The organism is Alcanivorax hongdengensis A-11-3 (genome assembly GCF_000300995.1).
Classification (GTDB): domain Bacteria; phylum Pseudomonadota; class Gammaproteobacteria; order Pseudomonadales; family Alcanivoracaceae; genus Alcanivorax; species Alcanivorax hongdengensis.
In genome coordinates, this window is sequence record NZ_AMRJ01000012.1 from 1 (window position 1) to 54501 (window position 54501).

Annotated in this window: 58 protein-coding genes (1 of these 58 only partly in view); 34 read left to right on the forward strand and 24 right to left on the reverse strand. The window is 62.8% G+C overall.

Going from position 1 to position 54501, the window contains the following annotated elements; genetic code table 11:
* Window positions 1–14: 14 nt before the first annotated feature.
* The gene (locus A11A3_RS08845; protein WP_008928946.1) at window positions 15–320 is read right to left on the reverse strand and encodes a hypothetical protein; all 306 of its coding nucleotides are present in this window, start codon (window positions 318–320) and stop codon (window positions 15–17) included.
* A 318-nt stretch (window positions 321–638) separates the two neighbouring features.
* Entirely contained in the window at window positions 639–1709 is a 1071-nt protein-coding gene (locus A11A3_RS08850) for a fatty acid desaturase (protein ID WP_008928947.1), read from the reverse strand.
* Window positions 1710–1802: 93 nt separating this feature from the next.
* On the opposite strand from A11A3_RS08850, the gene A11A3_RS08855 reads away from it, so the two are divergent.
* Window positions 1803–2792 (forward strand): AraC family transcriptional regulator, encoded by a 990-nt coding sequence (locus tag A11A3_RS08855; protein ID WP_008928948.1) that lies wholly within the window; start codon window positions 1803–1805, stop codon window positions 2790–2792.
* Between the two features lie 260 nt (window positions 2793–3052).
* Here A11A3_RS08855 and A11A3_RS08860 read toward each other — a convergent pair whose 3' ends face one another.
* The 6 genes from A11A3_RS08860 to def form a co-directional block, all read right to left on the reverse strand.
* Window positions 3053–4468 (reverse strand): amidase, encoded by a 1416-nt coding sequence (locus tag A11A3_RS08860; protein WP_008928949.1) that lies wholly within the window; start codon window positions 4466–4468, stop codon window positions 3053–3055.
* 81 nt (window positions 4469–4549) lie between these two features.
* The gene (locus tag A11A3_RS08865; RefSeq protein WP_008928950.1) at window positions 4550–6001 is read right to left on the reverse strand and encodes a TrkH family potassium uptake protein; all 1452 of its coding nucleotides are present in this window, start codon (window positions 5999–6001) and stop codon (window positions 4550–4552) included.
* 157 nt (window positions 6002–6158) lie between these two features.
* Complete coding sequence (gene trkA / locus A11A3_RS08870; RefSeq protein WP_008928951.1) at window positions 6159–7535, reverse strand: Trk system potassium transporter TrkA; 1377 nt, start codon at window positions 7533–7535, stop codon at window positions 6159–6161.
* A gap of 6 nt (window positions 7536–7541) precedes the next feature.
* The gene (rsmB, locus tag A11A3_RS08875; RefSeq protein WP_008928952.1) at window positions 7542–8840 is read right to left on the reverse strand and encodes a 16S rRNA (cytosine(967)-C(5))-methyltransferase RsmB; all 1299 of its coding nucleotides are present in this window, start codon (window positions 8838–8840) and stop codon (window positions 7542–7544) included.
* Window positions 8827–9783, reverse strand: coding sequence for a methionyl-tRNA formyltransferase (fmt, locus tag A11A3_RS08880; protein WP_008928953.1), 957 nt, complete (start codon window positions 9781–9783; stop codon window positions 8827–8829). Before fmt ends, rsmB begins: the two co-directional genes overlap by 14 nt.
* 90 nt (window positions 9784–9873) lie before the next feature.
* Window positions 9874–10380 carry a peptide deformylase gene (gene def / locus A11A3_RS08885; protein WP_008928954.1) on the reverse strand — a complete coding sequence of 169 codons (507 nt, stop codon included), beginning with the start codon at window positions 10378–10380 and terminating at the stop codon, window positions 9874–9876.
* A 147-nt stretch (window positions 10381–10527) separates the two neighbouring features.
* On the opposite strand from def, the gene A11A3_RS08890 reads away from it, so the two are divergent.
* The 7 genes from A11A3_RS08890 to A11A3_RS08920 are packed head-to-tail and all read left to right on the forward strand — an operon-like array spanning window position 10528 to window position 16532.
* Window positions 10528–11598 (forward strand): LysM peptidoglycan-binding domain-containing protein, encoded by a 1071-nt coding sequence (locus tag A11A3_RS08890; RefSeq protein WP_008928955.1) that lies wholly within the window; start codon window positions 10528–10530, stop codon window positions 11596–11598.
* 57 nt (window positions 11599–11655) lie between these two features.
* Window positions 11656–12714 (forward strand): DNA-processing protein DprA, encoded by a 1059-nt coding sequence (gene dprA / locus A11A3_RS08895; RefSeq protein ID WP_008928956.1) that lies wholly within the window; start codon window positions 11656–11658, stop codon window positions 12712–12714.
* A gap of 54 nt (window positions 12715–12768) precedes the next feature.
* A complete protein-coding gene (gene tsaC, locus A11A3_RS08900) occupies window positions 12769–13317 on the forward strand; it encodes an L-threonylcarbamoyladenylate synthase type 1 TsaC (protein ID WP_008928957.1) in 549 nt (182 codons plus the stop codon).
* Between the two features lie 18 nt (window positions 13318–13335).
* A complete protein-coding gene (gene hemF, locus A11A3_RS08905; RefSeq protein ID WP_008928958.1) occupies window positions 13336–14244 on the forward strand; it encodes an oxygen-dependent coproporphyrinogen oxidase in 909 nt (302 codons plus the stop codon).
* Window positions 14241–15062: a shikimate dehydrogenase gene (gene aroE, locus A11A3_RS08910; protein WP_008928959.1), complete on the forward strand. Its 822-nt coding sequence runs from the start codon at window positions 14241–14243 to the stop codon at window positions 15060–15062. The genes hemF and aroE overlap by 4 nt, the downstream gene beginning before the upstream one ends.
* On the forward strand, window positions 15062–15490 hold the full coding sequence (locus A11A3_RS08915) for an ion channel (protein ID WP_008928960.1): 429 nt from the start codon (window positions 15062–15064) through the stop codon (window positions 15488–15490). The genes aroE and A11A3_RS08915 overlap by 1 nt, the downstream gene beginning before the upstream one ends.
* A gap of 52 nt (window positions 15491–15542) precedes the next feature.
* Window positions 15543–16532 carry a lipid A deacylase LpxR family protein gene (locus tag A11A3_RS08920; protein ID WP_008928961.1) on the forward strand — a complete coding sequence of 330 codons (990 nt, stop codon included), beginning with the start codon at window positions 15543–15545 and terminating at the stop codon, window positions 16530–16532.
* Here A11A3_RS08920 and A11A3_RS08925 read toward each other — a convergent pair.
* Window positions 16529–17074, reverse strand: a complete 546-nt coding sequence (locus tag A11A3_RS08925; RefSeq protein WP_008928962.1) for a gamma carbonic anhydrase family protein — start codon at window positions 17072–17074, stop codon at window positions 16529–16531. The two genes, A11A3_RS08920 and A11A3_RS08925, sit on opposite strands and share 4 nt — an antisense overlap.
* A 185-nt stretch (window positions 17075–17259) precedes the next feature.
* Here A11A3_RS08925 and prlC point away from each other — a divergent pair, with 185 nt between their 5' ends.
* Both prlC and A11A3_RS08935 read left to right on the forward strand, forming a co-directional pair.
* Window positions 17260–19296, forward strand: a complete 2037-nt coding sequence (gene prlC / locus A11A3_RS08930; protein WP_008928963.1) for an oligopeptidase A — start codon at window positions 17260–17262, stop codon at window positions 19294–19296.
* A gap of 89 nt (window positions 19297–19385) precedes the next feature.
* The gene (locus A11A3_RS08935) at window positions 19386–19583 is read left to right on the forward strand and encodes a YheV family putative metal-binding protein (protein WP_008928964.1); all 198 of its coding nucleotides are present in this window, start codon (window positions 19386–19388) and stop codon (window positions 19581–19583) included.
* 67 nt (window positions 19584–19650) lie between these two features.
* On the opposite strand, the gene A11A3_RS08940 is transcribed toward A11A3_RS08935, so the two are convergent.
* The gene (locus A11A3_RS08940) at window positions 19651–20427 is read right to left on the reverse strand and encodes a ferredoxin--NADP reductase (RefSeq protein WP_008928965.1); all 777 of its coding nucleotides are present in this window, start codon (window positions 20425–20427) and stop codon (window positions 19651–19653) included.
* A gap of 119 nt (window positions 20428–20546) precedes the next feature.
* Here A11A3_RS08940 and A11A3_RS08945 point away from each other — a divergent pair, with 119 nt between their 5' ends.
* Window positions 20547–21431 carry a LysR substrate-binding domain-containing protein gene (locus A11A3_RS08945; RefSeq protein WP_008928966.1) on the forward strand — a complete coding sequence of 295 codons (885 nt, stop codon included), beginning with the start codon at window positions 20547–20549 and terminating at the stop codon, window positions 21429–21431.
* Here A11A3_RS08945 and A11A3_RS08950 read toward each other — a convergent pair.
* Window positions 21428–22222 (reverse strand): DUF3298 and DUF4163 domain-containing protein, encoded by a 795-nt coding sequence (locus A11A3_RS08950; protein ID WP_008928967.1) that lies wholly within the window; start codon window positions 22220–22222, stop codon window positions 21428–21430. The two genes, A11A3_RS08945 and A11A3_RS08950, sit on opposite strands and share 4 nt — an antisense overlap.
* Window positions 22223–22337: 115 nt before the next feature.
* Here A11A3_RS08950 and A11A3_RS08955 point away from each other — a divergent pair, with 115 nt between their 5' ends.
* The 4 genes from A11A3_RS08955 (at window position 22338) to A11A3_RS08970 (ending at window position 24765) form a co-directional block, all read left to right on the forward strand.
* Window positions 22338–22784: a YtoQ family protein gene (locus tag A11A3_RS08955; RefSeq protein ID WP_008928968.1), complete on the forward strand. Its 447-nt coding sequence runs from the start codon at window positions 22338–22340 to the stop codon at window positions 22782–22784.
* 145 nt (window positions 22785–22929) lie between these two features.
* On the forward strand, window positions 22930–23403 hold the full coding sequence (locus tag A11A3_RS08960; RefSeq protein ID WP_008928969.1) for a hypothetical protein: 474 nt from the start codon (window positions 22930–22932) through the stop codon (window positions 23401–23403).
* Between the two features lie 166 nt (window positions 23404–23569).
* Complete coding sequence (locus A11A3_RS08965; protein ID WP_040296966.1) at window positions 23570–23968, forward strand: VOC family protein; 399 nt, start codon at window positions 23570–23572, stop codon at window positions 23966–23968.
* A 23-nt stretch (window positions 23969–23991) separates the two neighbouring features.
* Window positions 23992–24765 carry an ABC transporter substrate-binding protein gene (locus A11A3_RS08970; protein ID WP_008928971.1) on the forward strand — a complete coding sequence of 258 codons (774 nt, stop codon included), beginning with the start codon at window positions 23992–23994 and terminating at the stop codon, window positions 24763–24765.
* Window positions 24766–24816: 51 nt separating this feature from the next.
* Here A11A3_RS08970 and recG read toward each other — a convergent pair whose 3' ends face one another.
* Together recG and A11A3_RS08980 are read right to left on the reverse strand one after the other, a co-directional pair.
* Window positions 24817–26895: an ATP-dependent DNA helicase RecG gene (gene recG / locus A11A3_RS08975; RefSeq protein ID WP_008928972.1), complete on the reverse strand. Its 2079-nt coding sequence runs from the start codon at window positions 26893–26895 to the stop codon at window positions 24817–24819.
* Between the two features lie 9 nt (window positions 26896–26904).
* Window positions 26905–27807: a hydrogen peroxide-inducible genes activator gene (locus tag A11A3_RS08980; protein ID WP_008928973.1), complete on the reverse strand. Its 903-nt coding sequence runs from the start codon at window positions 27805–27807 to the stop codon at window positions 26905–26907.
* Window positions 27808–28011: 204 nt separating this feature from the next.
* Between A11A3_RS08980 and A11A3_RS08985 the strand changes: the two genes are divergently transcribed.
* From A11A3_RS08985 to A11A3_RS09000, 4 genes are all read left to right on the forward strand, one after another.
* The gene (locus A11A3_RS08985) at window positions 28012–28860 is read left to right on the forward strand and encodes an NAD-dependent epimerase/dehydratase family protein (RefSeq protein ID WP_008928974.1); all 849 of its coding nucleotides are present in this window, start codon (window positions 28012–28014) and stop codon (window positions 28858–28860) included.
* Window positions 28861–29052: 192 nt separating this feature from the next.
* Window positions 29053–29544, forward strand: coding sequence for a 5-(carboxyamino)imidazole ribonucleotide mutase (purE, locus tag A11A3_RS08990; protein WP_008928975.1), 492 nt, complete (start codon window positions 29053–29055; stop codon window positions 29542–29544).
* 42 nt (window positions 29545–29586) lie between these two features.
* Window positions 29587–30693 (forward strand): 5-(carboxyamino)imidazole ribonucleotide synthase, encoded by a 1107-nt coding sequence (locus A11A3_RS08995; protein WP_008928976.1) that lies wholly within the window; start codon window positions 29587–29589, stop codon window positions 30691–30693.
* A gap of 89 nt (window positions 30694–30782) precedes the next feature.
* Entirely contained in the window at window positions 30783–31361 is a 579-nt protein-coding gene (locus A11A3_RS09000; RefSeq protein WP_008928977.1) for a TVP38/TMEM64 family protein, read from the forward strand.
* A 12-nt stretch (window positions 31362–31373) separates the two neighbouring features.
* On the opposite strand, the gene A11A3_RS09005 is transcribed toward A11A3_RS09000, so the two are convergent.
* The 5 genes from A11A3_RS09005 to gmk all read right to left on the reverse strand — a co-directional run bounded on the left by A11A3_RS09005 (window position 31374) and on the right by gmk (window position 35706).
* Window positions 31374–31610, reverse strand: a complete 237-nt coding sequence (locus A11A3_RS09005; RefSeq protein ID WP_008928978.1) for a DUF2789 domain-containing protein — start codon at window positions 31608–31610, stop codon at window positions 31374–31376.
* Window positions 31611–31753: 143 nt separating this feature from the next.
* Window positions 31754–32140 (reverse strand): deaminase RidA, encoded by a 387-nt coding sequence (gene ridA / locus A11A3_RS09010; RefSeq protein ID WP_008928979.1) that lies wholly within the window; start codon window positions 32138–32140, stop codon window positions 31754–31756.
* A 200-nt stretch (window positions 32141–32340) separates the two neighbouring features.
* Window positions 32341–34452 carry a bifunctional GTP diphosphokinase/guanosine-3',5'-bis pyrophosphate 3'-pyrophosphohydrolase gene (spoT, locus tag A11A3_RS09015; RefSeq protein ID WP_008928980.1) on the reverse strand — a complete coding sequence of 704 codons (2112 nt, stop codon included), beginning with the start codon at window positions 34450–34452 and terminating at the stop codon, window positions 32341–32343.
* Window positions 34453–34623: 171 nt separating this feature from the next.
* Window positions 34624–34887: a DNA-directed RNA polymerase subunit omega gene (gene rpoZ / locus A11A3_RS09020; RefSeq protein ID WP_008928981.1), complete on the reverse strand. Its 264-nt coding sequence runs from the start codon at window positions 34885–34887 to the stop codon at window positions 34624–34626.
* 195 nt (window positions 34888–35082) lie between these two features.
* Window positions 35083–35706, reverse strand: coding sequence for a guanylate kinase (gene gmk, locus A11A3_RS09025; protein WP_008928982.1), 624 nt, complete (start codon window positions 35704–35706; stop codon window positions 35083–35085).
* Between the two features lie 109 nt (window positions 35707–35815).
* Between gmk and ilvD the strand changes: the two genes are divergently transcribed.
* From ilvD to A11A3_RS09040, 3 genes are all read left to right on the forward strand, one after another.
* A complete protein-coding gene (ilvD, locus tag A11A3_RS09030; RefSeq protein WP_008928983.1) occupies window positions 35816–37513 on the forward strand; it encodes a dihydroxy-acid dehydratase in 1698 nt (565 codons plus the stop codon).
* A gap of 112 nt (window positions 37514–37625) precedes the next feature.
* Entirely contained in the window at window positions 37626–38615 is a 990-nt protein-coding gene (doeB, locus tag A11A3_RS09035; protein WP_008928984.1) for a N(2)-acetyl-L-2,4-diaminobutanoate deacetylase DoeB, read from the forward strand.
* A gap of 119 nt (window positions 38616–38734) precedes the next feature.
* Complete coding sequence (locus A11A3_RS09040) at window positions 38735–39193, forward strand: hypothetical protein (protein ID WP_008928985.1); 459 nt, start codon at window positions 38735–38737, stop codon at window positions 39191–39193.
* Between the two features lie 37 nt (window positions 39194–39230).
* On the opposite strand, the gene A11A3_RS09045 is transcribed toward A11A3_RS09040, so the two are convergent.
* On the reverse strand, window positions 39231–40094 hold the full coding sequence (locus A11A3_RS09045; RefSeq protein WP_008928986.1) for a YicC/YloC family endoribonuclease: 864 nt from the start codon (window positions 40092–40094) through the stop codon (window positions 39231–39233).
* A 143-nt stretch (window positions 40095–40237) separates the two neighbouring features.
* Between A11A3_RS09045 and rph the strand changes: the two genes are divergently transcribed.
* Genes rph through A11A3_RS09060 form a run of 3 tightly spaced genes read left to right on the forward strand, consistent with a single transcriptional unit; the run spans window position 40238 to window position 42274 of the window.
* On the forward strand, window positions 40238–40954 hold the full coding sequence (gene rph / locus A11A3_RS09050) for a ribonuclease PH (protein ID WP_008928987.1): 717 nt from the start codon (window positions 40238–40240) through the stop codon (window positions 40952–40954).
* Between the two features lie 10 nt (window positions 40955–40964).
* A complete protein-coding gene (gene pyrE, locus A11A3_RS09055; RefSeq protein WP_008928988.1) occupies window positions 40965–41627 on the forward strand; it encodes an orotate phosphoribosyltransferase in 663 nt (220 codons plus the stop codon).
* Window positions 41628–41629: 2 nt separating this feature from the next.
* Window positions 41630–42274, forward strand: a complete 645-nt coding sequence (locus A11A3_RS09060; RefSeq protein ID WP_008928989.1) for a hypothetical protein — start codon at window positions 41630–41632, stop codon at window positions 42272–42274.
* 19 nt (window positions 42275–42293) lie between these two features.
* Here A11A3_RS09060 and slmA read toward each other — a convergent pair whose 3' ends face one another.
* The 5 genes from slmA to coaBC form a co-directional block, all read right to left on the reverse strand.
* The gene (slmA, locus tag A11A3_RS09065) at window positions 42294–42878 is read right to left on the reverse strand and encodes a nucleoid occlusion factor SlmA (RefSeq protein ID WP_008928990.1); all 585 of its coding nucleotides are present in this window, start codon (window positions 42876–42878) and stop codon (window positions 42294–42296) included.
* Between the two features lie 50 nt (window positions 42879–42928).
* Window positions 42929–43828, reverse strand: coding sequence for an acetylglutamate kinase (gene argB / locus A11A3_RS09070; RefSeq protein WP_008928991.1), 900 nt, complete (start codon window positions 43826–43828; stop codon window positions 42929–42931).
* A gap of 16 nt (window positions 43829–43844) precedes the next feature.
* Window positions 43845–46247, reverse strand: a complete 2403-nt coding sequence (locus A11A3_RS18155; RefSeq protein ID WP_008928992.1) for a phosphomannomutase/phosphoglucomutase — start codon at window positions 46245–46247, stop codon at window positions 43845–43847.
* Window positions 46248–46287: 40 nt separating this feature from the next.
* The gene (dut, locus tag A11A3_RS09080) at window positions 46288–46740 is read right to left on the reverse strand and encodes a dUTP diphosphatase (RefSeq protein WP_008928993.1); all 453 of its coding nucleotides are present in this window, start codon (window positions 46738–46740) and stop codon (window positions 46288–46290) included.
* A gap of 66 nt (window positions 46741–46806) precedes the next feature.
* Window positions 46807–48006: a bifunctional phosphopantothenoylcysteine decarboxylase/phosphopantothenate--cysteine ligase CoaBC gene (gene coaBC, locus A11A3_RS09085; RefSeq protein WP_008928994.1), complete on the reverse strand. Its 1200-nt coding sequence runs from the start codon at window positions 48004–48006 to the stop codon at window positions 46807–46809.
* Window positions 48007–48182: 176 nt separating this feature from the next.
* Here coaBC and radC point away from each other — a divergent pair, with 176 nt between their 5' ends.
* The 9 genes from radC to A11A3_RS09130 all read left to right on the forward strand — a co-directional run.
* Entirely contained in the window at window positions 48183–48857 is a 675-nt protein-coding gene (radC, locus tag A11A3_RS09090) for a RadC family protein (protein ID WP_008928995.1), read from the forward strand.
* A 129-nt stretch (window positions 48858–48986) separates the two neighbouring features.
* Window positions 48987–49463 carry an REP-associated tyrosine transposase gene (locus tag A11A3_RS09095; RefSeq protein ID WP_040296969.1) on the forward strand — a complete coding sequence of 159 codons (477 nt, stop codon included), beginning with the start codon at window positions 48987–48989 and terminating at the stop codon, window positions 49461–49463.
* A 220-nt stretch (window positions 49464–49683) separates the two neighbouring features.
* Entirely contained in the window at window positions 49684–49920 is a 237-nt protein-coding gene (gene rpmB / locus A11A3_RS09100) for a 50S ribosomal protein L28 (protein WP_008928997.1), read from the forward strand.
* Between the two features lie 22 nt (window positions 49921–49942).
* Complete coding sequence (gene rpmG / locus A11A3_RS09105; protein WP_007151127.1) at window positions 49943–50110, forward strand: 50S ribosomal protein L33; 168 nt, start codon at window positions 49943–49945, stop codon at window positions 50108–50110.
* Between the two features lie 411 nt (window positions 50111–50521).
* The gene (locus A11A3_RS09110; RefSeq protein ID WP_008928998.1) at window positions 50522–50749 is read left to right on the forward strand and encodes a Flp family type IVb pilin; all 228 of its coding nucleotides are present in this window, start codon (window positions 50522–50524) and stop codon (window positions 50747–50749) included.
* A 52-nt stretch (window positions 50750–50801) separates the two neighbouring features.
* Complete coding sequence (locus tag A11A3_RS09115) at window positions 50802–51254, forward strand: TadE/TadG family type IV pilus assembly protein (protein WP_008928999.1); 453 nt, start codon at window positions 50802–50804, stop codon at window positions 51252–51254.
* 123 nt (window positions 51255–51377) lie between these two features.
* Window positions 51378–52265 carry a Flp pilus assembly protein CpaB gene (gene cpaB / locus A11A3_RS09120; protein WP_008929000.1) on the forward strand — a complete coding sequence of 296 codons (888 nt, stop codon included), beginning with the start codon at window positions 51378–51380 and terminating at the stop codon, window positions 52263–52265.
* Window positions 52255–53490 (forward strand): type II and III secretion system protein family protein, encoded by a 1236-nt coding sequence (locus tag A11A3_RS09125; protein WP_008929001.1) that lies wholly within the window; start codon window positions 52255–52257, stop codon window positions 53488–53490. Before cpaB ends, A11A3_RS09125 begins: the two co-directional genes overlap by 11 nt.
* Window positions 53491–53499: 9 nt before the next feature.
* Window positions 53500–54501, forward strand: the 5' portion of a protein-coding gene (locus A11A3_RS09130) for a CpaE/TadZ family protein (RefSeq protein WP_008929002.1). 174 nt of this gene lie beyond the right edge of the window; 1002 of the gene's 1176 nt are visible here — the first part of the coding sequence; its start codon is at window positions 53500–53502; the stop codon falls past the right edge of the window.

The following is a 54501-nucleotide window of genomic DNA, read 5'->3' on the forward strand; positions in this document are numbered from 1 at the left end:
GGGTTGATTTGGGATCACAGTCGCTTGTTAGCCGTGGGGGCCAGACGCTTTCCAGCATCCTGGCGTAAGGGTGCGAGAAAAAGGTCCTGCTTGCCCGGCACGCCTCCAGACCAGACAAAGTTACTTGTTTCCGCCAAGGCTGCTAGGGCTTCAGCCATGGGCAGCTCTGATGGGCCTTCAGCCTCATATCGGTAAATCTCGATCTCTCCGTCCGAGATCATGTCGGCAAGAAGGGCTTGCAGTTCTGCGAGAGGGATCTCTGACTCGTCAAGCAGATCATGAAGGTGGCACTCTTCCCTGATAAGTGTAGATAAATCCAAGTTACCTTCCTCGCCGCAGGCTAACAGCGTTCTATGGACTCTCTCCGTATAACTCGGTTCTATATAACTCTGGAACCCTCGTACATACTTCCCGATAAAAAGACTGCCATAACAACAGGTTGCGCCGCTATGGCAGATCTCCTACACGGATTTATAAGGAACCTTCCTTATAAATCCTGGCGGGCGGTTTCTGGTTCGGTCACAGCAAAGTGCTTGATTATAAAGAAAATTGCAAAGGGCTGTGTGGCCGCAAGGCGGCGTTCCGTTGAAAACAAAAAAGCCCGCATTGTGCGGGCTTCTGGGGTGAGCGTTTGCTGATCAGGCCGCTTGCGGTTTCTCGTGCATGCGGTTGGCGCGGCGGAAGGTGCCGAGATCATTGAAGCGCACGCCATTGTCCTTGAGTACCTGATGGGCCCGCTTGGCGGTCATCTGGCGGACATAGAAGGGGTCGCGGACCACGAAGTGGTGGATGGCGTGGGTGCTGCCGAAGTTGAAGCAGAAGGCCTGCAGCGGCCACAGCCACCAGACGTTGAGCACCTGGCACTGTTCGGTGATCTTGCCCGGTTCGTTGTCGCCGTAGTAATGCATGTTGGACGAGATGAAGTGCAGGCAGAAGGTGCGCAGCATGTTGGGGGCGATCAGCACCACCACCAGCGGCGTGACCCAGGTGAGTTGGGCGGTGACGATGGGCGGCCAGGCGATGCTGGTGCCGAACAGCCAGGCGATGCCGTTGGCCAGGTAATACAGCACGAACAGGTGCCAGATGGCGTGGACGATCACGCCCAGCGGGTTGTAGCTGACCAGGCCGATGAGGCGAAAGTTGCGGATGTCCTTGCGGGTAATCACGCCACGGCGATACAGCCTGAGCGGTTCGGTGAGGTATTTGGCGGCACGCAGGTAGACGGCCAGCATGTTGTCACCGACCATGATCAGGCGCTTGAGTCCCCATTTCTCACCGTTGGTGATGCCCCGTTCTTCCAGGTCGGTTTCGCCGCCGGAGTGCTTGTGGTGATGGAAGTGCAGGTGACGGCGCACCCAGGGGTTGATGGTGGTGGGGCGCCACAGGTAGACGCCGAGCATCATCAGATGGTGGATGACCTTGTTGTTCTTGAAGTACATCCAGTGAATCAGGTCGTGCTCCAGTTCGTGCAGCAGTGAGGTCCAGAAGGCGGTGAGAACAATCACCGCCCAGGCGGGCATCAGCCCCTGCAGGTAAAGCACGGCGTTGAGTGTGCAACCGGCGATGGCAATGGCAAAAATGCCGAAGCCGATGGCGTTCTGGTGCTTGAGCCAGCCATGCCGTTGCCGTATATCATCACTGATCGCGATGATTTCCCGTTGAATCTTTTTATCCGTGGCGGATTTGCCGCGGGCAGGTGTAGTCGCCATTGTGAAGACTCCTTTTCTCGATGGCGCCTATCCTGACGGGCGCAGGCAAGAAAAACTCGGCTTTGGCCGCCAACCGTTTGACCGGGGACGCCAATGGCAAATAAAAAACAGGCCGCCGCCCTGCTGATGGGGCCGCTGCTGCACCTGCTGCACGAGCGTGGCGTGGATGGCGAGGCCATTCTGCGCCGCCACGGGCTCGACCCGATGATGGTGCGTGACCCGGAGGCCAGGCTGGATGCGGCGGTGTCCACGGCGTTGCTGGATGACAGCCTGGCGGCGCTGGGTGACCCGGCCATGGCCATTGATGCGGCTCGCCATGCCCAGTACAACACCTTCGGTGCGCTCGGCCTGGCGGTGGCGGCGGGCGGTGACCTGCACAGCGTGCTCAACCGCATTACCCGCTTTCATCGCCTGATCAGTGACCTGGTCAGTACCGAGCTGACCGTGGACGACCGGACCGTGGCGCTGCACTTTGCCTCCAGCACCGACCATCAGCCCCATCCCCAGGCGATTGCCTTTGTCATGGCCAGCATCGTGCGCTTGCTGCGCATCCGCATTGATCGAGACCACAACCCGGTGGCCGTGGCGGCACCGGCCTGGATGGACCCGGCCCTGCGTTCGGCCCTGGCCCGTTATTGCCGCTGCCCGGTCACCGAGTCGGACAGTTACTCGCTGGCCTTCGACAAGGCCAATGCCCAGCAGATGCTGGCCGCCAGTGATACCCAGCTGGCGGCCATGCTGGATGCCACGCTCAGCCAGCGGCTGGCCGAGTCGGAGCATGGTTCGCTGGCCAGCCGCCTGACCCTGTGGATCGAGCAACGGCTGCCAGACGGTGAGCCGGCGCAGGCGGACGCGGCCGCCGCCCTGTGCCTGAGTACCCGCAGTCTGCAACGTCGATTGGCGGACGAGGGGCTGAGCTGGAAGAAGCTGCTGGAAGAGACCCGCAAGATGCTGGTGGAGCGGCACCTGCGCACGCCGGGCATGACGGTGACGCAGATGGCCTTTCTGCTGGGTTTTTCCGATGTCAGCGCCTTTTCCCGTGCCTTCAAGAAGTGGTACGGGGTGTCACCGAGTCAGTTTTAAGATTTATCGGGGAATGGCCGGGAATGCAGCCTGGTACAACGTCTGAGGTTGGACGTCAGACGCGATAGGCTGAAACCCCGGTGTCTTCCCGGCTCGTCCCCTGTGAGCCTGGTTTGCAAACGAAGACGGCTTGTTCGCGTGCAAGCACGCTCCCACAGGCAATGCCTGGATTGGTAGAAGGCGCTTGCAGGTGAAGGGGGTTGGCTCAGAGCTGTGCATCCGGCCTTGTACGTTGCCCGCTAATCCCCGAAGAACCCGTTTTAGGCCTGTTGGTATAACTGGCGCAATGGCTGGGCCTGTTCCAGTTCAAAGCCCAGTGCCAGCAGGGTGCGCTCGTCGCCATGGCGGCCGGAGAACTGCACGCCGATGGGCAGGCCCTGGTCGGTCTGGCCCATTGGCAGTGACAGGGCCGGGCTGCCGCTGGCGTTGTTGGCGGGGGTGAAGGTGGTATAGCGCAGCAGCCGCTCCAGCTGGGTGTCGAAGGGTACATCGGCGCCCAGGTAGCCCAGCGGCGGGGTGGTGTGGGCCAGCACCGGGCTGAGAATCACGTCGTAGTCATTGAAGGTGCGGGCATAACGCTGCTGGCTCTTTTTCAGCTGGCGGATCATGCCCGGTGTCTTCAGGAACCGCTGTTTGTAATAGTCCGCCAGGCCCAGGGTGAGCGGGTCCAGCTGACTGCGGTCAAAGCCCTGGGGAAACAGGGCCCGGCCGAACTGGCTGACGGAAAACGCCAGCATGGCCCAGTAGAGCAGAAAGTCGTCCACGAAGCGTTGCGGCAGGTCGATGCGGGCTTCCTCCACCCGGTGGCCGAGCCCTGCCAGCTGGCGGGCGGTGGCCTCCACCGTGGCGCGGGTCTGCGCGCAGCTGGGGTCGCCGGTGATGGAGTCGATCATCATGCCGATACGCAGGCGCCCCTTGCCGGGGCCGGTGACCTGGCCGATGGCGGGTAGTTTGCGGTTGCGGTAGTAGCGCTCGGCTTCGCTGAAGAAGTTGGCGGTATCACGCACGCTGCGGGTCAGCACACCGTCGCTGATGATGTTCACCGGCAGGGCCTTGCCGGCTTCCTGGGTCACCAGCCGGCCCCGGGTGCATTTCAGGCCCACCAGGCCACAGCAGGCGGCGGGGATGCGGATGGAGCCGCCGCCATCGTTGCCGTGGGCAATCGGCACCACGCCGGCGGCCACCAGGGCGGCGCTGCCGCCGGAGGAACCGCCGGCGGAATAATCGCCGTGCCAGGGGTTGTGGGTGGCGCCGTCGTGGGCCAGTTCGGTACTGGCGGTGAAGCCGAAGGCCGGCAGGCGGGTCTTGCCGATCACGTTAAAGCCCTGGGCCAGATATTGCCGGGCCAGCACGCTGGTTTTCTTCAGCGGCTTGCCGCCCACCGCGGCGCTGCCGTGCCGGGTCGGCAGGCCGGGCATGTCGATATTGTCCTTGATCAGGCTGGGAACGCCGGCGAAAAAGCCAGTAAACGTCTTTTCGCTGGCGCGCGCCTGACTGGCTTCCCGGTCCGTCAACACCATGGCATTGAGCTGTGGCTCCACCGCCGCCAGACGTGCCAGGGCGGCGTCCGTGGCTTCGCGCGGGTGGATCTCGCCTTTGGCGATCAGTGCGGCCAGAGCGGTGGCGTCGTGGTGGGCGAGGGCGTCATCAGTGAAGGCATGGACGGTGCGGGGCATGGGCTGGCCTCGGTAGCTAAAAGCGCATGGTGCCATGCCGCCCGCTGCCGTGCGGGCCAATCGCCCTGTCTGGGCGGGCGGCTACTGGCGCCAGAACATGGGCGTGAACAGCACCAGCATGGTGAAGATTTCCAGCCGGCCCAGCAGCATGTTCAGGCACAGGATCCACTTGGCCACTTCCGGCAGCTGGCCAAAGCTGTCGCTGACCCCGGCCAGGCCCGCGCCCAGGTTGTTGATGGTGGCGGCCACCGCGGAGAAGGAGGTGACGAAGTCCACGCCGGTGGCACACACCGCGATCACCGACAGCACGGCAATGCTGATGTAAACGCCGACAAAGCCCCACACTGCCTGCAACACCTGATCGTCCACCTTGCGGCGGCCGAAGCGCAGCACGAACAGCCCGGACGGGAAAATCAGCCGGCGCAGTTCCCGGTGGCCGTGGTGGAACACCAGGGCGGCGCGCACCACCTTGATACCGCCGGCGGTGGAGCCGGCGCAGCCGCCGATGAAGCTCGACAGGATCAGCATGAAGGGCACGAAGGTGGGCCAGTTGCTGATCGAGGTGCTGACAAAGCCGGTGCCGGTGGACAGGGACGCCACCTGCAGCAGGGTGTGGTGGAAGTCTTCCCAGCGGGTGGCAAAGACGTCATGGGCCAGCAGGCTGGAGAACACGATGATCACGTAGGCCAGCTGCAGGCCGAGGAAGAAACGCAGCTCCGGGTCCAGCCACAGGGCCTTGGGCGAGCGGTCCTTCCAGGCCACGAAGAACAGGGCAAAGTTGGTGGCGCCCAGCAGGATGAAAACGCTGGCAATGATGTTGATGGTGCCACTGTGGAAGTAGCCCAGGCTGGCGCTATGGGTGGAAAAACCGCCGGTGGACAGGGTGGAGAAGCTGTGACAGATGGCGTCGAACCAGCTCATGCCGGCCAGGTGATAGGCGCCGGCGCAGATCACCGTCAGGGCCACGTACAGGTACCACAGTGCCTTGGCGGTTTCGGCGATGCGCGGGGTGAGCTTGGTGTCCTTGCTGGGGCCGGGAATCTCCGCCTTGTACAGCTGCATGCCACCAATGCCCAGCATGGGCAGTACCGCCAGCGCCAGCACGATAACGCCCATGCCGCCCAGCCAGTTGGTCAGCGCCCGCCAGAACAGCAGCGATTTGGGCAGGTAATCGAGCCCGGAAAGCACCGAGGCACCGGTGGTGGTGAAGCCGGAGATGGACTCGAACACCGCATCGGTGATGCCCACATCCAGATCCGGTGACAGCAGGAACGGCAGGCCACCGATGATGCCCAGCACGCTCCAGAACAGGGTCACCACCAGGAAGCCGTCGCGGGGCTGCAGCTCGGCCTTGTGGCGGAAGAACGGCAGCCACAGGGCCAGCCCCACCAGCAGGGTGATGACAAAGGAAATCAGGAAGGGGGTTTCGCTGCCTTCCTGGAACCAGTAAGACACCAGCACCGGCGGCATCAGGGCAAAGCTGAACACCACCAGCAACAGACCAAGGATTTTCGAGATCAGGGCGTAATGCATGATTAAGAAGCCTGGTCGGACGACGGACGACGGACGACGGACGCGAAAACATTATGCTGCTGGCTGGATTTGCAGGCGTGCGACGTCCGACCCTCGACGTCCGACTCGGTTATAGGCGCTGTTTGCCTTGCCGCTGTTCCTGTCGCCATAGAATGCCCTAGAAGAAGGTAAACCCGACCTGGAACAGTTTTTCCACGTCCCGGGTGCGGCGTTTGTCGATCAGGAACAGGATGACGTGGTCGTCCGGCTCGATCACCACATCATCGTGGGCGATCAGCACCTTCTCGCCGCGCACGATGGCGCCGATGGTGGTGCCCTCCGGCAGGTCGATATCCTCGATGGCCCGGCCCACCACCTTGGAGGAGCGGGCATCGCCATGGGCGATGGCCTCGATGGCTTCCGCGGCGCCCCGACGCAGGGAATAGACGTTGACCACATCGCCACGGCGCACATGGCTGAGCAGGCTGCCGATGGTGGACTGCTGGGGCGAGATGGCGATATCGATGTCGTGCCCCTGCACCAGGTCCACGTAGGCCGGGTTGGAAATCAGCGTCATCACCTTGCGCGCGCCCAGGCGCTTGGCCAGCAGTGAGGCCATGATGTTGGCTTCGTCATCGTTGGTCAGGGCGCAGAACACGTCGGTGTTTTCGATGTTGGCCTTGAGCAGCTCGTCGCGGTCGGTGGCCATGCCCTGCAGCACCACGGTCTGGTGCAGTTTTTCCGCCAGCCACTCGGCACGGCCGCTGCTGCGTTCGATGACTTTGACGTTGTAGCGGTGCTGGATGCTCTTCGCCAACCGGTAGCCGATGTTGCCGCCGCCGGCGATCAGAATGCGCTTGTAGTTGTGCTCCAGCCGGCGCAGCTCACTCATCACTGCGCGGATGTCATTCTTGGCGGCGATGAAGAAGACCTCATCATCCGCTTCGATAACCGTGTTGCCCTCGGGAATGATGGGCCGGTTACGACGGAAGATGGCCGCCACCCGGGTGTCCACGTTGGGCATGTGCTTGCGCAGTTCGCGCAGCTCGTTGCCCACCAGCGGGCCGCCGTAGTAGGCGCGCACCGCCACCAGCTGCACCCGGCCGCCGGCGAAGTTGACCACCTGCAGGGCTCCCGGGTGTTCGATCAGGCGCTTGATGTAGTCGGTGACCACCTGTTCGGGGCTGATGATCACATCGATGGGCAGGGCGGTTTCGTTGAACAGCTTGTCGGCGCGGCTGGTGTAGTGGGCGGTACGGATACGGGCGATCTTGGAGGGGGTGCGGAACAGCGAGTAGGCCACCTGGCAGGCGATCATGTTGGCTTCGTCGGAGTTGGTCACCGCGATCAGCATGTCCGCGTCTTCGGCTCCGGCGTCACGCAGCACTGCCGGGTAGCAGCCCATGCCGCGTACCGTGCCGATGTCCAGGCGGTCGGCCAGTTCGCGCAGGCGATCCTCGTCGGTGTCGATCACCGTGATGTCGTTGCGCTCGTTGGCCAGGTTTTCCGCCAGTGTGCCGCCCACCTGGCCGGCACCGAGAATGATAATTTTCATGGTCGCTTAACGCGCTCCCCATGCCTTTTGCAGGCAAGCCACATAAAAACCGTCCGGCCCCTGTGCGCGGGGGAACAGTTGCCAGCCGGCAGCCACCATTGTGGCCTCTTCCGGGCGCGGCGTCACATCCTGCGCATCGGGCTGGCGGGCCAGGAAGGCCTCCACCTGCCGGTCGTTTTCCTGCCGCAGCACCGAACAGGTGGCATAAACCAGCATGCCGCCGGGCTTGAGCAGCGGCCATAGTGCATCCAGCATGCGAGCTTGTAAATCGGCCAGCGCCGTCAGGTCGCTGCGCTTGCGGTGCCAGCGCACGTCCGGCTGGCGACGCAGGATGCCGGTGGCGGAGCAGGGCGCATCCAGCAGGATGGCGTCGAAGGGGGTGCCATCCCACCAGCTTTGCGGCTGGCTGGCATCGCCCTGCATGAGCGTGGCCTGGTGGCCCAGGCGCTGCAGGTTCTCGGCCACCCGGGCCAGGCGTTTGTCCTCCAGCTCCAGGGCCACCAGCTGCGCCTCGGGGAAGCGTTCGGCCAGTTGCCCGGTCTTGCCACCGGGGGCGGCGCAGGCATCCAGGATGCGACCGTCCGCCGGGCATTGCAGCAGTTCAGCGGGCAACTGGGCGGCCTCGTCCTGCACTGACAGGGCGCCGTCGGCAAAGCCGGGTAACTGGTTCACCGGCCGGGGCGGCAGATAGAGGCTGAAGGGCGTCAGTCGGCCGGGCCGGGCCTCGGGCAGTTGTGCCAGCAGGGCCTCGCGATGGTGTTGCTGGCGATTGACGCGCAGGGTGAAGGGCGGCGGTTGCAGGCTGGCCTCGGCCAGCGCCTCGGCCTGTTCCGGCCAGTCCTGCTGCCATTGTTTCCACAGCCAGCCGGGCAGGCTGAAGCGGATCGCCGGTGGCAGATCGGCCAGGGCCTGGTCGGCACTCAGGCGGCTGGCCTTGCGCAGGATGGCGTTGCTCAGGCCGCTGGCCCAGCCGGCTTTCAGTTTGCGGCACAGGTCCGGGTAGGCGTTGACCACGGCATGGGCCGGCCGCTCGCTGAACCACAGTTCGTAAAGCCCGGCCAGCAGTGCCAGGCGCAGCGGTTGCACGCTGGGTTTGAGGGGCTTGTCGAGTTGCTGGTTGAGCCAGTGGTTGAGTGGCCGCAGGTAGCGGCAGACGCCGAAGCACAGGTCACGCATCAGGCCGCCGTCGGCGCCTTCCAGGGGAAAGTCGCGCAGCACCTCGCGCAGGCTTTCGCCGTCGCCCTGGCCGGGCAGTACCCGGTTGAGGACGCGCACCGCCGTAAGGCGCGGGTCAGGCGTCGCCAAGGGTGTCTCCCGCCTGGAACAGGTCCGGGTGGCCGCGCCGTACCTCGGCCACGGTCATGGCACGCTTGCCGGGCAGTTGCAGGGTTTCCAGGCACAGTACGCCATCGCCGGTGGCCACGTGCAGGCCGCTGTCATCCACCTGCAGCAGGGTGCCGGGCTCATCGTCCGGCTGGCCCGGCAGCGGGCTTTCACTGGCCTGCCAGACGCGCATGGGCTGACCATTGAGGGGCAGCCAGGCCACCGGCCAGGGATTGAAGGCGCGCACCCGGTTGTAGAGGGCGCGGGTGGGCAGCCGGAAATCCAGCCGGGCTTCCTGCTTGCTGAGCTTGTGGGCGTAGGTGACGCCGTCCTCCGGCTGCGCGGTGGCGTTGGCCAGGTAGTGCTCCAGGTCGTCGAGCACGGTGACCAGCAAGCGTGCGCCCTGGGCCGCCAGGCGGTCATGCAGCTGGCCGCCGGTTTCACTGTCACCAATGGGCAGGGCTTCACTCAGCAACATGGGGCCGGTGTCCAGGCCGGCTTCCATCTGCATGATGGTGTTGCCGGTTTGTGTGTCGCCGACGGTGATGGCGCGCTGGATCGGTGCGGCGCCGCGCCAGCGTGGCAGCAGCGAGCCGTGCACGTTGAGGCAGCCCTGGCGGGGAATATCCAGTACTGCCCGGGGGATGATCAGGCCGTAGGCCACCACCACCAGGGCATCCAGTTGCAGGTCGCGCAGCTGCTGGCGGATGTCGTCGCCCTTCAGGTTGTGCGGCTGCAGCACGTCGATGCCGTGGGCCTCGGCCAGTTGCTTGACCGGGCTTTTCTGGACCCTCTTGCCGCGACCGGCGGCCCGGTCCGGCTGGGTAAGGACGGCCACCACCTGGTGGTCACTGTCGAGCACCGCCTGCAGGCTGGCGGCGGCGAAGTCCGGGGTGCCGGCGAAGGCGAGACGGAGTGGTGTCAAAAGGAACCTCGGGGTGTTGGCGGCGGTTGTGCAGGAGCGTGCTCGGGCAGCGAGGGGTTTTCGCTTGCCGGCAAGCTCCTGCAGGGCATATCAGGCGCGCTGGCGATGGATCTTTTCCAGCTTCTTGCGGATGCGGTCGCGCTTGAGGCGAGACACGTAGTCCACGAACAGCTTGCCGTCCAGGTGGTCGATCTCGTGCTGGATGCAGGTGGCCAGCAGTTCGTCCGCCTCTTCCTCGAAGGTATTGCCATCCCGATCCAGGGCCTTGATGCGCACCCGGGCCGGCCGTTCCACCTTTTCGTAGAAGCCGGGCACCGACAGGCAGCCTTCCTCGTAGGGGGCGGTGTCGTCGGTGAGGGGGGTGATCTCCGGGTTGATGAAGACGCGGGGCTCGGACTTGTCCTCGGACAGGTCCATGACGATCAGCCGGATATGCACATTGACCTGGGAGGCGGCCAGGCCGATTCCCGGGGCGTCGTACATGGTTTCGAACATGTCGTCGATCAGTTTGCGAAGCTCGTCATCCACCTTTTCCACCGGCTTTGCTACCGTGCGAAGCCGGGGGTCAGGGAATTCCAGTATTTCCAGTTTGGCCATTTACCTTTCCAGAAGTTGCGGTAGCACTCGAAATTCGGTTGCTAAATATATGATCGCATTGCTAATATCCAAGAGAAACCGCGTCCAGAATGGGGGTACGCGGGCGGTCTTGGGGATGAGTCCAATAATGATAAAAGGAATCCGGTGATGATGAAATCGGTCCAGCGCGCCCTGACCTTCGGCCTTTTGCTGGCGGTCTCCGGTCTGGCGTCCGCTGAGGTCATGCTCAAAGAGGGGCATCCCAGCACATATTACGTGAAAAACGGCGATACCCTGTGGGATATCAGTGGCCGTTTCCTTGAACATCCCTGGCAGTGGCCGGAGATCTGGCAGATCAACGACGAGATCAGCAATCCTCACCTGATCTATCCCGGCGATGAAATCCATCTTACCTATGTGGACGGCGAACCGCGACTGACGGTCAAGCGTGGCGTGCAGGAAACCAAGATGCCCAATGGCGTGGTCAAACTGACCCCGCGGGTACGTGAGGTGGCCAACGATACCGCCATCCCGGCATTGCCCATGAGTGATATCCAGGCCTATCTGAAAGACGGCCTGGTGCTGGAGCGCGATGAAATCGCCAAGGCGCCCTACGTGGTGGGTGGCCAGGATCGCCGAGTGGTATTCGGTGAAGGCGATACCGTTTATGCCCGGGACGTGGATAACGAATGGCAAGACATGGACAGCAGCTACGGTTTCTTCCGTGTCGGTGAGCAATACGTGGACCCGGATACCCAGGAAGTGCTGGGTTACGAGGCTCGTCAGATCGGCACGGGGTCCGTGGCCGGCCACAATGATGACATGCTGACCCTGCACATTACCCGCTCCAGTGAGGATGTGCGCATTGATGATCGCCTGTTCTCCACCAGTGATCGCCGGGTGCGTGCTGTTCTGTACCCTTCTGCCCCGGATAACAAGATCGAAGCCAAGATCATCCGCTTCTTTGATCGCCTCAACAGCGTTGCCCGTGGCGATGTGGTGGTGATCAACAAGGGCATCCGTGATGGCCTCAAGGAAGGCAATGTTCTGGATGTCTATGGCGAGGGTGAAGTGGTGCGGGATCGTCAGAAAGGCGACATGGTTCAGCTGCCTCGCTCCAAGACCGGCACCCTGGTGGTGTTCCGCGTCTTCGACAAGGTCAGCTATGCTCTGGTAATGACGTCCACCCGGCCGATCTACATGAATGACGCGGCCGAAAGCCCGGCCGGCAGCTACTGATACCGGCGGCCGCCCTGGCCGCCTTTCATAACCGTCACGCACACAGGGAGGTGAGCGATGGACGGACAATTCCGGCGCCTGCTTTTGCAGGCGCTTTTCTGTCCCGCATCGGCGGCTCTGGGTCGCGCCCTGCAACACCTGGATGTGAACGCCCGGCTGGATGATTTCCTGCCTTTTCTGCCCGTGGGTCTGCGCGAGCGGGCGGCGCTGCTCGACAATACCGGCGAACTGCCCCTCTATTTCGACACCCTGCGTGAGGCGGGCTGGCGCTGGGTGGCACTGGGTGATGTGGATTACCCGCCCTTGCTGGCGTCGCTGCCGGAGGCCCCCGGGGTGCTGGCGGTACGGGGGCCGGTGTCGGTGTTGTCCCGGCCGGCCCTGGCCATGGTCGGGGCCCGCAATGCCTCCGCCGACGGGCTGGATAACAGTCACCGTTTTGCCCGTGCCCTGGCCCGTTCCGGTTTTGTGATTGTCAGTGGTCTGGCGCTGGGGGTGGATGCCGCCGCCCACCGGGGCGCCATGGCCGGTGGCCAGACCCTGGCGGTGATGGGCTGCGGCCCGGACCGGATCTACCCGGCGCGCCACAGCCTGCTGGCCGAGCAGATTGTTGAAGGGGGCGGTGCCCTGATTACCGAATTCGCCCCTGGCGCCGGCCCGGCCCGCCAGCACTTTCCCCTGCGCAATCGCATCATCAGTGGCCTGAGCCTGGCCACCATCGTGGTGGAAGCGGCCATCAAGAGCGGTTCGCTGATTACTGCCCGCACGGCGTTAAGCCAGGGGCGGGAAGTATTTGCGGTGCCCGGCGCCATCCACAATCCGCTCAGCAAGGGCTGCCATCAGCTGCTGCGTGACGGTGCCAGCTGGCTGGAGTCCCTGGACGATGTGTTCGAGGCCTTCGGTGAGTTCCGCCGCAGCGTGGAAGCCAGTGAGCTGGCGGCGCCGGCGCCGACCCTGATTCGCCATCTGACCAGCGGGCTGAATGATCTGGACAGCCTGCAACAACGCAGTGGCCTGCCCATGGCGGAGCTGGCCGGGCAGCTCTCCCAGCTGGAGCTGGATGGCTGGGTGGAGAAAGTCGCCGGCGGCTACCTGAAACGCTCGGGCGGTGGTGCTTGAGTCCGGGCCGGCGCCAAGGTACTTTGCCGCAGTCAAAATTGTGCGGACGATTCCATGCAACAGCATCTGGCAAGTGCGGCCGACATCCTGCGCCATGGCGGGCTGGTGGCCTACCCCACCGAGGCGGTGTACGGCCTGGGGTGTGATCCTTTTGATGAAGCGGCGGTCATGCGGCTGCTGGCGGTCAAGCAGCGTCCGGTGGCCAAGGGCCTGATTCTGCTGGCGGCGGATTTGCCGCAATTGTTGCCCTATATCAAGGTCACGGCGGCGCAGCAGGCTAAACTGGCCAGCAGTTGGCCGGCACCGGTGACCTTCCTGGTGGAAGCCAGTGAACGGGTGCCCGCCTGGGTACGCGGCGAACACGCCAAGGTGGCGGTGCGCGTCAGCGCCCACCCGCTGGCACGCCAGCTGGCGGCGCTGGCCGGTGGGCCGATCATTTCCACCAGTGCCAACATCAGTGGCCGGCCGTCGGCGCGTAACCGCTTTCAGGTGGCGCGCCAACTGGGCGAGCAGGTGGACTTTGTGGTGACCGGCGACTGTGACCGGGCCAGCAAACCCTCTACCATCATCGATTTGGAGACCGGGCGCACCCTGCGCGCCTGAATTGCCGGGAGAGCAACCTTGAGCGACCTACCCCTGGACCAGGTAAAAGCCTACCTGCTGGATCTTCAGGCGCGTATCTGTGACGCCCTGGCCGAGGAAGATGGCGCTGCCAGCTTCCGGGAAGACAGCTGGCAGCGGGAGCAGGGGGGCGGTGGCTGCAGCCGGGTGCTCACTGACGGCAAGGTGATCGAGAAGGGCGGCGTCAATTTTTCCCATGTGTTCGGCGCCGGGCTGCCGCCGTCTGCTACCGCCGCGCGGCCGGAGCTGGCCGGGCGCAGTTTCCAGGCCATGGGCGTCTCGCTGGTGATTCACCCGTACAACCCCTATGTGCCCACCAGTCACGCCAATGTCCGCTTCTTTGTCGCCGAAAAAGAGGGCGAGCCGCCGGTATGGTGGTTCGGGGGTGGTTTTGACCTGACGCCCTACTACGGCTTTGAAGAAGATGTGGTGCACTGGCACCGCACCGCCCGGGATGCCTGTGCGCCCTTCGGTGATGACCTCTATGACGAGTTCAAGGCCTGGTGCGATGATTATTTCTACCTCAAGCACCGGGACGAGCCTCGCGGCGTGGGCGGGTTGTTTTTCGATGACCTCAACCGCTTCGATTTCGACACCTGTTTCGCCCTGATGCGCAGCATCGGTGATGCCTATATTCCCGCCTACCGGCCCATCATGGCCCGTCGCAAGGACACCCCCTTCGGTGACCGCGAGCGCCAGTTCCAGCTTTATCGCCGGGGCCGCTATGTGGAGTTCAACCTGGTCTACGACCGCGGCACCATTTTCGGGCTGCAGTCCGGCGGGCGCACCGAGTCCATTCTCATGTCCATGCCGCCGCTGGTGCGCTGGGACTATGACTGGCACCCCCAATCCGGAACACCGGAAGCCGAGCTTTACCGTGACTTTCTGATCCACCGGGAGTGGTTATGAGCGATCTGTACTGTGTGTTCGGCAACCCGGTGAACCACTCCCGCTCGCCGGACATCCACCACGCCTTTGCTGCCCAGCGTGGGGAAGACGTGCACTATGAAAAGCGTGAGGCGCCCCTGAGCGGCTTCCCGGAAGCTGTGGCCTCCTTCTTCACCAGTGGCGGACGCGGTGCCAATGTCACCGTGCCGTTCAAGGAAGAGGCCTATGCCCTGTGCAACGACCTGAGTGAACGGGCGCGCCAGGCCGGTGCCGTGAACACCCTCTGGCAGCGGGACGGTCGCCTGCATGGTGATAACACCGATGGCGCCGGCCTGATGGCAGACCTGCGCCACAACCTGGGCTGGAAAATCGAAAACCGTCGGGTGTTGCTGCTCGGTGCCGGTGGCGCCATGCGCGGTATCCTCGGGCCGCTGCTCAGTTACAAGCCGTCCCAGGTGCTGATTGCCAATCGCACCGCCAGCAAGGCCCAGACCCTGGCGGAACTGTTCCATGGGTCGGGCGTGCCGGTTTACGGCACCTCCCTGGACGGGCTGCGCGGCAGCTTTGATCTGATCATCAACGGCATCAGCGCCGGCCTGCACGGTGAAATGCCGGATCTGCCGGCGGACCTGGTCAAGCCAGGGTCGGTGGCCTATGACATGGTCTATGGCAAGGAGCCCACGCCGTTCTTGCGTTGGGCCGAGGCCGCCGGTGCCCTGGCCACCGCCGATGGCCTGGGCATGCTGGTGGAGCAGGCGGCGGAGGCGTTTTTCCTGTGGCGCGGCTGGCGCCCGGATACCGTGCCGGTGATGAAAATGCTGCGCCGGGACGCGCCCTGATGGAAGAAGTCGTCACCGCCACGCTGGTCAGCCTGGTCATGGTGTTGACCACCGTCACCCTGCACTACGTGACCCTGGCCGGCCTGTCGGATCTGCTGGCCAAGCTGCGCCACGTGCGTGGTCAGATCCTGCTGGTGATGATGGTGGTGTTCCTGGTCCACATGGTGGAGGTCACGCTCTATGGCCTGGTCTACTGGGCGATGGATCGCAGCGATGTGGCCATGGCCATTGGCGGCAATGTCAGTGGTGACTTTCTCGATCATCTCTACTTTTCGCTGGCCTGCTATACCTCCCTGGGGCTGGGCGATCTGTTTCCCATTGGTGCCCTGCGGCTGATTGCCGGGGTGGAAGCCCTCAACGGCCTGATCATGATTACCTGGTCGGCCTCCTTTGCGTTTCTGGTGATGCAACGGCGCTGGCATTTTTAACACGACGTTACCATGGCGTTGTATACTGACGGGAATGCCTTCCGGAGCCGCCATGCGCCACGCTGTTGCCCTGTTATTGTTCGCTTGCCTGTTTCTGCCTTCTGCCCCGCTGCGGGCCTCTACCTTCGGTTTCTCCTGGGATAATGACCTGTTTGTTGGCACCGACCGCAATTATACCAACGGCGTGCGGATCAGCTGGGTGGGCGAGGACCAGGGGCAGTGTGACCGTACTGCCTCACTGACCTGCGGCGTGGCACGTGGCGTACAGTGGTTGCCCGGTATTGATCTTGATGGCAGCCGCCAGGCGCTGACCCTGAGCGTGGCGCAGATCATGATCACCCCGCATGACATCACCCGCTCCACTCCGGATTACAACGATTTACCCTATGTGGGCTACAGCAACCTGGAGCTGGGGTTGTTCAGCTGGAACGATGACAGCCTGTTTGGCTATGGCCTGCGCGGCGGCGTGGTGGGGCCGGATTCCGGCGCCGAGCAAAGCCAGAAAGTGGTACACAAAATCACCGGCTCCCAGGAACCCATGGGCTGGGATAATCAGCTGGGCAGCGATGCCATCGGCGGGCTCTGGTTTCTCTATTCCCACCGTTATCTGCATCACATCAGTGACAGCGGCCTGGAGACAGAGCTGGGCTATGCCTGGGGTGTGGATGCCAACAACTTTGATGGCAATGCACAGGCCGGGGGTTTTATCCGCATCGGGCGCAACCTGCCGCGTAATTTCATTCCCGACTACGCCGGTATCGGTACCGCCGGGTCACTGGTGGGGTTGTTTGACGGCAAGGGGTTTGGCTGGGAAAGTTTTCTCGGCGCGTCCGGTCAGTACCTGGGCTACTCCTACCTGGATGAGAAGAGCGGGCCCTATGATGTGCGCGTGCGTGACGGTATCCTCACCCTGGTGCTGGGCGGCGGCGTCCACACCGACAACTTTTCGTTCACCATGACCCTGCAGAGTTCCAGCTCGCCGCTGCGCGATAGCGACGACCTGCTCAGCTTCGGCAATCTGTCCTTCATGTGGCAGATTTAGCCGCTGGCTCCCGGGTCCGCCAGATAGCGATTCTTGAGGCGCACGTAGTTGCCGGCCACATAGGGCAGAAATTCCTTTTCTTCGGCGGTCAGGGGCCGCACCGGTCGGGCCGGTTGGCCGCGATACAGGTGGCCGCTTTCCAGTCGTTTGCCTGGCCCCACCAGGGAGCCGGCGGCAACGATCACGTCATCCTCGACCACGGCGCCATCCATGATGATGGCCTGCATGCCGACCATTACCCGGTTGCCCAGGGTGCAGCCGTGTAGCATCACCTGATGGGCAATGGTCACGTCGTCACCGATTTGCAGGGCGAAACCGCCGGGGTTGAAGCGCGAATCATGGGTGATGTGCAGCACCGCATTGTCCTGGATGCTGACCCGATCACCGATGCGGATGGCATGCATGTCACCGCGAATTACCGCCCGCGGCCACACCGAGCAATCTTCGCCCAGTACCACGTCTCCGATCACCGTGGCATCCGGGTCCACAAATACCCTGGCACCCAACTGCGGGGCCTTGTCTTCAAAGCGGCGAATCCCCATCACTGATACACTCTAGGTCAAATTCAACGAATTACCGTAGGGCGGAAATTGGCGTCAGCCAATCTCCGCCATAAACGCCGAAACGGCGGAGATCGCCTGCGGCGATTTCCGCCCTACGCTTCAACACGCCATGAAGGTTCATTATCCATCTTCAGGGTGTACAAACAACGCAGGACCGATACCGAATGAGCAACGATAACCCCCTGATTGACTACCCGGATCTGCCGCCTTTTTCCCGCATTCAGCCCGAGCAGGTACTGCCGGCCGTGGAGCAGCTGATTGCCGATGGCCGTGCCCGGATCAAGCAGGTGCTGGCGGACGGCAAGTTTGACTATGCCCACCTGGTGATGCCGCTGGATCAGGAAGATGATCGCCTGGGCAAGGCCTTCGGCCCGGCCGGTCACCTCAATGCGGTGGCCCAGAACGAGGCCCTGCGCAGTGCCTACAACAGCTGCCTGCCGCTGCTCAGTGAGTACGGTACGGAAGTGGGGCAGAACGCTGACCTGTGCGCGGCCTTCCAGGCCCTGCGTGACAGTGACGAATGGGCGTCCCTGAACGAAGCCCAGCAAAAGGATATTGAAAATACCCTGCGCGATTTCCGTCTTTCCGGGGTGGACCTGCCGGAAGACAAGAAAGCCGAGTACATGGCCAATTCCCGGCGCCTGTCCGAGCTCACCAGCCAGTTCTCCGACAACGTGCTCGATGCTACCCAGGCCTGGACCAAACATATTACCGACGAAGCCGAACTGGACGGCCTGCCCGACAGTGCCCGCGCCGGGGCCGCCGATCGCGCCCGCGCCGAGGACAAGGACGGCTGGTTGCTGACCCTGGATGCGCCGGTATTCATCGCCGTGATGAGCCACTGCAAGAATGCCGCCCTGCGCCAGGAGATGTACACCGCCTGGACCACCAAGGCCTCCGACCAGGGGCCCCATGCCGGCCAGTTCGACAACGCCGCCATCATGGACGAGATTCTCGCCCTGCGTCATCGCCAGGCCGAGCTGCTCGGCTTTGCCAACTACGGGGAAAAATCCCTGGCCACCAAGATGGCCCGTGACGTGGCGGAAGTGATTGCCTTCCTGGAAGACCTGGCCCGCCGCGCCAAGCCCCAGGCCGAGCAGGAGCTGGCCGAGCTGAAAGCCTTTGCCGCCGAGCAGGGCGCCGGCGAGCTCAATCCCTGGGATATCGGTTTCTGGAGCGAGCGCCTGCGCGAAGCGCGCTACAGCATTTCCGAGGAAGAGCTGCGCCCCTGGTTCCCGGCCGATACCGTGATCGACGGCATGTTTGCCGTGGTCGGTAAACTGTTCGGCATTCGTTTTCGCCAGCGCCAGGATGTGGAAACCTGGCATGAGGATGTGCGCTTCTACGAACTGGTGGATGACGATGGCAGTGTCCGCGCCGCCTTCTACCTGGACATGTATGCCCGCACCGGCAAGCGCGGTGGCGCCTGGATGGATGACGCCCGCATTCGTCGTCGCCGGCCCGATGGCAGCCTGCAAACGCCGGTGGCCTACCTGACCTGCAACTTCGCACCGCCTGCCGGCGGCAAGCCGGGCCTGCTGACCCATGATGAGGTGGTCACCCTGTTCCACGAATTCGGCCACGGCCTGCATCACATGCTCACCGAGCAGGAAGTGTCCGGCATTTCCGGCATCAATGGCGTGGCCTGGGATGCGGTGGAGCTACCCAGTCAGTTCCTGGAAAACTGGTGCTGGACGGAAGAGGGCATCGCCCTGATTTCCTCGCACTATGAAACCGGCGAGCCGCTGCCCGGGGAAAAGCTGGAAAAGATGCTGGCCGCGAAAAACTTCCAGAGCGCCATGCAGATGATGCGCCAGCTGGAGTTTTCCCTGTTCGACATGCGCATCCATGCCGAGTACCAGCCGGGACTGAGCATTCAGGCGGTACTGGATGAGGTGCGCCAGCAAGTGGCAGTAATTCAGCCGCCGTCATTCAACCGTTTCCAGAACAGCTTCGGGCATATCTTTGCCGGCGGTTATGCGGCGGGCTACTACAGCTACAAGTGGGCGGAGGTACTGTCCTGCGACGCCTATTCCCGTTTTGAGGAAGAGGGCGAGTTCAACGAGGAAACCGGCCGCGCCTTCCGCAGCGAAATTCTCGCCAAGGGCGGCAGCCGCGAACCCATGGAGCTGTTCAAGGCCTTCCGGGGTCGCGAGCCCAGCGTAGAGCCGCTGCTGCGCCACTCAGGGATTAACGGCTAGATGTGTTCAGCGTCGGACGCCAGACGTCTGACGTCCGACGCTTCAAGACAAAACCACTAGCTTTTCTGTTTGTCTGAGGAATCACGCCAATGAAACGCCAATTTATCGCCGGGGCCACTTGCCCGGAATGTGGACAGCAAGACAAGATCCAGCGCGTTATCGACGGTGACCGCCAGTGGATGGAGTGTGTTTCCTGCGGCGCAAAGAAGGACCTGGATGACAAACCGGCCGAGGCGGTGGATGCGCTGGCGCAGCCGGTCACTCTGAAAATGCCCGGCGATAAATAGCCGAACATAAAAAAACGGGCCCCCAGGGCCCGTTTTTTTATGTCTGCGCCATGTCATTCCGGCGCCATTACTTTTCCACAAACGCCCGTTCGATCACATATTCCCCCAGCTCGCCGCCGCGGGTTTCGCGAAAGCCCCAGCCATCCAGAATGGCCTGGGTATCCTTGAGCATGGCCGGGCTGCCGCACAGCATGAAGCGGTCATTCTCCAGGCTGGGCGTGGGCAGGCCCAGGTCCTCGAAAATCTTGCCGCTGGTCATCAGGTCGGTGAGGCGGCCCTGGTTGCGGAACGGCTCGCGGGTGACGGTCGGGTAGTAGAGCAGGTTGCCCTTGACGAACTCACCGAAGAATTCGTTATTGGGCAGCTCGTCCTCGATCACGTCCTGGTAAGCCAGTTCGGACACGTGGCGCACGCCGTGGGTGAGGATCACCTTGTCAAACTGATCATAGATCTCCGGGTCGCGGATGATGCTCATGAACGGCGCCAGGCCGGTGCCGGTGGACAACAGCCACAGGTTCTTGCCCGGCAGCAGGTGGTCGGCCACCAGGGTGCCGGTGGGTTTGCGGCTCACATAGATCTTGTCGCCCGGCTGGATCTTCTGCAGCTGGGAAGTCAACGGGCCGTCCGGCACCTTGATGCTGAAGAACTCCAGTTCTTCCTCATAATTGGCGCTGGCGATGGAATAGGCGCGCAGCAGCGGGCGGCCATTGTCCTGCTCCAGGCCGATCATGGTGAAGTGGCCATTCTTGAAGCGGAACCCCGGATCACGGCTGGTGGTGAAGCTGAACAGGGTATCGTTCCAGTGGCGCACGCTGGTGACGGTTTCAGTATTCAAGTTCGACATAACTAAATAACTGTTTATTCCAAACGTTTCTGATGATGGAAATTTAACCGACGCGGCGATATCGGTAAAATGGGTAATTCCGATATTTGATATCGATTTAATCAATAAAGGTGTCTGCCATGAAATTCACCCTGCGCCAGCTGGACGTGTTTCTGGCCACGGCCCACCACGAAAACATCAGCCGCGCGGCGGACAGCCTCAATATGAGCCAGTCCGCCGCCTCCGGGGCGCTCAAGGAGCTTGAGGCGCTTTACGACCTGAAGTTCTTCGAACGGGCTGGCAAGCGTCTCAAACTCAACGATCTGGGCCGGCAGTTCTGGCCCCGGGCCGAGGCGCTGCTGGCCCAGGCCCGGGAACTGGAGGGCGATCTGCTCAGTCACCGGGATCTGGGTCGGTTGAATGTGGGGGCCACGCTCACCATCGGCAACTACCTGGCGGTGGGCATCATGGCCGAATACATGGCCGAGCAGCCCGGCGCCCGGGTTCATCTGGAGGTGGCCAACACCCGCTCCATTGTCGAGCGGGTGCTGGCCTTTGAACTGGATCTGGGCTTGATCGAGGGAGAACTCAACCACCCGGACCTGGAGTTGCTGCCCTGGCGGGAGGACGAACTGGTGGTGTTCTGTAGCCCGGAGCATGAGCTTGCAGGTAAGGAAGCGCTTACTGATGACGCGCTTCGCTCGGCCCACTGGATCGTGCGTGAGTCCGGCTCCGGGACGCGGCAGACCTTCGAGCGAGGCATGCACGGGCTGGTGCCGGAGCTGGACCTGGCCCTGGAGCTGGAGCATACCGAGGCGATCAAGCGGGCGGTGGAGGCGGGCCTTGGCATCAGCTGCCTGTCGCGGGTGTGCCTGCGCGAGGCTTTCCGGCGCGGCTCGCTGGTGGAACTGCCGGTACCGCACCGTGACTTCAGCCGGGATTTCTATTTTGTCCTGCACCGGCAGAAATACCGCAGCCCCGGCATCAATCGCTGGCTGCAGCTGTGCCGCCAATCGTCAGGTTAGCCGGGGGCTTTGGGCATGTATTCCGGCTTGAGAATGCCGTCGAGCTGGCTGTAGGGCACCACCAGCTGCGGCTGGCCCATGGCATAGGGCGCAATCTGGTAAACGTTGTAGTGCAGCACCACGCCCTCATCGCCCAGGTAAAGGTTGCTGGTCTTGGTGAACGGCCAGCTTTGCTGGAAGGTTTGGTCCAGCTTGTGCTGTTTGAGCCATTGGGCATGGCTCTGGCTGGCCAGTTTCCAGAATGCCTGGACCTTGCCGTCTTCTACCAGATCGGCGAGGCCGGCGGCCTTGCCGTTGGCCAGGTCCCAGTGAAAGTAGGCGATGCCCGGCATGCCGTGGGCGCCGCCGGTGAATTCGTAGCTTTCCAGCGCGAAGGTCACCAGGTCGCCGGTGCGGGACAACAGCGTACTGCTGCCAGTCAGCTCCCAGTTCTGCTGGTCGGCCACCGGCAGTTTTTCCGCTTCCTGAATGAAATCCGCGGCCAGCTGTTGCGGCGTTGCCGACAGGCTGGGTTCTTCCTCGCCGTTTTGCAGCATGCCAGCCAGATGCGCCATCAGCGCCCGGTTCAGGTCAGGCTGGTTGTCCACGGTGACCCACTGGATGGACACCTGCGGGCAATAGTCGCCGCTGCAGTTGGACAGGGTCTTGTCCAGGCGGTGCTGTTCGGTGCTCAGCTGCGCCGGTACCGTCGTGGGCTGCGGGGTGTCCCCGGGCGTGTCGGGCTTGTCCTGGCTGTTGTCACAGCCGGCCAGGGCGGCCAGTGCCAGCAGCACCACCAGTGTCATGCGCATCGGCTATCATCCTTTTGATTGTCGCGGTATGCCCCGGCATTTAACGCAAGGCGGGCCCGGTTTTGCAAGCCCGCCGCCGGCGGCCTATGCTGCCCGCCCCACAGGAGGAGAGATTATGAGTTTCTGGACCGTTTACCTTTCCGGTGAAATCCACACCGACTGGCGCGAACGCATCATTGCCGGCTGTGCCGAGAACGAACTGGATATCGAATTCAGCAGCCCCGTGACCGACCACGAGGCCAGCGACAAGGTGGGGGTCAACATTCTCGGTGCCGAGGACAAGCGCTTCTGGGAAGACCGCCTGGGTGCCGGTATCAACGGCATTCGCACCCGCAAGCTGATTGATGAGGCCGACCTGGTGATTGTGCGGTTCGGGCCCAAGTACAAGCAGTGGAATGCGGCGTTTGATGCCGGTTACAGCGCGGCCCTGGGTACGCCCATGATCATTCTGCACGATGAAGAGCACGACCATCCGCTCAAGGAAGTGGATGCTGCCGCCGACGCGGTGGCGCGTACCCCGGAGCAGGTGGTGGAGATGCTGGCATACATTCTCAACGCCTGATCCCGCGCCGTATTCGTGATCACGGTAACGGGGCCTTCGGCCCCGTGTCCCCAGAGGTTCCTTAACGTCTTTTTTCATTTTGCCGGGAGAAATTCGGCGCCGCGTCTGTCACAACGGGGAAATGGCAAGAAAAAGGAGTCACTCCATGGGACACCGATTACTGGCCGCGGCGGCACTGATGATGCTGACCACTGCTTCCGCCTGGGCGGAGAACGAAGGCGTGCCCACCGTCAAGACACCGGACCCGGACCGGGTGGAAGCGCAAATGGAAGACACCATCGATGACATCAAGAGCTATTCGGTGGAGCAGAAGAACCAGGCCATGCAGACAGCCCGCCATGCCCTGGATGATCTCGACCAGCAGATCACTTATCTGCAAAGCGATATCGACAGCAAATGGCAGGACCTGTCCCAGCAGACCCGCCTGAAAAAGCAAAAGGCGCTGGCGGCGCTGAAAGATCAGCAACAGGCCCTGGAGCAACGTTACCAGGCCCTGCAGGATGCCGGTGCCGATAACTGGGAAGCGGCCAAGGTTCAGTTCGAGCAGAGCTGGCAGGCGGCCAAACGCGGCTGGGAAAAGCTCACTGCCCCGGCTTCGGCGGACGACAACCCGTCCTGATTTCCCGTTCCCGCTGATTGCCCCTTGAGTGACGTCTGCCATCCGGCCAGAATCAGTCACAAAGGGGCGCTCTTGTGGCCCCGTGTCCGGCAATGGAATGGCCGGCCCGCCCACCCGGCCGGCCTTCCCGTTTGCCGCCTACCTTCAGGGATGACGGGGCGCTATCGTGTTACCTCAACCGCTTATTGCCGTCCGGGATGTGCCAGCCAGCAGTCGCTGGTATCAACGGTTGCTGGGTTGTGAAAGCGGCCACGGCGGCGGTGATTACGAACAGCTGGTGATGGCCGGCAAAATGATTCTGCAACTGCATCGCTGGCAGGCCCACCACCACCCGCACATGGGCGACCCGGCATTGGCTTCGCGCGGCAACGGGGTGCTGTTATGGTTTCAGACGGACTATTTCGATGATCTGGTATCGCGGGCCACTGACATGGCCGCCGAGATACTGGAGCCGCCACACTTGAATCGTAACGCCAATCACCGTGAATGCTGGCTGCGTGATCCGGATGGTTACGTGGTCGTGGTGGCCGGTGCCTACGGGGATGTGGGCGCCACCGCATCATAACGCTACAGGGACGGGAACATCGCATGACACTGAAACGTTTGTTGGGCCTGGGGCTGCTGGCATGGCTGTTGGCCGGCTGTGCCTCCACCGGTAATGAGGGGCAGGCCGCGCCGCTGCGAGTGGGGGTGATGCCGGATTATCCGCCCATCGTTTATCGCCAGCAGGGCAGTGTCAGTGGCCTGGAGGCGGACTTCGCCCGCCAGCTGGCCGAGGACCTGCACCGGCCGCTGGAGTTTCACCAGTATGCACTGGCGGATTTGTTCGATGCCCTGGACAAGGGTCAGATCGACATCATCATGTCAGGCATTTCCATTACGCCGGCGCGCAGTCAGCGTTACCTGTTCAGTGAGCCGTACGCCACCATCGGCCAGATGGCCATGATCCGTCAGGACGATGCGATGCGCCTGGCGGTGCCCGGTGCCCTGCGCAGTGGTCGCTACCCGGTGGGCTACAAGTTCGGTACCACCGGTGAGCAGTTCGTCAAACAGCAGGTCAACGGCCAGACCCGCGGCTTCAACAGCAATACCGAAGCGATCCAGGCGTTGATGGATGGCGACATCGATTTCTACGTGCACGATGCGCCCACGGTCTGGAACCTGTCCAATCGCACCGAGTATCCGGTGAAACTGCTGGGCCTGTACAAGCCGCTCACCGAGGAGCGACTGGCCTGGGTGATGCGTCAGGGCGATTTTCAGCTGCAGCAGCAGGTCAATGACGCCCTGCAAGGCTGGCGCGACAACGGTTTCCTGCGCCAGGAAAAGCTGCACTGGATTCCGGTGAAGATCCTTTCCCGGTGACCCCCTGACAGGGTGTTGAAAACGTCGCGCCGAGGTTTTTTCAGAGGCTCCCTAGATATCGGCGTAGTGTTCGCCGCCCTTGAGCCAGCGGCGCAATAACGGCTCCACCAGGGCGGGGTACTGTCGCAGCAGGTCGTCGGCCACATGGCGGGCTGGCTCCATGAGTGCCTCGTCGCGCATCAGGTCGGCGATACGGAACGCCAGGTCACCGGTCTGGCGGGTGCCGAGCCACTCGCCGGGGCCGCGCAATTTCAGGTCTTCCTCGGCAATCACGAAGCCGTCGGTGGTATCGCGCATCACCGCCAGCCGGCGCTTGCCGGTCTGTGACAGCGGGTGTTTGTAGAGCAGCAGGCAATAACTCTGTTCGCCGCCCCGGCCTACCCGGCCACGCAGCTGGTGCAGCTGGGCCAGCCCCAGCCGTTCGGCGTTTTCCATCACCATCAGGGTGGCATTGGGCACATCCACGCCCACCTCGATCACGGTGGTGGCCACCAGCAATTGGGCCTCGCCACGGGAAAAGCGCGCCATGCGTTCAGCCTTTTCCCTGGCCTTCATGCGGCCATGCACCAGCTCCACCTTCAAGTCCGGTAATGCGGCCTGCAGTTCTTCAAAGGCGGCTTCGGCGGCCTGCGCCTGCAGTTCCTCCGATTCCTCGATCAGTGTGCAGACCCAGTAGGCTTGGGTGCCGCCCCGGCAGGCATCGTTGATGCGTTCGATCACCTGGGGGCGGCGCCCCTCCGGCAGTACCAGGGTGTCGATGGGTTTGCGCCCCGGCGGCATCTCGTCGATCACCGAGGTATCCAGATCGCCGTAGACACTCATGGCCAGGGTGCGCGGAATCGGTGTGGCGGTGAGCACCAGCTGATGCGGGACCTGTACCCCCCGGCTTGTGTCGAAGCGGCCCTTTTCACGCAGGGCCAGACGTTGTTGCACGCCGAAACGGTGTTGTTCATCAATGATGGTCAGCCCCAGACGATGGAATTGCACCGCATCCTGGAACAGGGCATGGGTGCCGACCACGATCTGCGCGCGACCCTCGGCCAGCGCCGCGTTGGTTTCCCGTCGCGCCTTCACCCCCAGGCTGCCGGCCAACCAGTGCACCTCGATGCCCAGCGGTGTCAGCCACTGGCGGAAGTTGTCGCGGTGCTGCTCGGCGAGCAGCTCGGTGGGCGCCATCAGCGCCACCTGGTAGCCGGATTCGATGGCCGCCAGGGCGGCGGCGGCGGCCACCAGGGTCTTGCCCGAGCCCACATCGCCCTGCACCAGCCGCAGCATGGGGTGCGGCTGGCCCATGTCCGCCAGCAGCTCGCCGATCACCCGCTGCTGGGCGCCGGTGAGGGCAAAGGGCAGGTTATCGGTAAGTGCCTGGAACAGGCCGTCCGCTTGCAGGCGGGGCGCCAGCAGGGCTTTCTGGCCGGCGCGCTTTTGCAGCATGCCGAGCTGGTGGGCGACCATTTCTTCCATCACCAGCCGTTGCACCGCCGGATGCTGGCCGTCCAGCAGCATGCTCACCGGATCATCCGGGCGCGGATTGTGCAGCTTGCTGAGAGCCTGCGCCAGGCTGGGCAGGCCGCTCTGGTCCAGCAGCTGGCCGGGGATCAGCTCCTGGGGCGGGTGGCTGTTGAGGTAATGCAGCGCCTGGCCGGTGAGGTTGCGCAGGGTCTTCTGGCTGACGCCGTCGGTGGTCGGGTAGACCGGGGTTAGCGCCTTTTCCAGTGGCGGCAAGCTGGTGCCAACCTGGTATTCGGGGTGATAGAACTCCAGCCCGGCGGCGCCCGGGCGTGGCTCGCCATAGACGCGAATGCGGCGACCCCGTTCCAGATTGTTCTTCTGGGCGGCGCTGAAATGATAGAAGCGCAGGGTGACCATGCCGGTGCCATCGGCCACCTTGCACAGCAGCGAGCGGCGCCGGCCGAACACCACGTCTGCCGCCATCACCTCGCCTTCGATGACCACGCCGGTTTCCGGGCGCAGGCTGCCGATGGGGGTGATGCGGGTACGGTCTTCGTAACGGAACGGCAGGTGGAAGAGCACGTCTTCCAGATTATGCAGGCCGAGCCGGGCGAGTTTGTCCGCCGCCGCCGGGCCGACGCCCTTGAGACGGGTGATGGCGATGTCCGACAGCGACATGGATGCGGATCAGGCCGCCAGCCCTTCGCGGGGCACCGCCTGGCGCAGCACCTCGATGGCCTTGGGCCGCGGGAAGCTGTCACGCCACACCAGGGCAATGCTGCGTGTCGGCACCGGCGCCTTGAACGGGCGCACCGCAAAGGTGTCCTTGTCGTAACCGTGCTGGTAGAGCGCCGAGTCCGGCAGTACCGTCACGCCCAGCCCTGAGGCCACCATATGGCGCAGGGTTTCCAGCGAGCCGCCCTCGATCTGCACCAGGTTCTTCTGGCGCTGGGAGTCGATGGCCGGGCACAGCTCCAGTACCTGATCACGGAAGCAGTGGCCTTCACCCAGCAGTAGCAGGGTTTCGTCCAGCATCTGTTCCGGGGCGATGTGCGTCTGTTCGCTCCAGGGGTGGCCCTTGGGCAGCAGTACCGAGAAGGACTCCTCGTACATACGCGCCCGCACCAGGCCGCCGCCCGAGAACGGCAGGGCGACGATGATGGCATCCAGCTCACCGTGCTCCAGCTTGCGGCGCAGCACATGGGTGTAGTTTTCTTCGATAAACAGGGGCATGTCCGGTGCCGCCTGGCGCACCCGCGGCACCATTACCGGGAACAGGTAGGGGGCCACGGTAAATATGGCGCCGACCCGCAGTGGCGAGCCCAGCTGGTCGCGCTGGCTCATGGCCATTTGCGCGAGCAGGTCGGCCTGTTCCAGTACCCGCTGGGCCTGGGCAACAATGGGTTCGGCCTGGGGTGTGACCACCACTTCCCGGGGGCGGCGCTCGAACAGCGGCATGCCCAGCTGGTCTTCCAGCTTCTTGATGGCCGCACTGAGGGTGGGCTGGCTGACATTGCAGGCCTGGGCGGCATGGCCAAAGTGGCGTTCACGGGCCAGGGCGACCAGATAGCGAAGTTCTGTTAATGTCATGGCGTTGATACGTTAAACCGATGGTCTCCGCATTGTGCACCTCTGTAGGGGGTGATGCCAGAGGGGTCATTAATTAATAATGAATAGTTAATAGTTAAGTGAGCACGGTGTTAGGTTCATCGTCCGAGGCCGCGCTTTTGAGTGGGTTGTGCTGGCCGGTTTTCGTTATTAATTATTCATTATTAACTATTCATTGGTTTTCAAATGTCTCACATCTTGATTGCCGGCCTGGGCGACCTGGGATCCGGCCTGGCCGAACAGTTGCTGGCTGACGGGCACCGGGTCAGCGCTATTCGGCGCGGCCAGCAGGCGCCCGCCGGGGTGGAGCTGTACAGCCAGGACCTTACCGAAGGTGCGGCCCTGCTACCGCCGGACCCGGTGGACCTGCTGGTCATTATCATGACGCCCTCCGAGTACAGTGAGGAAGGTTACCTGAAGGCCTATCTGCGGGCACCGCTGACACTGCTGGACAGTCTGGCCGCGCAGCAGCCATTGCCGCCGCTGGTGTTTGTCTCCAGCACCGCAGTGTTCGGTGAGCAGGAGGGCGACGTGGACGAGCTGACCCCGCCCTCGCCACAGCGCTACAACGGCAAGGTGCTGCTCGCGGCGGAGCAGGAGTTGAGCACCCGTACGCTGGCTACGGTGGTGCGCTTTTCCGGCATCTACGGTGCCGGTCGTCACCGCCAGATCGACAAGGCCGCTCGCCTGGCGAGGGGCGAGGAAGCCCTGCCGGCGGCCCAGTGGACCAATCGCATTCACCGGGATGACTGTGTCGGCCTGTTGAAGCGCGTGGCCGACGGCTGGCTGGCCGGTGAAGAGATGCCGCCGCTGGTGGTGGGCACGGACAACGAGGGCGGGCGCAATCTGGATGTACTGCAGTGGCTGGCCAGGCAGCAGGGCCTGGAGCTGGCGGTGCCGGATCAGGCGCCGGCGGGCAAACGTATCCGCAGCCAGTATATTCGTCAGGGGCATTACACCCTTCAGTACCCCGGCTATCGGGACGGCTACGCCCGGGTGCTGGCGGCTCGCCGGGGATCGGCGCCCGCAGGTTGATTGCCGCAGGGGCGCGGGCGGGGAAAAATCGGCTAAAATCCCCCATCTGTCGGGCCGCCCTGTAACCGCTGGTTATTTTTTCGCCGTTGGGCTTGCCTCCAGCGTCTGCATTAGTAAAGTGTGCGCCTCAAATTTGTCTGTGGCGGGCCGGTGCCCGCGAATGCCCGTGGTGGGCGCAATGGAGTGAAGCGAATGAGCACACCGGTTGCCGTGGTGATGGGGTCCCAGTCCGACTGGGAGACCATGAAAGAAGCCTGTGACGCCCTGACCCAGTTCAATGTGGGCTGGAAGGCCGAGGTGGTGTCTGCCCATCGCACCCCCCAGCGCATGTACGACTTCGCCAAAAGTGCCCATGAAAACGGCTACCGGGTGATCATCGCCGGTGCCGGCGGTGCCGCCCACCTGCCGGGCATGATTGCCTCGCTGACGCCGCTGCCGGTGCTGGGTGTGCCGGTGAAAAGCCGCACCCTGTCCGGGTGGGACAGCCTGCTGTCCATCGTGCAGATGCCCAAGGGCGTGGCCGTGGGCACCCTGGCCATCGGTGCAGCCGGTGCCTGGAACGCGGGCCTGCTGGCGGCGCAGATGCTGGCCGCCGGCAACCCGGACCAACTCAAGAAAATTGCCGACTGGAAGGCGTCACGCGCCGAAGACGTGCTGGCCAATGCGGAGCTGGGCCAGGGCTAGTCCCCGGCGCCGGTTCTTTTCTGTTTGACTGACGGATCTGCTATGAATCGCGTACTCGTTCTCGGTGGTGGCCAGCTCGGCCTGATGATGGCGGAAGCCGCGGCGCGGCTGGGGCTGGTGGTGGACCGCTACGACCCGGAGCGGGCTCTGCTGCTGCCGGGTACCTCGGACCTGGCGGTGCCGATCAGCTGGGAAGAGTGCCAGGAACGCTACCCGGTGATCACCGTGGAGCGCGAGGCCTTTCCGGAAGCCGGTCTGTCCGCCGAGCTGGCAAAAAGTAATCGCTGCGTGGCCCGCGGCGCACTGGAAGTGATCCCCGACCGCTTCACCCAGAAATCCATGCTCGACAAGCTTGGCATTCCCACCGCACCGTGGATGACTCTGGACGCGGTAGAAGATCTGAACGCCGCCGTGGAAAAGTTCGGCGGTGTGGTGGTCAAGGCGCGTAGCGGCGGCTATGACGGCCGTGGCACCTGGATTGTTGGCGAGGGCGGTGATCTTGGCGCCGTACCCGCCGCCGAACTGGCCGGCAAGGCCATCGTCGAGAAAAAGATTCCCTTCCGCCGTGAGCTGTCCATCGTCGGCGCGCGCAGCATCAGCGGCGAGACCCTGTTCTACCCGCTCACCCGCAACTGGCACGTGGACGGCATCCTGCGCCTGAGCCTGGCGCCGGCCAATGCCAGCGCCGACCTGCAAAAGCCCGCCGAGCAGATGCTGCAACGGATCATGGAAGAGCTGGACTACGCCGGCGTGATGGCGGTGGAGTTCTTCGAAGTGGATGGTGAACTGGTGGTCAACGAGATTGCCCCGCGAGTCCACAACTCCGGCCACTGGACCCACGAAGGGGCGGACTGGTCCCAGTTCGACCTGCATGTCCATGCCCTGGCCGGCGTCCCCCTGCATGCACTCAATGTTCACGGCGCCACGGCCATGGTGAACCTGATCGGTACGCCCTTCGAAAACGCCTGGCTGCAACACCCGGGTGTGGTGCACTGGTATGGCAAGAGCGTGCGGCCGGGGCGCAAGCTCGGCCACGCCAACCTGGTGGCCGAGTCGCTGGATGGCCTGCGTGCGGCGCTGGATGCCTGGGCGGATGTGCTGCCCGAGGGTTATCAGGCGATTCTGGATTCGGAGCTGGCGCTGGGCTGAGCCGGTCCGGGTGGCTTGCGACAACGGCCATCGCCGACAGGTTGGCACAAAGCCGCCATGACATAATCAGCCTCTGTGGGGGTATCAGGGTGTCCATATCCAGCTTTGTCAGCCGCTATAAACGCCTGTTGCTGGTGCTGGCCATGCTGGTGTTGCTGGCACTGGTGATGGAGGTGACCGGTCTGCGCGAGCAGCTGTCGCTAGCCTTCCTGCGTGATCTATTACAGCACAACCCGGTGTCCGGGGTGCTGATCTTCATCGTCATCTTCATGCTCGGTAACCTGGTACAGCTGCCCGGCTGGATCTTCCTGGCCGCAGCGATTCTGGCGCTGGGTACCGTGGAGGGCGGGCTGGTTACCTACGTGGCCGCCTGCCTGTCGTGCCTGGTGACCTTTGTGGTGGTGCGGGGGCTCGGGGGCCAGGCACTGGAACAGATCGACAAGCCCCTGGCCCGCCGTATCCTCGATCGCCTGGACAGTCACCCGGTGCGCAGCGTGGCGCTGCTTCGCCTGCTGTTCCAGACCATGCCGGCGCTCAATTACACCCTGGCGCTGACCGGCGTGCGGCTGCGCGAATACATGATTGGCACCCTGGTCGGCCTGCCGCTGCCGCTGCTGCTTTACTGCCTGTTCTTCGACCGCATTGCCCGGGTCATGCACCTGCTCTGATCGCGCCTCTGCTCAATGGCGCAACAGGGCGCTGAGCGAATCCACCGCTTCCGCCCATTGCGCATCCTCACGAATGGCTTCGGCCAGAAATCGTGCCTGGGAATCGTTCCAGAACGGCGCCTGATGCAGGTGCATACTGGCCTCCAGCTGGCCGGCATGGTCGTGGATGAAATCTTCGATGGCCTGATCGTTACTGGCCAGGCCGAGTTGGGAAAACAGGCTGTTGAGGTCGTGGGTGGCGGTATCCATGTCGCTCTCCCGAGAGTTCGAGAAAAGGCCGGGCGGCGTTCCTGTCGCCCTCGTGATCATGGTGCGCTTTTATGACGGGTCTGTCAGCCTGCCGGTAAAACAAAAACGCCCGCCGTAGGCGGGCGTTCGGGCTGCCTGATCAATCAGGCAATATCCATGATGCCGTCCATTTCCACGCCGGCGCCCTTGGGCAGGGCGGCCACGCCGATGGCGGCCCGGGCCGGGTAGGGTTGCTTGAAGTGACGTGCCATCACTTCGTTGACCAGCGTGAAGTGGCTCAGGTCGGTGAGGAAGATGTTCAGTTTGACGATATCCTGCAGGCTGCCGCCGGCGGCTTCGCAAACCGCAGTCAGATTACTGAATACCTGCTCGATCTGGGCTTCCATGTCACCGTCCACCAGTTCCATGGTGGCCGGCACCAGCGGGATCTGGCCGGACAGATAAACCACGGAGCCGGCCTTGATGGCCTGGGAGTAGGTGCCGATCGCCTGGGGCGCCTTGTCGGTGCTGATTACGGAATGGTTGGACATGGTTCGGTTCTTTGGTTGTGCTGCCGGCCACCGGGCCGACAGGCGAAAACAGGGAAGCGGCTATGCTGGCACGGTGCCTGGTCTCACGCAACATTGCAGTGGGGCACAGGGCACGCTGTATGCGACTTGTGGGAGCTTGCTTGCAAGCGAATGATCCGGGTTCGCGTGCTAGCACGCTCCTACACTGGGCTCGGCACGAATTACAGCCGATGAATGCGAACGATGCTGTCCAGGGTGCGCAGTTTCTTGATGATGCGGGCCAGCTGGATACGGTCGCGTACCGACATGGTGACATTGAGGGTGGTCAGGGTCGGATCTTTCTCGGCCATGTCGATGGTGTCGATGTTGGAGCCCAGCTCCGAGACGCTGTTGGCCAGGGTGGCCAGCACGCCGCGTTTGTTGATCATCTCGATGCGCAGGGCGGCGGTGAATTCCTGCTCCACCTGTTTGTCCCAGCTCAGGGCGATGCACTTCTCCGGCGCGTTACGCATTTCCGCCAGCAGGTTCTTGCAGGTGTCGCGGTGCACCACGATGCCGCGCCCGGCGCTCAGGTGGCCGATGATGGTGTCACCGGGTAGCGGGTGGCAGCACTTGGCATAGCTGACCATCAGGCCCTCACTGCCGCGGATCGCCAGCGGGCGGCGATCGTCTTCGTGGGAGCGCTCGTCATCCTCGCGGGCGCCGGCCAGCTTGCGTGCCACCAGCGGGGCCAGGCGGTTACCCATGCCGATGTCTTCCAGCAGGTCATCCAGTTGGGCGTAACCGTTGCCGGCCAGTTCGCTTACCACCCGTTCAATGGGCAGCTCGTCCATGCCCACTTCGTAGGCATGCAGGGCCTTTTCCAGTAGCCGTTCGCCCAGTTCCACCGCGTCCTCGCGGCGCTGCTGCTTGAGGAAGTGGCGGATGTTGGAGCGCGCCTTGCCGGTGACCACGAAGTTGAGCCAGGCCGGGTTGGGAGTGGCGCTGGGCGCGGTGATGATCTTCACCGTCTGGCCGGATTCCAGCGGCGTGGACAGTGCCGCCAGCTTGCCATCGATGCGCGCGGCCACGCACTTGTTGCCCACCTTGGTATGCACCGCGTAGGCGAAATCCACCGGCGTGGCGCCCACCGGCAGCTCCTTGATGTCGCCCTTGGGGGTGAACACATAGGCCTCGTCCGGGAACAGGTCCACCTTGACGTTCTCGATGAACTCCATGGAGTTGCCGGCTTTCTGCTGCAGCTCCAGCAGCCGTTGCATCCAGCTCTGGGTGCGACTGTGGGTGGGCGAGCCGGGTTCGTCGTCGGCCTTGTAGAGCCAGTGGGCGGCGATGCCGTTGTTGGCCATGGCCTCCATTTCCTCGGTGCGGATCTGCATTTCCAGGGGAATGCCGGAGCGCGCCTTGAGGGTGGTGTGCAGCGACTGGTAGCCGTTGGCCTTGGGAATGGCGATGTAGTCCTTGAAGCGGTTGGGGATCGGTGTGAAGTAGTTATGCACCGCGCCCAGTACCCGGTAGCAGGTGTCCACCCGGTCGACGATGATACGAAAGCCGAACACATCCATGATGTCGGAGAACGGTTTGTGCTGCTCCTTCATCTTGGTATAGATGCTGTACAGGTGTTTCTCGCGCCCCAACACCCGCGCCTCGATGCCTTCCTCTTCCAGGCAATGTTCCAGGCTGGTCTTGATGGTGGTGAGGATTTCCTTGCGGTTGCCCCGGGCCTTCTTCACCGCCTGGCCGATTAGCCGGGCGCGCATGGGATAGATGGCGTGGAAGGCCAGGTCCTCGTATTCCACCCGCATGTTGTACATGCCCAGCCGGAAGGCGATGGGGGCGTACAGTTCCAGGGTTTCGGTGGCGATGCGGCGGCGCTTTTCTGCGCGCATCACATGCAGGGTGCGCATGTTGTGCAGGCGGTCGGCGAGCTTGATCAGGATGACGCGGATGTCCCGGGTCATGGCCAGCATCATCTTGCGCAGGTTTTCCGCCTGCTGCTCGGCCTTGGACTCGAACTTGATCTGGGCGATCTTGGAGACGCCGTCCACCAGCTCGGCCACTTCCTCACTGAACTCGGTGGCCAGCTGTTCCTTGGTGATGCCGGTATCCTCGATCACATCGTGCAGCATGGCGGCCATCAGGGAGGCATGGTCCATGTGCATGTCGGTGAGGATATTGGCGACGGCCAGCGGGTGGGTGATGTAAGGGTCGCCGGTGCGACGGTATTGCCCCTCGTGGGCCTGCTCGGCAAACCGGTACGCGCGAACGACCTGGGCGATCTGTTCGTCGTCCAGATAACTGCGAAGCCGTTTTTCCAGGTTATGGATGGTGGGCAAAAGTCCTCGTCACGCCCCGGGGCGAATAGCGGTTACGTTAGCTTTAGCTTAGATTTGGCCGCAGGTTTTGTCTATGACAAGAATGACGGGCAAGCGCGCTGAACGCTTGAAAAGGCAGGGAAAAATCAGATCAGCGAGGCCGGGCGGCCTCGCTGCGCAACAGCCGGGCGCTTATTCGCCGAAGGACTGGGTCAGCAGGGCCAGCTCATCCACGTCGGCACTGCGGTCGGCCACCGGGTTGTCCACGGACTCGGCGGTCACATGGCCTTCGGCGATTTCGCGCAGGGCGACCACGGTGGGCTTGTCGTTTTCCCAGGCCACACGCGGCTCCTTACCGCCGGTTTGCAGCTGACGGGCGCGCTTGCCGGCGACCAGTACCAGCTCAAAACGGTTATCCAGCTTTTCCAGACAATCTTCTACGGTAACTCGGGCCATGCTGTTCTCCTACAGGGTGGCGTCGCCGCAAGGGCCACGCCCAAAATTCGCAAGGGGAGCGATTTTACTGGCGAATCGCTGACCAGTCCAGCGGCCAACTGCCCGCAGGGCAGAAATCCTGCGGGGCGCCGCCGCTCGGATACGGTACTGGCGGAGATGGGCTAATGCCCATTTCCGCCCTGCGGGCGTGTGTGTTCAGTGCTTGGCGAGCAGATTCGCCAGCACGCCGGCCAGCCGGGCAGACTGGCGGGCAGTGACCAGCCGGCGGGCCTCGACGATGGCGCTGAGCTCATGCAGGGCGCGCTGGAAGTTGTCGTTGACCACCAGGTAATCGAACTCGCCATAGTGGCTCATTTCTTCCTGGGCGCCGTCCAGGCGCTGCTGGATCACGGTTTCGTCGTCGGTTTCACGGCCGCGCAGGCGGTCTGCCAGTACCTCCAGTGACGGTGGCAGGATAAAGATGCTGACCGCCTCGGGTAGTTGTTTGCGGATCTGGGCGGCGCCCTGCCAGTCGATTTCCAGAATCACGTCGTCACCGCCGCGCAGGGTCTGGGCCACCCAGTCGGCACTGGTACCATAGAGGTTACCGAATACCTCGGCATGCTCCAGAAAACGGCCCTTTTCCACCTGCCGCACGAATTCATCACGGCCGATGAAGTGGTAGTTGACGCCTTCCTCTTCGCCGGGGCGCATGGCCCGGGTGGTGTGGGAAATGGAGATGCGTACCCGTTCCACGGCCTCGACCAGCGCGGCCACCAGGCTGGTCTTGCCGGCACCGGACGGGGCGGAAATGATGTAGAGGGTGCCTTTGTCGGCCATAGGAAAGGGTGTCCTGTTCGAGCGGGTGGAGATGCCGATGGTAAAGCGCGCATTATAGAGGCAAAGGGTCCGGGACGTCATATGCGCCGCCGCTGACAGAGGAGGAATCATGACCGACAGCCAGGATAATTCACGCCGCCGCCATTCATCCAAAGTGGTGGACGGCCCGGGCAAATCCGCCAGCCGGGCCATGTTGCGGGCGGTGGGCTTTACCGATGAGGATTTTCAAAAGCCCCAGGTGGGCATTGCCTCCACCTGGAGTCAGGTGACGCCCTGCAACAGCCACATCGGTGAGCTGGCGGAGCGCGCCTGTGAAGGGGCCGACGGCGCCGGCGGCAAGGGGGTGGTGTTCAATACCATTACCATCTCCGACGGCATCGCCAATGGCACCGAAGGGATGAAGTATTCGCTGGTGTCCCGGGAGGTGATTGCCGATTCCATCGAGACGGTGGCCGGCTGCGAGGGGTTTGATGGCCTGGTGGCCATTGGTGGCTGCGACAAGAACATGCCCGGCTGTCTGATCGGCCTGGCGCGACTCAATCGTCCCAGCCTCTTTGTCTATGGCGGCACCATCATGCCCGGCAAGGGGCACACCGATATCGTGTCCGTGTTCGAGGCCATGGGCGCCCACTCCCGCGGCGACATGGACCTGATCGAACTCAAGCAGATCGAAGAAACCGCCATTCCCGGGCCGGGTTCCTGTGGCGGCATGTACACCGCCAACACCATGGCGTCCGCCATCGAGGCTCTGGGCATGAGCCTGCCGGGCAGCTCGGCGCAGAATGCCGTGTCCCGGGACAAACGCGACGATTGCGTGCGCGCCGGTGCAGCAGTGCTTAACCTGCTGGAACAGGACATCAAGCCGTCCGACATCATGACCCGCCAGGCCTTCGAGAACGCCATCACCGTGGTGATCGCCCTGGGCGGCTCTACCAATGCGGTGCTGCATCTGCTGGCCATGGCTCGGACCGTGGGCGTGCCGCTGTCATTGCAGGATTTCACCGACATTGGCAAGCGCGTGCCGGTGCTGGCGGATCTGCGTCCCAGTGGCAAGTACATGATGAGCGAGCTGGTGGCCATTGGCGGTATCCAGCCGTTGATGAAGATTCTGCTGGATGCGGGCCTGCTGCACGGTGACTGCCTCACGGTCACCGGCCGCACCCTGGCGGAGAACCTGACCGGGGTGGCTCCTTACCCCGTTGGGCAGGACATTATCGCGCCGCTGGATGCGCCGCTGAAGGCGGACAGCCATCTGCGCATCCTCTACGGTAACCTGGCGCCGGGCGGCGCCGTGGCCAAGATCACCGGCAAGGAGGGCACCCACTTTACCGGCTCGGCCCGGGTGTTCGGTTCCGAGGAAGAGGCCCAGGCACGCATCAATGACGGCACCGTGGTGGCCGGGGATGTGGTGGTGATTCGCTACGAAGGGCCACGCGGTGGGCCGGGCATGCGGGAAATGCTGACACCGACCTCGGCCATCATGGGGCGTGGCTTGGGTAATGAGGTCGCGTTGATCACCGACGGGCGCTTCTCGGGAGGCAGTCACGGTTTCGTGGTCGGGCATGTGACCCCGGAAGCTTTCGACGGTGGCCCGCTGGCGCTGCTGGAAAACGGCGACATGATCACCATCGACGCCGAAGCCAACACTATTTCCGTGGACCTGTCCGACGACGAGCTGGATCGCCGCCGGGCCCGCTGGCAGCAACCCCCGCCCCGCTATACCCGCGGGGTGCTGGCCAAATATGCCCGCCTGGTGGGGCCGGCCAGTGAGGGGGCAGTGACCGATGAGACTGAATCGCCCCGGTAGCGGCCAGGCTGCAAATTCCGCTGTTCGTACCGCCGACAAGGCGCGCATGATAGCGATAGCACCGGGGCGCGAATGCGCCCCCCCAACGTTCAACTGGACTCGATACCCTTTTATGCAGGACAGCCCCATCAGCGCCAGCGTGGATTTTGACCGTGATGGCGTTCAGCACGGCTTTCTCAAACTGCCCCATTCCCATGATGATTCGGCCTGGGGCAATGTAATGATTCCCATCACGGTGATTCGCCATGGCGACGGGCCCACGGCCCTGCTCACCGGCGGCAACCATGGCGATGAGTATGAAGGCACCACGGCGCTACTGAAGCTGGCCAACCGTCTACAGGCGGATGACATCACCGGGCGGGTGATTGTGGTGCCGATGATGAACCACCCGGCGGCCCTCAACGGCAGCCGCACTTCACCGCTGGATGGCGGCAATCTCAATCGCTGTTTCCCAGGCAACCCGGCGGGCACGCTCACCGAAAAGATCGCCGACTACTTTACCCGTTACCTGGTGCCGATCAGCGATGTGGTGCTGGACATGCACTCCGGCGGCCGCACTCTTGATCTGCTGCCCTTCGCCGCCACCCATCGCATGACCGACCGGGCGTTCGAGGCCCGTTGCCTGGCCGGCGCCACCGCCTTCGGCGCGCCTTACACCCTGTTTATGGCGGAGCTGGAAGGCAATGTGCTGTTCGATTCCGTGGTGGAGGGCCAGGGCAAGGTATTTATCAGCACCGAGCTGCGTGGCGGCGGCACCACCACGCCACAGAGTGTGGCGCTGGCCGAACGCGGCGTGGACAACGTACTGCGGTTTGCCGGCATTCTTCCCGGTGAGCCGGTGGCGGTCGTGTCACAGGCGCTGGAAATCCCGCACAGTGATTACTACCGTGTCAGTGAGCATGACGGCCTGCTGGAGTTTGCCGTGGCCCTGGGTGACAGCGTCAAGGCCGGCCAGGAAATCGCCCGTGTGCACAGCATGGTGCGCACCGGCGAAGCGCCGCATATTTACCGGTCCCCCTGCGACGGCATCCTGCTGGGCCGCCGGCACCCGGCCCGGGTCAGTATCGGTGATACCTTCGCGGTGCTGGCGGTGCCACGCTAGCCATGGGGCGGCCATTTCATGATGCAGGTCATGGCTGCCCGTTGGACATGCACGGATACTGCCCATGATGTCGATGGGGTAAGACGCCCAGGATTGACAGGAACAGGGAGGAAGGCACTGTGAATGTGGAGACAATCGCGGATGTGATTCACTGGTCCCGTGAGGTACATCGCCAACTGGCAGAGTGCATGGAGCGGGGCTGGCAGGAAGAAAGCCGCGAGCGGGTGCGCATGCTGATGGCCTACATCAGTGATCACGAGCGCCGCCTGGATGCGGTGCTCAAGGCCTCTGAAGCGGATGCCGGTCGCGGCACCCTCAATACCTGGTTCTATGATTACGTTCAGGCGAACCCGGAGGCCATGAAAATGACCTGTAGCCTGGACGGCCACACCGCCGACACCAACAGCCTGCTGGCGTACGTGCTGGAAATGCACGAAGTGCTGATCCGGCTGTATCGCTATCTGGCGGGCCGGGCGCACGTGGAAACCGTGCGCGAGGAGCTGGATGCCCTGTTGTCCCTGGAAGAACACGAGGCCATGCGCATGGCCCGGGATGCCCAGCGGCTGGATGACTTGTAGGCCGGTGGCCCCGCGCGGATGACGCGGGGCGGGTGGGTTATTCGATATTCTGGATCTGTTCGCGCATCTGCTCGATCAGCACCTTTAGTTCTACCGCGGCGGCGGTGGTTTCGCTGTCCACCGACTTGCTGGCCAGGGTATTGGCTTCGCGGTTGAGTTCCTGCATCAGGAAGTCCAGGCGCCGGCCGATATGGCCCCCTTTCTTGAGGATGCGGCGTACCTCGGTGACGTGGGTTGCCAGGCGGTCCAGCTCCTCGTCCACGTCCATCTTCTGGGCCAGCAACACCAGCTCCTGCTCCAGACGATCCGGGTCCGGGGTGTCCAGCACGTCCTTGACGCGATTGCGCAGGCGCTCGCGCAGGGCGTCCTTGATGCGTGGCAGGGCGCTGCGCACGATGGCCACCTGGTCGGTGATGCCATCCAGCCGATCTTCAATCAGCTTGCCCAGTTGTTCGCCTTCCCGGGCGCGGGTGTCGAGCAGGGCGGTGAGCGTTTCATCCAGCAGGCTGAGGGCCTCGCTGTGCAGTTGTTCGGCATCCAGTTCACGGGTGCTGAGTACGCCCGGGTAGCGCAGGATTTCCATCGGGTTGACCTGGCCGGGATGTTGCACCAGGTCGCCCACGCGGCGGGAGACGTCGGACAGCTGTTTGACCAGTTCTTCGTTGAGCTCCAGGGCGGCATCGGCGTTGTCTTGCTGCAGGCGCAAGGTGACTTCCACCTTGCCGCGCGCCAGGGCCTGGCGGCAGCGTTCACGCACGGCGTTTTCCAGGGCGCGCACGGACTCCGGCAGGCGCGGGCTCACTTCCAGGTAGCGGTGGTTCACGGATTTGATTTCCCAGGCCAGGCTGTAGCCCTCCAGGTGGCGATCGGTCCGGGCAAAGGCCGTCATACTGCGAATCATGGTGGAACCTCGGCTTGGTCTAGAGGCGCCTAGTGTAGGGGCTGCCGGCAGGATTTTCATCCGTGGCGCAGGAAACGCGCAGACCCGGGCCTGCCTTTGCTACAATGGCGGCCCTTTTACGCGATCAGCAGCAAGGAGTTTTCATGCGTCCATCCGGCCGAGCCCCCGATCAACTGCGGGATATCAGCTTTACCCGCAACTATACCGTCCACGCCGAGGGCAGCGTGCTGGTGGCCTTTGGCGATACCAAGGTGCTGTGCACTGCCTCCGTGGAAGAGGGCGTGCCGCGCTTTCTCAAGGGCAAGGGCCAGGGCTGGATTACCGCCGAGTACGGCATGCTGCCCCGGTCCACCCACACCCGTTCCGGTCGTGAAGCCTCCCGCGGCAAGCAGGGCGGGCGGACCCTGGAGATCCAGCGTCTGATCGGCCGCTCCCTGCGTGCGGCGGTGGACATGAAGAAGCTCGGCGAGCAGACCATTTACCTGGATTGCGACGTGCTGCAGGCCGATGGCGGCACCCGTACCGCCTCCATTTCCGGTGCCTGTGTGGCGTTGGTGGATGCCTTCACCCATCTGCTGGAGAAGGGCCGCATCAAGGAAGACCCGCTCAATGGCCTGGTGGGCTCGGTGTCCGTGGGCATGTACAAGGACCAGCCGGTGCTGGATCTGGACTATGCCGAGGATTCCAACGCCGGCACCGACATGAACGTGGTGATGACCCAGCACGGTGGCTTCATCGAGATTCAGGGCTCCGCGGAGGGCGCGCCGTTCACCCGTGAGCAGTCCGATGCCCTGCTGGGCCTGGCGGAAGGCGGCATTGGCGAGATCATCCGCAAGCAGCAGGAAGCCCTGGGCTGGTAAGGACGGCATCATGAAGAACTACAAGAAGCACTTTTTGCGGTTTGCCCAGGAGCGCGAGGCGCTCAAGTTCGGTGAGTTCTCGCTCAAGTCCGGGCGCGTCAGCCCTTATTTTTTCAATGCCGGCACCTTTCACACCGGTGAAGCCCTGGCCCGTCTTGGCCGCTATTATGCGGACGCCATCGTGGCGTCCGGCCAGCAGTTCGATATGCTGTTCGGGCCGGCCTACAAGGGCATTCCCCTGGTTGCCGCCGTGGCGGTGGCGCTGGCCGAGCATCATGGCCGTGATATGCCCTGGGCGTTCAATCGCAAGGAAGCGAAAGACCATGGCGAAGGGGGCTGGCTGGTGGGCGCGCCGCTGCAGGGGCGCGTACTGGTCATCGATGATGTCATAACCGCCGGCACGGCGATCCGCGAGGTAGCTGCGCTATTCGATAATACCGAAGCGCGCATGGCCGGTGTGATGGTGGCGCTGGATCGACAGGAATGTGCCAAGGAGCCCTCTGCCACTGGTAAAGGGCTGTCGGCCATTCAGGAGGTCGAACGTAGTCTGGGGGTGCCGGTGGGCAGTATCGTCACCATGGCGGATATTATCGAGTGGCTCCGGGAGCAGGATGATGGGGACCAGGCGCTGGAAGGCATGCGCCGGTACCGGGAGCGCTATGGAGTAGAATAACAATGAACAAAGCAGTGTTGGCGGTGCTGGTCCTGCTGTTACCGGGGTTGGTGCTGGCACAGAAGCCCGGTTCCCGGGCGGATGACAGAATTCCTGACGGGGCGTATTTCCGTTACACCACGCCGGATGGCGTGGTGCACATGGAGCGGACCCTCAGTGACGGGGCCATCTACAACGGCTATGAACTGCTTGATGAGCAGGGGCGGGTACTGGACGAGGTGGAGGCGGCGCCCTATGAGACCGAGGCCCAGCGCCAGGCGCGTATGGAAAAGATGCGTTCCCTGCGTCGTCAGCACGAGCAGGACGAGGAACTGCAACGGCTCTATGCCGGGCCGGAGGATGCGGTGCGGGCCCGGGATCGCAAGGTGCAGGCGCTCAAGCTGAAGATCAGCTACGCGGAGAATACGCTGGCCCAGCTGGAGAAGAAGCGCGATGACGAGGTCGCCATCGCCGCGCGTAATGAGCGCGCCGGTCGTGATGTGCCGGAGACCACCCAGGACGCCATCCACCGCTTTGAGCGTCAGATTGAGCGCACGCGGGAAGAAATCAACGAGTACCAGGATGATATTGACCGGGTCGGCAAGGAATACGCGCCGATCATTGATCGGCTCAAGGTGCTGGCGGACCAACACGACGGCCAGTCCTGACCGCCGCCGTTGTCCTGGCCTAGCGAAACAGGGTCGGCTCGATCAGCTGCCACTGTTCCTGCCAGTCCTGCCCCGGGCGTTGCTTGAACCCGGAGCGCACAAACTGGGCGATACGCCCTTCCACCACGGCCAGTAGCAGGTTGGCGGTAATCGTCGGGCTGGCCTGGGTGCGCAGGCCTTCCTTGAATTCCGCATCGCGCAGTACCTGTTTGAGCTGGCTTTCCACCCGATCGTAAAACTGCTGGATACGCTGGTGCAGGCGTTCGTTCTCGCCGGTCAGGGCGTCGCCGGTTAGCAGGCGGGTAATGCCCGGGTTGCGTTCGGTGAAGGCCAGCATCAGTGTCAGGATCTGTTCCGCCTGGGCGGAGGCGGTGCCTTCCTCGGTAATGCGGTTGATGCGCGAGAAGATGGCGTCCTCAATGAAGTTGATCAGCCCTTCGAACATTTTCGCCTTGCTGGGGAAGTGGCGATAGAGCGCCGCTTCCGAGACCCCCACTTCCCGGGCCAGGCCGGCGGTGGTGATGCGCCCGCCGGGCTCAGCCTCCAGCATGTGGGCCAGCGCTTGCAGAATCTGCTCCTTGCGCGAGGGTTTGTTGTCGGTCATGCCTTGTCGTTCCCGTAGCCAATGGTGGGCACCCTGTGGGTGCCCTGTTTTTAGTTTTTGGTGATCAGGGTGCCGATGCCGCGGTCGGTAAGAATTTCCAGCAAGACCGCATGGGAAACCCGGCCATCGATGATATGGGCGCTGTGCACGCCGTTCTGTACCGCCTCCAGGGCGCAGCCGATCTTGGGCAGCATGCCGCCGAAGATGGTGCCGTCCTTGATCAGGGCGTTGACGCGCTCGGCGCTCAGGCCGGTGAGCACCTTGCCGCTCTTGTCCTTGAGGCCGGCCACATTGGTCAGCAGGATGAGCTTTTCCGCGCGCAGCACTTCGGCCACCTTGCCGGCCACCAGGTCGGCATTGATGTTGTAGCTGACACCGTCGTCATCCACGCCGATGGGGGCAATCACCGGAATGAAGTCACTGCCGCCCAGCAGGTCGATGATTTTGGTATCGATGCCCTGGACTTCGCCCACATGGCCGATATCGATGATTTCCGAGGCCTGTAGCTCGGGGCTTTCCTCATCGCTGGCCCGGAGCCGCATCTTGCGGGCGCGAATCAGCCGGCCGTCCTTGCCGGTCAGACCGATGGCCTGGCCGCCGTTGTGCTGGATCAGGTTGACGATGTCCTTGTTGACCAGGCCGCCCAGCACCATCTGCACCACGTCCATGGTTTCCCGGTCGGTGACGCGCATGCCCTGCACGAATTTCGATTCCTTGCCCAGGCGTTGCAGCAGGTCGCCGATCTGCGGCCCGCCACCATGGACGATGACCGGGTGGATGCCCACTTGTTTCATCATCACCACATCGCGCGCGAAGCTGTTTTTCAGCTCCTCGTTTTCCATGGCATTGCCGCCGTATTTGATCACCACGGTGGAGCCCGCGAAGCGCTGAATATAGGGCAGGGCTTCGATTAGAATCCGGGCGGTGTCATGTGCGCTGTTGGCGTCCATCGGTTGTCAGTCTCCGCTAGAAAGGTAGTTTCAGGCTGTCATCCACAGCCAGAAGGTGATTGTGGAACTGGGTCTGCACCCGTTGCAGGGCCTCTTCGTCGCGCCCTTCGAAGCGGGCCACCAGTACCGGGGTGGTGTTGGAGGCGCGTACCAGCCCCCAGCCGTCCGGGAAATCCACCCGCAGGCCGTCGATGGTGGTGGCACGGCCACCGCTGAACTGTTCCGCCCGTTTGCTGAGTGCGTCCACCAGGTCGAACTTGGTTTCGTCACTCACCGGGATCTGGATTTCCGGCGTGGTCAGGCCGGTCTGCAGGGCGGCGAACACCTGGTCGGCATCATCGTCCTGCAGTGACAGGATTTCCAGCAGGCGGGCGCCGGCATAAATGCCATCATCAAAGCCGAACCAGCGGTCGGCAAAGAAGATATGGCCGCTCATTTCGCCGGCCAGGGGCGCACCGCTCTCCTTCATCTTGGCCTTGATCAGTGAATGACCGGTCTTGTACATCAGGGGGCGGCCGCCGCATTTGCGAATCAGTGACGGCAGGGCGCGGCTGCATTTCACATCAAACAGGATATCGGCGCCCGGCGTGCGGCCCAGCAGATCACGGGCAAACAGCATCATCAGCCGGTCCGGCCAGATGATTTCCCCCTGCGGGGTCACCACGGCCACCCGGTCGCCGTCGCCGTCGAAGGCCAGGCCCAGATCCAGCTTTTCCTGCTGTACGGTGCGGATCAGCTCGGCCAGGTTCTCCGGCTTGCTGGGGTCGGGATGATGGTTGGGGAAGTTGCCATCCACTTCACTGTAAAGCGGTGTGACTTCGCAGCCCAGCTCGGCAAAGATGCGCGGGCCCAGGTTGCCGGTAATGCCGTTGCCGCAGTCCACGGCAATCTTGAGGGGGCGTGCCAGCACGATGTCATTGATGATATCGCCCACATAACGGTCGCTGATATCCCGCTCTTCTTCCTTGCCCTGGCCGCTGCTGAATTGTTTGTCCTTGATGCGCTGGTGCAAGGCAAGAATACGGTCGCCATGCAGGGTGTCATCACTGATGACGATCTTGAGGCCGTTGTCCCGGGCCGGGTTGTGGCTGCCGGTAACGCAAATACCGGTCTGGCTTTCCAGTACCTTGGTCGCGTAGTAGAGCACCGGCGTGGGGACGTCGCCGATATTGATCACATCACGGCCGGATTCCAGCAGCCCCTTGACCAGAGAACGGCTCAGTTCCGGGCTGGAAAGGCGGCCGTCGCGGGCCACGATGACGCTCTGCTGACCGGCCTCCCCGGCTTCTGTGCCGATGGCGCGGCCCAGCAGGTAGGCGGTATGGGCGGTGAAGGTGTCACCGGCCACGCCACGAATATCGTAGGCGCGGAAAATGCCTTCCGGAATGGCTTCCTCCGGGCTTTCATCCACCAGCAACAGGCCGTCGTCCTGATCATCCACCACCATGGCTTCCTCGGTGCGGGTATTGACCGGGGGGCGTTTGACGGCACCGCCGCCGTGGCTGCGCAGCTGGCCGGCCAGCTTGGCCTGGGCCTGGGTCACCTGACCAAAGACCGGGAAGTGCAGGCGGTTACGTGCGGTCACATCGGCACGCTTGCTCAGCTCCTTGCAGTAGTTGATCAGCTCGGCGGCATCCTGACGCAGCACGCGGCCCAGACGCAGACCCATGACATAGGTGGTGATCAGAATGATCAGCACGCCGGCGCCGATGGCGCCAGCCACGATCAGGATGTCACTGCCCGGGGTGCTGCGGGTAATCTGTACGCTCAGGCCGTCGGCGGACGCGCTGGCCCGGCTGTTGCCACCATGGGCCTGGCCAAGCTGGTAAATGCGATTGCCGCCGTCACTGACGGTCATGGCGCTGCCGGTGGGCAGGTTGTGCGTCAGTTGCGCTTTCAGGGGCGCCAGTGACTGGCTGAACAGGATGCTACCCTGGCCGTTGGCGGTGGGGCGGGCCATCAGCAGACTGGGGTTCTTGCCGGCACTGATGACAGCTTTGGGGGTCTTGCCCAGACGGCTGTCGTTGAGCAGCTCCTGGGCCAGGTAGCTGTACTGGCTGATGGCCTGGTCATTGTTGGGCACCACATCCACGGTGGCACCGGGCAACCACTGGTCGCGGTAGCGCTTCAGGGTATCGGTGTCATCGGTGAGGGCGTGGTTGAGATCCGGGCGATTGGCCAGTAGTGCCAGTTGTTGCCGGCTGCGCTCCAGCCAGTCATTGATGGTGGCCAGCTGGCTGTCCGCCAGCTGACGCGCCAGGGCCTGCTGTTGCTGGCTGGCACTGATCTGGCTCTGGTACCAGTACAGGCCACCGCTGCTCAGCAGCACCGCCACGATGGCCGCGGCCATCATCGGCAGCAGCAACTTGAGGGCGCTGTCGTCCTTGTTACTGGCCGGTTTGTTGTTGTTTTTACCCATGTTTCCCCTCCCAGTGCCGGCAGGATTTCCCTGCCTGGCGTCAGTGTCTGCCGCTGTGACCAAAGCCCCCGTCACCGCGTTCTGAACTGTCAAAACGGTCTACCTGCTCCAGCTGCACCTGCATGACCGGCACGATGACCAGCTGGGCAATGCGTTCCCCGGGTTCAATAGTGAACGCTTGCTGACCTCGATTCCAGCAGGAGACCATCAATTCGCCCTGATAATCCGAGTCAATCAACCCCACCAGGTTGCCCAGTACGATGCCATGTTTGTGGCCCAGGCCGGAGCGCGGCAGGATCATGCCGGCATACCCCGGGTCGCTGATGTGAATGGCCATGCCGGTGGGCAGCAGTTCGGTCTGACCTGGCGCCAGCGTCAGCGGCGCCTTGACCATGGCGCGCAGATCCAGCCCGGCGGAGCCGTCGGTGGCGTAGTGGGGCAGTGCAATGCTGTCGCCCAGGCGGGTATCCAGTACCCGGTATTGCAGTTTCATGTGGTTTCCCTGTGTGTCTATGCGGTGCGGTGCGGTGCGGTGCGGTTCGGGCCCCGGGCCGGGGCCTCAATCCTTGTAACGGATGGCGATCAGCTCAATCAGCTGTTTGGCAATCTGGGTCTTGGAGGCCAGTGGCAGTACCTTGTGGCCGCCCGGCCAGATCACGGTCAGTGCATTGTTGTCACTGTTGAACCCCACATTGGTGCCCGACACGTCGTTGGTGGCGATCATGTCCAGCTTCTTGTTGACCAGCTTGCCCTGGGCATAGGCCATCACATCCTGGGTTTCGGCGGCGAAGCCCACGGTGAAGGGCCGTTTGGTGTGCTCGGCCACGGCGGCCACGATATCCGGGTTCTTGACCAGCGTCAGGTGAATTTCCTCGGTGGATTTCTTGATCTTGTGATCGGCGGTCACGGTGGGGCGATAGTCGGCCACGGCGGCGGTGGCGATGAATACATCACAGCCGCCCTCCACGGCGGTCAGGCTGGCTTCATACATATCCTGGGCGCGGACCACGTCGATGCGGTTCACCCGTGCGGGGGTTGGCAGGTTGACCGGCCCGGCGATCAGGGTGACCTTGGCGCCGGCATCGGCGGCGGCTTCCGCCAGGGCAAAGCCCATCTTGCCGGAGCTCTTGTTGGTGATATAGCGCACCGGGTCGATGGACTCACGGGTAGGGCCGGCGGTGATCACCACATGCTTGCCGGTGAGCAGGTCGTAATCGAACACGTCGGCGGCCATCTGGATGATTTCCTGGGGCTCCAGCATTCGGCCTTCACCGGTCTCGCCGCAGGCCTGGCTGCCGCTGCCCGGGCCGAAAATATGAATGCCCTTTTCCTGCAGGATCAGCTGGTTCTTCTGGGTGCCGCTGTCAGCCCACATCTGCTGGTTCATGGCCGGGGCCACGGCGATCGGGGCGCCGGTGGCCAGGCACAGGGTGGTAAGCAGATCGTTGCCATGGCCGTGGGCCATGCGAGCCAGGAAGTTGGCCGAAGCCGGTGCGATCAATACCAGATCCGCCCAGCGGGCCAGCTCGATGTGCCCCATGGCGGCTTCCGCCCTGGGGTCGAGCAGGTCGGTGTGAACCGGGTGGCCGGACAGGGCCTGCATGGTCAGCGGGGTGATGAACTCCTGGGCGCCCTGGGTCATGACAACCCGAACCTGGGCGCCGGTGTCCTGGAGGCGGCGGACCAGGTCGGCGGCCTTGTAGGCGGCAATGCCGCCGGTCACACCAAGAAGGATGCGTTTGTTCATCAGACGCTGCATGGGCAAATCCTGCGGTGGCCTGGCCGGTCGCGCGGCACAGGGGGTGGTCTCTTACACGGGCCATGGCAAAACGCTGCTGCCGAAGGCCGTCCAATCCTGCTATTTGTTGGGCTGCATAGCGTAGCACAAGGTGCGCCGCTGCGAAGCGCACCAACATGACAGGGGAGCAAGCATCGATGGCAATTACCGACTGGCCGAGTGGGGAGCGCCCGCGGGAGAAATTGTTGCAGCGGGGCGCCGCGTCACTGAGCGATGCGGAATTGCTGGCCATTTTTCTGCGTACCGGCATGCAGGGTGGCACTGCGGTGGATCTGGCCCGGCAACTGTTGCAGCAGGCAGGCGGGCTGCGGGCGCTGCTGGATTTGCGGGCAGCGCGCATGGCCCGGTTGCCGGGCATGGGGGCCGCCCGGCGGGCCCAGTTGCTGGCGGCACTGGAGGTGGGGCGGCGCTATCTGGCCGAACCCCTTGAGCGGGGCCTGCCGCTGGATAACCCGGAAAAGGCCGGCCAGCTGCTGACCGCCCGGCTGCGCGGGCTGCCCTACGAGGTGTTCGCCTGCCTGTTCCTGGACAACAAGCATCGTTTAATCGTGTTCGAGCAATTGTTTCAGGGCACCATCGATGCGGCGGCGGTTTACCCCCGGGAGGTGGTGCGCCGGGCCATGGAGCACAATGCCGCCGCCGTGATCCTGGCCCACAACCATCCCTCCGGCGTTGCCGAACCCAGCCAGTCGGACCACGCCATCACCCGCCGGCTGGTGGAGGCCCTGGGCCTGGTGGATATTCGCGTGCTCGACCACCTGGTGATCGGGGATGGCGGCTGGGTGTCGCTGGCTTCGCGCGGGGCCCTGTAGTTGGTCGCCAGGAGCGGCGGAGATTGGCTTGCGCCAATTTCCGCCCTACGACGTTGGACCATGTGGATGTAGGGCGGAAATCGGCAAATGCCGATCTCCGCCGAGCAGCCCACCGCAAAGGAGGCAAGGATGCCAAATTACCGTAGAAACTATGTACCTGGCGGCTCGTATTTTTTTACCGTGAACCTGAATGATCGGCGCCAGGACTTGCTCACCCGGCATTGGCCGCTATTGCGACGGGCCATACAGGCCGTGCAAGGCTGCCACCCCTTCCGCCTTGATGCACTGGTCGTGCTGCCGGATCATCTCCACACAGTCTGGACATTGCCAGAGGGGGATGCGGATTTCTCCAGTCGCTGGCGAGCGGTCAAGAGCCGTTTCAGCAAGGCCTTGGCGGGTGATAGGCCGATCTGGCAACCCCGTTTCTGGGAGCACACACTAAAGGACGAGGGCAGCTATCGGCGGCATCTGGATTATGTACACCGGAATCCTGTAAAGCATGGGTGGGTGAGACGGGTACGGGACTGGCCCTATTCCACCTTTCACCGGTATGTGGAGAAAGGCGTGTATTCGTTGGATTGGATGGGGGGTGCAGGCCAGGGTTGATGGCGGAGATCGGCATTCGCCGATTTCCGCCCTACGGTGCCGTCGTAGGGCGGAGATGCCTGAAAGGGCATCTCCGACGGGGTGGCGGTAAGTCCCTGAATAGAGGCTGATCCGGTCAAATATCCAAGAATTCGCTTGAAACTTGACCGCCGTGTTGGTATAAAACGCGCCTTTTCCGGGGCTCCAGGTCCCCGTGCAAGACGATTTTCGGAGCAAGACAATGTCCAAAGTTTGCCAGGTTACCGGTAAGCGCCCTGTTACGGGCCACAATGTTTCCCACTCGAACATCAAGACCAAGCGTCGTTTCGAGCCGAATCTGCACCACCACCGTTTCTGGGTTGAGTCCGAGAAGCGTTTCGTGCGTCTGCGTGTCAGCTCCAAGGGCATGCGTATTATCGACAAGAAAGGTATCGATGCCGTTCTGGCCGATATCCGTTCCCGCGGCGAGCGCGTTTAAGGCGAACAGAAGGAGTTAACCCATGGCCGGTCCGATTCGCGAAAAAATTCGTCTGGTGTCTTCCGCAGGCACTGGTCACTTCTACACCACCACCAAGAACAAGCGTCTCCATCCCGAAAAGATGGAAACCAAGAAGTACGATCCGGTCGTGCGCAAGCACGTGGCCTACAAGGAAGCCAAGATCAAGTAACAACGATCTTGCTCCTGCCTGGCAAAGGACAGAAAAGCCCGGGATATTCCCGGGCTTTTTTTATGTCTGTCCAAACGGCTTTGGATATCAAGGTGATATCAACTTTTTACAGTTATTGTCATTCGCGGCGACATGAAAAGTTCATAATCCAGGGATGACCAAGGCGCCTAAAAAAAGGTGCACAAAGTCACACTTTTTGCATTCCGTTTGTCGTCGATATGGGCTCGTATGGAGGTTGGGCGTTGCCTTGAATTGCGCGTGGGATGCTACGGTTACACCGAGAGAACCTTAGTGCAACAAAACGAAACCAAGCGTTTGTTGTGATGGACATCACAGTTGCATAGGATTCTTGGAGAAGTTCATATTTGCGCATATGAACCTCCCTTTTTTATGCGTGCACGGAGAGCACTTATGGATACCCTGACCCAAATGACACAACTACTGTTTGCTCGTCTGTTTTCCCAGATATCCACCCGGGCATCCCGCCAGAAAGGCGCCAGTGCACTGGAATACATTGTGCTGGCAGCGGTGATTGTGGCGGCGCTGATTCTGGTCGGTACTTTCCTGGCCGGTAACAGCGGCTTCAGCGGCTTCTTCAGCGACCTGTTCGGCAAGGCCAGCTCCGCGCTGAACCCGTAAGTCACAATATAAAAAGGGCCACGCAAATGTGGCCCGGCGGGAGAGTGGCGACATGAAACGGCATAGTAGGGGGGCGGTGGCGTTCGAATTTCTGTTCCTGTTCCCCTTCATCGTCGCCATCCTCTACGCGGCGGGCTACTACAGTATTGTCTTCTCCTGGCAATACCGGATGCAGAATCTGGTGGACCGGGCCGTTTCCGAAGCCCTGTATATGGATCGCGGCGATCTGGATGCCAGTGAGCTGGCCACGACCATTCGTGATCGTGCCCAGCAACGTCTGGCTGCCCTGGTGCAGAATGGCTTGCCGGACAGTCTGAAGGACAAGGTAGGGGCGGACAGTGCCTGTACCGTGGATGCTTCGGCCATTGCCGTGGTCAGCTGTACACTCGCCATGAACAGCGCCACTATCGAAGGGCTGTTGCCCTCCGTGAGTTTCGGCATGCTGGGGGATTTCCCTCCGGCGCCGCCCAGTGGCATCAGTGCGTCGTCGCAGGCGGCGTTCTGACAGGTGAACAGACCAAGGTGCCGCGTTATTGGCACAGAGACAGACCGATTGTCGTAGTGTGATTAAGGCTGTCCGCTTTGTGAGTTGGCAGGGATAGCCTCACGATTATCACAAGGAGGGAAGATGGGGGCTCGATGGCTTTATATGTTGCCGGCGCTGCTGCTCAGCGTGCTGGCAGTCATACTGGCCGTGATCGGTCTTTCCCGTGAGCCGGAACCGGCCAGGGGCAACAATAATGATGGCGTCGTCATGCAGGTGTCGGAAGGCAATGACACCAAGGCGCTTGAGCACACCTACTGGGTTGCCACCCATGATCTGGGTATCGGCACCCCCATCAAGAAAGACGATTTCCGCAAGGTTTCCGTTTCCGTTCCCCTGGCCCAGGCCGTACCGGAAGAGACTGCCGTAGAAGGGCAGCTACTGCGTCGCAATGTCCGGGAGGGGGAGATTCTTGCCAAGAGCCACCTGGAGGCCGGCAACCGTCTGGCCCAGGCGGTACCCGCCGGCTACCGGGCCTTTGCCATCGGCATTGATAACGTTACCGCCGTGGGCGGTTTGTTGCAGCCCGGTGACCTGGTCGATGTGCTGGCGGACTTCCGTAATGGCCAGGACAAGGAGCCCACTTCCATGGTGTTGCTGAGCAGCCTGGAAGTGCTGGCCGTGAATGGTCAGATTGAAGATGCCCCGGAGCAAAAGGGCGGTAACGACCAGCGCCGGGGGCGTAACGCCACCGCAGTCCTGGCGGTGCCCCGTCAGGACCTGGTGCGCCTGCAGCTGGCCGATGCCAATGGCAGCCTGCGGCTGGCCATGGCCGGAGACGCCAACCGGCCCAAAGTGGCCGATAACGCCGAGCCGATATCCAAGCAGGGCGATCCCAGCATGACCACCAAGCTCGATGCGCTGTTCCCGGAGAAAAAGAAACCCGTGGTTCACCATCGCGCGGCACCGAATCCCGGTAACAAGGTAGAAGTCTACGAAGGGGCCACCTCAAGGAGCACCTATGTTCACTGAGCAGAAACCGTCGGCCGCCGTGGCGGCACGATCCCTGTTTGCAGCCCGGGCGCGCGCAGGGGATTGGGCGGCCTCACAACGCATACTGATGGGCTGGGCGTTACTGGTGGCCCTGCTGGTCGGTATCGCCATGCCGGCCTGGAGTGAGAGCCAGGATATCCCTGCCGGCCCGATGAAGAAGGTGCTGCGCATTGCGCCCGGCGAGCAGAAAATTCTGCTTTTCCCGGAGCGGGTGACCAAAGTGGCCACCTCCGATCCGAACGTGGCGGCAGTGGCCGTCAGTGGTGCCAGGGAGCTGCTGGTCACGGCCAAGGATGAGGGTTCATCGATCCTGTCGGTGTGGCTGAAAGGCCTGGAAAAGCCCATGCGCAGTACTCTGGTGGTGTCCACCACGTCCGGGCAGGCCCTGCCTTTCGGCACCCAGGTGCAGACCGATATCCGCATTCTGGAAGTCAGCCGCAGCGAGTTGAATAGCTTCGGCTTTGAATATTCCAATATCTTTGATGGTGGCAATACCCAAGTGGGTATTTCTTCACCGGGCGGGGCCGGAGCTGCAGAGGGTTTCAACCTTTTCCGCTTGGGCAAGAACTCCACAACGGTGATCAACGCGCTGGAAAGTGGAGGTTTTGCCTATACCCTGGCAGAGCCCTCTTTAACGGCGCTGAGTGGGCAAACAGCCTCGTTTCTTTCCGGTGGAGAGTTCCCTGTACCCACACGCAGTAACAATAATGGTGTCCAGGTTGAATTCAAGAAATTCGGTATTGGCCTGGCGCTGACCCCGACGGTGATTGACGGTAATCAGATTATTCTCAAGGTGGCACCTGAAGTCAGTGAGCTGGATTATTCTGCTGGTGTAAAGACGGGCGGTGTAGATGTGCCCGGGCTTCGTGTGCGACGTTCTGAAACAACGGTTTCTTTAGCTCCAGATGAAACCTTCATTATCAGCGGCCTGGTCAGTCGCAATACGGTCAATAACAGCGACCGGTTGCCGGGCCTGGGCAATCTTCCGGTGCTGGGAGCCTTCTTCCGTTCCGGTCGTATTTCCCGGGAAGACAAGGAGCTGGTAATGGTGGTAACGCCGCACCTGGTGACGCCCCAGTCCAACGGCCTGCCACCGGGGGCCTTGCCCGGTGCCGATTATCATGAAAGCAGCATGGGCTGGATGGACATGATGACCGAACCCCGCCGCGGCTCGCAGCCGCTGCGCCATGGACTGAGCTGGTAGGGGGCGATCATGATTGAAGAAACCTTGCTGGCAGTCATGGAAGACGCGGGGACGGAAAGCTGGCTGGATCAGGCGCTCAAGGATGTGGAGCGGCTGGAAAAGGTCAGCCGCTCCGACCTGGGCCGGGTGCTACGGTTACTGGAGGCGACCGGTGCCAGCATTGCCCTGGTGGAAGTGTCCGAACACGACATGAGCCAGGCCATGGCGGTGATCACCGCCCTGAGCAATGCCCGGCCCTGGGTGACGGTGGTGGCGGTCTGTCGCCTGGCGGATCAGGAAACCCTGCTGCAATGCATGCGGGCCGGCGCCCGTGATTGCGTTGTAGTGGGCGGCGATCCCGCCGAGCTGCGTGACCGTCTGCGTCGTCATCAACTGGTACGGCCTTCCTTCGCCGGTGACGAGTTGCAGTCGCGTTCGCGCAATCTGGTGATGATTGCCGGTGTCCATCCACGGGTGGATACCGGGTTCCTGGCACAGAATCTGGCGGTGGCCATGGCCGCCGCCGACAAGGATCGGCGAGTGCTGGCCATTGATGTGGATGCCAGCGACGAAGGTGTCTTCCACCTTGATAGCCGCAACAATTTCGACCTCAGTCAGTTGCTATCCAGCCCGGATACTCTGGATCAGACCCTGATCGAAACGGCGCTGGAGGAATTCCGGCCCGGACTGCGACTGCTCAGTGGCGGTAACAGTGGCGATTTTCTTGGCGATCGGGGCGCGGATCTTTTCATTGCACTGACCCGGCTGATGGGCATGTTTGACCGCATTATTCTGAATGTGGGCAGTAGTGGCCAGTCTGCCTGGGTGCGCGCCATCGGTGTGCATGTTGGCGAATTGCTGGTGGTGGCTGGCCAGGAGGTGCCGCAGTTACGGGCCATAAAGGAAGAAATCTCCAGCTGGCGCCCGCATCTGCCATCAAGCACCAATCTGCGATTGGTGCTTGATGGCTATGAGCCGTCGTTACCGCCAGCACTGGAAGAAGTGGGTGATAGTACGGGGGTGCCGGTGGCT

Bases quoted from the DNA above. Each gene is read 5' to 3' on its own strand.
- A11A3_RS09045 (WP_008928986.1), bottom strand. From the start codon at position 40,094: ATGATTCGCAGTATGACGGCCTTTGCCCGGACCGATCGCCACCTGGAG.
- trkA (WP_008928951.1), bottom strand. From the start codon at position 7,535: ATGAAAATTATCATTCTCGGTGCCGGCCAGGTGGGCGGCACACTGGCG.
- A11A3_RS08940 (WP_008928965.1), bottom strand. From the start codon at position 20,427: ATGTCGAACTTGAATACTGAAACCGTCACCAGCGTGCGCCACTGGAAC.
- A11A3_RS08995 (WP_008928976.1), top strand. From the start codon at position 29,587: ATGAATCGCGTACTCGTTCTCGGTGGTGGCCAGCTCGGCCTGATGATG.
- gmk (WP_008928982.1), bottom strand. From the start codon at position 35,706: ATGGCCGACAAAGGCACCCTCTACATCATTTCCGCCCCGTCCGGTGCC.
- cpaB (WP_008929000.1), top strand. From the start codon at position 51,378: ATGGGGGCTCGATGGCTTTATATGTTGCCGGCGCTGCTGCTCAGCGTG.
- prlC (WP_008928963.1), top strand. From the start codon at position 17,260: ATGAGCAACGATAACCCCCTGATTGACTACCCGGATCTGCCGCCTTTT.
- A11A3_RS08850 (WP_008928947.1), bottom strand. From the start codon at position 1,709: ATGGCGACTACACCTGCCCGCGGCAAATCCGCCACGGATAAAAAGATT.
- aroE (WP_008928959.1), top strand. From the start codon at position 14,241: ATGAGCGATCTGTACTGTGTGTTCGGCAACCCGGTGAACCACTCCCGC.
- radC (WP_008928995.1), top strand. From the start codon at position 48,183: ATGGCAATTACCGACTGGCCGAGTGGGGAGCGCCCGCGGGAGAAATTG.
- rpmG (WP_007151127.1), top strand. From the start codon at position 49,943: ATGGCCGGTCCGATTCGCGAAAAAATTCGTCTGGTGTCTTCCGCAGGC.
- A11A3_RS08945 (WP_008928966.1), top strand. From the start codon at position 20,547: ATGAAATTCACCCTGCGCCAGCTGGACGTGTTTCTGGCCACGGCCCAC.
- ilvD (WP_008928983.1), top strand. From the start codon at position 35,816: ATGACCGACAGCCAGGATAATTCACGCCGCCGCCATTCATCCAAAGTG.
- A11A3_RS08855 (WP_008928948.1), top strand. From the start codon at position 1,803: ATGGCAAATAAAAAACAGGCCGCCGCCCTGCTGATGGGGCCGCTGCTG.
- slmA (WP_008928990.1), bottom strand. From the start codon at position 42,878: ATGACCGACAACAAACCCTCGCGCAAGGAGCAGATTCTGCAAGCGCTG.
- A11A3_RS09110 (WP_008928998.1), top strand. From the start codon at position 50,522: ATGGATACCCTGACCCAAATGACACAACTACTGTTTGCTCGTCTGTTT.
- coaBC (WP_008928994.1), bottom strand. From the start codon at position 48,006: ATGCAGCGTCTGATGAACAAACGCATCCTTCTTGGTGTGACCGGCGGC.
- A11A3_RS08860 (WP_008928949.1), bottom strand. From the start codon at position 4,468: ATGCCCCGCACCGTCCATGCCTTCACTGATGACGCCCTCGCCCACCAC.
- A11A3_RS08920 (WP_008928961.1), top strand. From the start codon at position 15,543: ATGCGCCACGCTGTTGCCCTGTTATTGTTCGCTTGCCTGTTTCTGCCT.
- A11A3_RS08925 (WP_008928962.1), bottom strand. From the start codon at position 17,074: ATGGGGATTCGCCGCTTTGAAGACAAGGCCCCGCAGTTGGGTGCCAGG.
- A11A3_RS09115 (WP_008928999.1), top strand. From the start codon at position 50,802: ATGAAACGGCATAGTAGGGGGGCGGTGGCGTTCGAATTTCTGTTCCTG.
- rpoZ (WP_008928981.1), bottom strand. From the start codon at position 34,887: ATGGCCCGAGTTACCGTAGAAGATTGTCTGGAAAAGCTGGATAACCGT.
- doeB (WP_008928984.1), top strand. From the start codon at position 37,626: ATGCAGGACAGCCCCATCAGCGCCAGCGTGGATTTTGACCGTGATGGC.
- A11A3_RS08935 (WP_008928964.1), top strand. From the start codon at position 19,386: ATGAAACGCCAATTTATCGCCGGGGCCACTTGCCCGGAATGTGGACAG.
- rpmB (WP_008928997.1), top strand. From the start codon at position 49,684: ATGTCCAAAGTTTGCCAGGTTACCGGTAAGCGCCCTGTTACGGGCCAC.
- pyrE (WP_008928988.1), top strand. From the start codon at position 40,965: ATGAAGAACTACAAGAAGCACTTTTTGCGGTTTGCCCAGGAGCGCGAG.
- tsaC (WP_008928957.1), top strand. From the start codon at position 12,769: ATGCAACAGCATCTGGCAAGTGCGGCCGACATCCTGCGCCATGGCGGG.
- dut (WP_008928993.1), bottom strand. From the start codon at position 46,740: ATGAAACTGCAATACCGGGTACTGGATACCCGCCTGGGCGACAGCATT.
- A11A3_RS08890 (WP_008928955.1), top strand. From the start codon at position 10,528: ATGATGAAATCGGTCCAGCGCGCCCTGACCTTCGGCCTTTTGCTGGCG.
- A11A3_RS09060 (WP_008928989.1), top strand. From the start codon at position 41,630: ATGAACAAAGCAGTGTTGGCGGTGCTGGTCCTGCTGTTACCGGGGTTG.
- recG (WP_008928972.1), bottom strand. From the start codon at position 26,895: ATGTCGCTGTCGGACATCGCCATCACCCGTCTCAAGGGCGTCGGCCCG.
- ridA (WP_008928979.1), bottom strand. From the start codon at position 32,140: ATGTCCAACCATTCCGTAATCAGCACCGACAAGGCGCCCCAGGCGATC.
- def (WP_008928954.1), bottom strand. From the start codon at position 10,380: ATGGCCAAACTGGAAATACTGGAATTCCCTGACCCCCGGCTTCGCACG.
- A11A3_RS08950 (WP_008928967.1), bottom strand. From the start codon at position 22,222: ATGCGCATGACACTGGTGGTGCTGCTGGCACTGGCCGCCCTGGCCGGC.
- A11A3_RS09005 (WP_008928978.1), bottom strand. From the start codon at position 31,610: ATGGATACCGCCACCCACGACCTCAACAGCCTGTTTTCCCAACTCGGC.
- A11A3_RS08915 (WP_008928960.1), top strand. From the start codon at position 15,062: ATGGAAGAAGTCGTCACCGCCACGCTGGTCAGCCTGGTCATGGTGTTG.
- A11A3_RS18155 (WP_008928992.1), bottom strand. From the start codon at position 46,247: ATGGGTAAAAACAACAACAAACCGGCCAGTAACAAGGACGACAGCGCC.
- A11A3_RS08980 (WP_008928973.1), bottom strand. From the start codon at position 27,807: ATGACATTAACAGAACTTCGCTATCTGGTCGCCCTGGCCCGTGAACGC.
- A11A3_RS08865 (WP_008928950.1), bottom strand. From the start codon at position 6,001: ATGCATTACGCCCTGATCTCGAAAATCCTTGGTCTGTTGCTGGTGGTG.
- dprA (WP_008928956.1), top strand. From the start codon at position 11,656: ATGGACGGACAATTCCGGCGCCTGCTTTTGCAGGCGCTTTTCTGTCCC.
- A11A3_RS09095 (WP_040296969.1), top strand. From the start codon at position 48,987: ATGCCAAATTACCGTAGAAACTATGTACCTGGCGGCTCGTATTTTTTT.
- A11A3_RS08960 (WP_008928969.1), top strand. From the start codon at position 22,930: ATGGGACACCGATTACTGGCCGCGGCGGCACTGATGATGCTGACCACT.
- purE (WP_008928975.1), top strand. From the start codon at position 29,053: ATGAGCACACCGGTTGCCGTGGTGATGGGGTCCCAGTCCGACTGGGAG.
- argB (WP_008928991.1), bottom strand. From the start codon at position 43,828: ATGGACGCCAACAGCGCACATGACACCGCCCGGATTCTAATCGAAGCC.
- rph (WP_008928987.1), top strand. From the start codon at position 40,238: ATGCGTCCATCCGGCCGAGCCCCCGATCAACTGCGGGATATCAGCTTT.
- A11A3_RS08955 (WP_008928968.1), top strand. From the start codon at position 22,338: ATGAGTTTCTGGACCGTTTACCTTTCCGGTGAAATCCACACCGACTGG.
- A11A3_RS08970 (WP_008928971.1), top strand. From the start codon at position 23,992: ATGACACTGAAACGTTTGTTGGGCCTGGGGCTGCTGGCATGGCTGTTG.
- A11A3_RS09125 (WP_008929001.1), top strand. From the start codon at position 52,255: ATGTTCACTGAGCAGAAACCGTCGGCCGCCGTGGCGGCACGATCCCTG.
- A11A3_RS08985 (WP_008928974.1), top strand. From the start codon at position 28,012: ATGTCTCACATCTTGATTGCCGGCCTGGGCGACCTGGGATCCGGCCTG.